Origin of the sequence: Methylobacterium sp. BE186, from assembly GCF_031457035.1 — a bacterium.
Taxonomy (GTDB): Bacteria; Pseudomonadota; Alphaproteobacteria; order Rhizobiales; family Beijerinckiaceae; genus Methylobacterium; species Methylobacterium segetis.
The window spans coordinates 1-57,671 of record NZ_JAVDVV010000030.1; the positions used below are offsets into that span (position 1 = coordinate 1).

At 70.7% G+C, this 57,671-nt stretch carries 35 protein-coding genes and 1 pseudogene (1 of these 36 running past the window's edge); 18 read left to right on the forward strand and 18 right to left on the reverse strand.

Going from position 1 to position 57,671, the window contains the following annotated elements; genetic code table 11:
- Together cpsB and J2X36_RS22785 are read left to right on the forward strand one after the other, a co-directional pair.
- Positions 1-197: pseudogene (gene cpsB, locus J2X36_RS22780) on the forward strand (mannose-1-phosphate guanylyltransferase/mannose-6-phosphate isomerase); the annotation flags it as partial.
- Positions 198-446: 249 nt separating this feature from the next.
- A complete protein-coding gene (locus J2X36_RS22785) occupies positions 447-743 on the forward strand; it encodes a hypothetical protein (protein WP_310354099.1) in 297 nt (98 codons plus the stop codon).
- Between the two features lie 18 nt (positions 744-761).
- On the opposite strand, the gene J2X36_RS22790 is transcribed toward J2X36_RS22785, so the two are convergent.
- Positions 762-1,028: a pilus assembly protein PilZ gene (locus tag J2X36_RS22790; RefSeq protein WP_310354101.1), complete on the reverse strand. Its 267-nt coding sequence runs from the start codon at positions 1,026-1,028 to the stop codon at positions 762-764.
- 410 nt (positions 1,029-1,438) lie between these two features.
- Here J2X36_RS22790 and J2X36_RS22795 point away from each other — a divergent pair, with 410 nt between their 5' ends.
- The gene (locus J2X36_RS22795; protein ID WP_310354102.1) at positions 1,439-2,083 is read left to right on the forward strand and encodes a response regulator transcription factor; all 645 of its coding nucleotides are present in this window, start codon (positions 1,439-1,441) and stop codon (positions 2,081-2,083) included.
- Between the two features lie 120 nt (positions 2,084-2,203).
- Entirely contained in the window at positions 2,204-2,419 is a 216-nt protein-coding gene (locus J2X36_RS22800; RefSeq protein WP_132251173.1) for a hypothetical protein, read from the forward strand.
- 58 nt (positions 2,420-2,477) lie between these two features.
- Here J2X36_RS22800 and J2X36_RS22805 read toward each other — a convergent pair whose 3' ends face one another.
- On the reverse strand, positions 2,478-2,714 hold the full coding sequence (locus tag J2X36_RS22805; protein WP_132251171.1) for a hypothetical protein: 237 nt from the start codon (positions 2,712-2,714) through the stop codon (positions 2,478-2,480).
- Positions 2,715-2,937: 223 nt separating this feature from the next.
- Between J2X36_RS22805 and J2X36_RS22810 the strand changes: the two genes are divergently transcribed.
- Positions 2,938-3,285 carry a hypothetical protein gene (locus J2X36_RS22810; RefSeq protein WP_310354106.1) on the forward strand — a complete coding sequence of 116 codons (348 nt, stop codon included), beginning with the start codon at positions 2,938-2,940 and terminating at the stop codon, positions 3,283-3,285.
- 161 nt (positions 3,286-3,446) lie between these two features.
- Here the strand turns inward: J2X36_RS22810 and J2X36_RS22815 are convergent, their stop codons facing one another.
- Positions 3,447-3,665 (reverse strand): hypothetical protein, encoded by a 219-nt coding sequence (locus J2X36_RS22815; RefSeq protein ID WP_310354109.1) that lies wholly within the window; start codon positions 3,663-3,665, stop codon positions 3,447-3,449.
- A gap of 181 nt (positions 3,666-3,846) precedes the next feature.
- Between J2X36_RS22815 and J2X36_RS22820 the strand changes: the two genes are divergently transcribed.
- The 3 genes from J2X36_RS22820 (at position 3,847) to J2X36_RS22830 (ending at position 6,123) form a co-directional block, all read left to right on the forward strand.
- On the forward strand, positions 3,847-5,232 hold the full coding sequence (locus J2X36_RS22820) for a methyl-accepting chemotaxis protein (protein WP_310354111.1): 1,386 nt from the start codon (positions 3,847-3,849) through the stop codon (positions 5,230-5,232).
- 128 nt (positions 5,233-5,360) lie between these two features.
- Positions 5,361-5,741 (forward strand): hypothetical protein, encoded by a 381-nt coding sequence (locus tag J2X36_RS22825; RefSeq protein WP_132251163.1) that lies wholly within the window; start codon positions 5,361-5,363, stop codon positions 5,739-5,741.
- 73 nt (positions 5,742-5,814) lie between these two features.
- On the forward strand, positions 5,815-6,123 hold the full coding sequence (locus J2X36_RS22830; protein WP_310354117.1) for a hypothetical protein: 309 nt from the start codon (positions 5,815-5,817) through the stop codon (positions 6,121-6,123).
- A 22-nt stretch (positions 6,124-6,145) separates the two neighbouring features.
- Here the strand turns inward: J2X36_RS22830 and J2X36_RS22835 are convergent, their stop codons facing one another.
- Positions 6,146-6,472 carry a hypothetical protein gene (locus J2X36_RS22835; RefSeq protein WP_310354119.1) on the reverse strand — a complete coding sequence of 109 codons (327 nt, stop codon included), beginning with the start codon at positions 6,470-6,472 and terminating at the stop codon, positions 6,146-6,148.
- 222 nt (positions 6,473-6,694) lie between these two features.
- Between J2X36_RS22835 and J2X36_RS22840 the strand changes: the two genes are divergently transcribed.
- The 3 genes from J2X36_RS22840 to J2X36_RS22850 all read left to right on the forward strand — a co-directional run bounded on the left by J2X36_RS22840 (position 6,695) and on the right by J2X36_RS22850 (position 8,412).
- Positions 6,695-7,426, forward strand: a complete 732-nt coding sequence (locus J2X36_RS22840) for a LuxR family transcriptional regulator (protein ID WP_132251157.1) — start codon at positions 6,695-6,697, stop codon at positions 7,424-7,426.
- 93 nt (positions 7,427-7,519) lie between these two features.
- The gene (locus J2X36_RS22845) at positions 7,520-8,176 is read left to right on the forward strand and encodes an acyl-homoserine-lactone synthase (RefSeq protein ID WP_310354124.1); all 657 of its coding nucleotides are present in this window, start codon (positions 7,520-7,522) and stop codon (positions 8,174-8,176) included.
- Positions 8,177-8,214: 38 nt separating this feature from the next.
- A complete protein-coding gene (locus J2X36_RS22850) occupies positions 8,215-8,412 on the forward strand; it encodes a hypothetical protein (protein ID WP_132251153.1) in 198 nt (65 codons plus the stop codon).
- Between the two features lie 380 nt (positions 8,413-8,792).
- On the opposite strand, the gene J2X36_RS22855 is transcribed toward J2X36_RS22850, so the two are convergent.
- From J2X36_RS22855 to J2X36_RS22885, 7 genes are all read right to left on the reverse strand, one after another.
- A complete protein-coding gene (locus J2X36_RS22855) occupies positions 8,793-9,044 on the reverse strand; it encodes a DUF6894 family protein (RefSeq protein WP_132251151.1) in 252 nt (83 codons plus the stop codon).
- Between the two features lie 277 nt (positions 9,045-9,321).
- Complete coding sequence (locus J2X36_RS22860; protein WP_132251149.1) at positions 9,322-10,053, reverse strand: Crp/Fnr family transcriptional regulator; 732 nt, start codon at positions 10,051-10,053, stop codon at positions 9,322-9,324.
- A 187-nt stretch (positions 10,054-10,240) separates the two neighbouring features.
- Positions 10,241-10,480, reverse strand: a complete 240-nt coding sequence (locus J2X36_RS22865) for a hypothetical protein (RefSeq protein WP_310354128.1) — start codon at positions 10,478-10,480, stop codon at positions 10,241-10,243.
- Positions 10,481-10,515: 35 nt separating this feature from the next.
- Positions 10,516-10,743 (reverse strand): hypothetical protein, encoded by a 228-nt coding sequence (locus tag J2X36_RS22870; RefSeq protein ID WP_310354129.1) that lies wholly within the window; start codon positions 10,741-10,743, stop codon positions 10,516-10,518.
- A gap of 23 nt (positions 10,744-10,766) precedes the next feature.
- Positions 10,767-11,408 (reverse strand): hypothetical protein, encoded by a 642-nt coding sequence (locus J2X36_RS22875; RefSeq protein ID WP_310354131.1) that lies wholly within the window; start codon positions 11,406-11,408, stop codon positions 10,767-10,769.
- A gap of 55 nt (positions 11,409-11,463) precedes the next feature.
- The gene (locus J2X36_RS22880) at positions 11,464-11,733 is read right to left on the reverse strand and encodes a hypothetical protein (protein ID WP_207919152.1); all 270 of its coding nucleotides are present in this window, start codon (positions 11,731-11,733) and stop codon (positions 11,464-11,466) included.
- 350 nt (positions 11,734-12,083) lie between these two features.
- The gene (locus tag J2X36_RS22885) at positions 12,084-13,319 is read right to left on the reverse strand and encodes an adenylate/guanylate cyclase domain-containing protein (RefSeq protein ID WP_310354132.1); all 1,236 of its coding nucleotides are present in this window, start codon (positions 13,317-13,319) and stop codon (positions 12,084-12,086) included.
- 232 nt (positions 13,320-13,551) lie between these two features.
- Between J2X36_RS22885 and J2X36_RS22890 the strand changes: the two genes are divergently transcribed.
- Positions 13,552-13,701 carry a hypothetical protein gene (locus tag J2X36_RS22890; protein WP_310354134.1) on the forward strand — a complete coding sequence of 50 codons (150 nt, stop codon included), beginning with the start codon at positions 13,552-13,554 and terminating at the stop codon, positions 13,699-13,701.
- 188 nt (positions 13,702-13,889) lie between these two features.
- Positions 13,890-14,510: a class I SAM-dependent methyltransferase gene (locus tag J2X36_RS22895; RefSeq protein WP_310354136.1), complete on the forward strand. Its 621-nt coding sequence runs from the start codon at positions 13,890-13,892 to the stop codon at positions 14,508-14,510.
- A gap of 99 nt (positions 14,511-14,609) precedes the next feature.
- Here the strand turns inward: J2X36_RS22895 and J2X36_RS22900 are convergent, their stop codons facing one another.
- Both J2X36_RS22900 and J2X36_RS22905 read right to left on the reverse strand, forming a co-directional pair.
- Positions 14,610-15,785 (reverse strand): MFS transporter, encoded by a 1,176-nt coding sequence (locus J2X36_RS22900; protein WP_310354137.1) that lies wholly within the window; start codon positions 15,783-15,785, stop codon positions 14,610-14,612.
- A 106-nt stretch (positions 15,786-15,891) separates the two neighbouring features.
- Positions 15,892-16,131 carry a hypothetical protein gene (locus J2X36_RS22905; RefSeq protein WP_132251137.1) on the reverse strand — a complete coding sequence of 80 codons (240 nt, stop codon included), beginning with the start codon at positions 16,129-16,131 and terminating at the stop codon, positions 15,892-15,894.
- Between the two features lie 94 nt (positions 16,132-16,225).
- On the opposite strand from J2X36_RS22905, the gene J2X36_RS22910 reads away from it, so the two are divergent.
- Together J2X36_RS22910 and J2X36_RS22915 are read left to right on the forward strand one after the other, a co-directional pair.
- Positions 16,226-16,870: a DUF47 domain-containing protein gene (locus tag J2X36_RS22910; protein ID WP_132251135.1), complete on the forward strand. Its 645-nt coding sequence runs from the start codon at positions 16,226-16,228 to the stop codon at positions 16,868-16,870.
- An 8-nt stretch (positions 16,871-16,878) separates the two neighbouring features.
- A complete protein-coding gene (locus J2X36_RS22915; RefSeq protein ID WP_310354141.1) occupies positions 16,879-17,886 on the forward strand; it encodes an anion permease in 1,008 nt (335 codons plus the stop codon).
- A 121-nt stretch (positions 17,887-18,007) separates the two neighbouring features.
- Here the strand turns inward: J2X36_RS22915 and J2X36_RS22920 are convergent, their stop codons facing one another.
- Positions 18,008-19,177: a hypothetical protein gene (locus J2X36_RS22920; protein ID WP_310354143.1), complete on the reverse strand. Its 1,170-nt coding sequence runs from the start codon at positions 19,175-19,177 to the stop codon at positions 18,008-18,010.
- Positions 19,178-19,271: 94 nt separating this feature from the next.
- Complete coding sequence (locus J2X36_RS22925) at positions 19,272-20,291, reverse strand: SDR family oxidoreductase (protein ID WP_132251129.1); 1,020 nt, start codon at positions 20,289-20,291, stop codon at positions 19,272-19,274.
- A gap of 302 nt (positions 20,292-20,593) precedes the next feature.
- Between J2X36_RS22925 and J2X36_RS22930 the strand changes: the two genes are divergently transcribed.
- The 3 genes from J2X36_RS22930 (at position 20,594) to J2X36_RS22940 (ending at position 22,363) form a co-directional block, all read left to right on the forward strand.
- Positions 20,594-21,280 (forward strand): PspA/IM30 family protein, encoded by a 687-nt coding sequence (locus tag J2X36_RS22930; RefSeq protein ID WP_310354146.1) that lies wholly within the window; start codon positions 20,594-20,596, stop codon positions 21,278-21,280.
- Positions 21,281-21,316: 36 nt separating this feature from the next.
- Positions 21,317-21,589 (forward strand): YiaA/YiaB family inner membrane protein, encoded by a 273-nt coding sequence (locus J2X36_RS22935; protein WP_132251125.1) that lies wholly within the window; start codon positions 21,317-21,319, stop codon positions 21,587-21,589.
- A gap of 78 nt (positions 21,590-21,667) precedes the next feature.
- Positions 21,668-22,363: a hypothetical protein gene (locus J2X36_RS22940; RefSeq protein ID WP_310354149.1), complete on the forward strand. Its 696-nt coding sequence runs from the start codon at positions 21,668-21,670 to the stop codon at positions 22,361-22,363.
- Here J2X36_RS22940 and J2X36_RS22945 read toward each other — a convergent pair.
- From J2X36_RS22945 to J2X36_RS22955, 3 genes are all read right to left on the reverse strand, one after another.
- Positions 22,360-22,563, reverse strand: coding sequence for a DUF2934 domain-containing protein (locus tag J2X36_RS22945; RefSeq protein ID WP_310354152.1), 204 nt, complete (start codon positions 22,561-22,563; stop codon positions 22,360-22,362). The genes J2X36_RS22940 and J2X36_RS22945 overlap by 4 nt on opposite strands.
- A 51-nt stretch (positions 22,564-22,614) precedes the next feature.
- The gene (locus tag J2X36_RS22950) at positions 22,615-23,529 is read right to left on the reverse strand and encodes a manganese catalase family protein (RefSeq protein WP_132251121.1); all 915 of its coding nucleotides are present in this window, start codon (positions 23,527-23,529) and stop codon (positions 22,615-22,617) included.
- A gap of 195 nt (positions 23,530-23,724) precedes the next feature.
- On the reverse strand, positions 23,725-57,671 hold the 3' portion of the coding sequence (locus tag J2X36_RS22955) for an LEPR-XLL domain-containing protein (protein WP_310354154.1). It continues 8,704 nt past the right edge of the window; only the last 33,947 of its 42,651 coding nucleotides appear in the window; the start codon falls outside the window, past its right edge — the gene reads right to left on this strand; it ends in the stop codon at positions 23,725-23,727.

Sequence of the window (57,671 nt, forward strand, 5' to 3'; positions counted from 1 at the left end):
TGAAGGGCACGGCGGAGGTGACGCTCAACGAGCGGCTGGTGCTGGTGCACGAGAACGAGGCGATCTACCTGCCGATCGGCTCGATGCACCGGCTGACCAATCCGGGCAAGATCCCGCTGGAGTTGATCGAGGTGCAGGTCGGCTCCTACACCGGAGAGGACGACATCATCCGCGTCGAGGACGTCTACGGACGCTGAGCGCCGCGAGGCGTAGCAGCGCGGACCCGCCGCAACAGACTTGGGCGTTCGCAAAAAATTTCAGCTTTTGCGCGATAAGGACGCCTGATAACGAGAACGTTCCTCGCACCAAGTCGAGGACGAGGAAGTGGCGCGTGCCGTGAGACGTACGATGGTCGCCCTTGACGACTCCCGAGCGATGACGTCGGTCTTAACGAAATCTAGGCGCGAGCACGGAAACGCGGTTTAGGTTGTTGGATGGTGCCCCTCATGTTGATTCCGGCGCTGTTCGCAGTCTTCGGAGCCTTATGCGGCCTCTGGCTCTCGGTGGTCGGAGTCGCGTTCACGACGCTCGGGCTGATCGTCGTCTGCGGGCTCGCGAGCTACGTCTTCAACGGACCCCTCACACCGCTGCTTCTGCTCGGCTGCGCCCTGTCCCTGCAGGTGGGCTACGTCCTCACGGTGGCGCTCAGGAGCCTCGTCCTGCACATGCGGAGGGTGCGGGCGGCCGGCAAGCCGGTGCGCAAGGATCAGGCGCCGACCAAGCTTCCGAGCGAGCAGAGGTGAGCGGGTGTCGCGGCCTCCTCACCCGCCGAACTGCACCGTCAGCTTGCGCCCCTCCCGTCCCGTGACCCGGCAGGCCCGGTCGAGGGACAGGTCGGCCGATTCCAGCCGGAAGAGGTTCGGGGCGATGGAGTGCGGCTCGATCTCGAGGATCGCGCCGTCGCCCGTCAGTTCCCAGACGAGGCATTCGAGGCCGACCGGCTCGCTGTCGAACCGGATCACGCCGAAGCGGAACGCGTTCCGGCGGCCGGTCGGGGTAGTCAGAGCAGCCCCCCCGTCTGCCGACAAGGCCGCCTGCGGAAGGGCCTCCGAGAGCGTCGCCGCTCGTCGGCCACAGGCCACTCCCACCCGGAACAGTCGCGCGTGAGCGCGCAGGCGCGAGGCCTGCAGGATGCAACGGGGCATATGAGGCCGGATCGTCCCGCCACCCGGAAAGCCTTCGGTCAGGCATCTAAGCCGTTCCTCGATATGCATGCCGTCCGCGCGCGATCCAGCGGGCCGAGCGCCCACCGTCGGAAATGAGTTTTTCGCTCGCTCCCGCCGTATCGGCTCGGCGCGAGTCGGAAATGAAACAACGGTTTCGGACCATCGTCGGAGGAAGTCTCCCACCTTGTGCCGTATCCCGCGCCCGGGCCGCGTGGAACCCTGTCGACATCCCGCGCGCTCAGGATGCCGCTCGGTGAGGAACGGTGGCGGCCATGTTGAAGCTCGCGCGCGTCGCGCTCATCGCATCCGGGAACGACGAGCGTCGGCACGCCCTTGTCGCCCTCGTGCGCGCCCGGGGTTGCTTCGTCGAGGTGATCGCGTGCTCCTCCCTCTCCGAGGCGCGCCGCGTCGTCAGTAGTCGGGCCGACGTCGCGCTCGCGATGCTCGATGGTCAGGATTTCGAGGCGGGGCGCACGGCAACCCTGCTCGACCTGCGTCTCGTCTTCCCGGGCCTGCGCGTGGTGGTGATCGCGGCTACGGACGAGCGGGATGACGTGCTCGCCTGCCTGCAGGCCGGCGCACATGGCTACCTCCCGGCGGATCTGCCGCCCGAGGCGCTCGCGGCCGCGGTCGCCAGGATCTGCGAGGGCGGCGTCTTCGTCCCGTCCTCGCTCAGCCGCCTGCCGGCGCCGAAGCCGGACGAGCGCGCGAGCGAAAGCTCGCCGCTTCGGCAGGGCCGGGACGCGGGCTTGACGGCTCGGCAGAACGACGTGCTCGGCCACCTGCGCGCCGGGCGCAGCAACCGCGACATCGCACACCTTCTCCACCTCGCCGAGAACACGGTGAAGGTTCACACCCACACCATCTTCCGCAAGCTCGGCATTTCGCGCCGGAAGGACCTGATCGACACGCCCTGATCCGAGGCGGCCCGGGAAATCTCACGGCCGCCGGAACGATTCTCTCCGCGCGCCGTCATGCCTTACAGAACCGGCGGTTCCGCGAAGCGGGCGGCGGCCGGCACCCGGAGGAACGCGCAGATGCTGGTCCACGAAGTGACCGATGCCCTCGGAGGCAGCAAGTTCGTCTTCGACGTCACCCGGCCGGTCCCGGCCTTCATCGGCGCGGAGGAGCCGGAGGAGGAGCGCACGGCCTTCCCGGCGGACGGGCGGGACAGCCCCCGCGAGCTGTGCGATCAGGCAGGGCGGCGCGCCTGCGGACGCCGATCGCCGGAATCGATCTCCACGCGGCGCTGACCCGCATTCGGCGCGAAATCGCCCCCCGCGCCCATTGCTGGCCTTGAAGTAGCACAGTTCAGCCGCGCCCGATTTCCAGGCCGGCCGGCGGCAGGAAGCTCAGGTCGGCGATGGCGAGCGCGGCGCGGATCGCCTTCAGGGTCCGCTCGTCGGCGCCATCCTGAAGGGCTTCCGCCAGCAGCGCGGAGATCGCGAAGAAGAGATCATCGCGCTTCGGGTTGCCCCTCAGGAGCTGCTCGTCCTCAAGCAGCGCCGCCAATCGGACCATCATCGGGCAGGATATGTCGAGGGGCATCTACACTTGCCCGTTTATTTCCAACGCGAAAAGTATTTTATCAGTATTTCCCGGCACGAAAACCTACACTTGCGTACTAATCAGGCCTAGCTCAACCCATCGGAAGCCGGTTACAGGAGAGCACACCGGCGGCCGCATCGAGTCGGGCATTCCCGCGGGAACCGGAGGGTCGGGCTCCGCGTCATTCCAGCATCCCCGGCCCGCCCAAATGACGAGGACCGTCATGCGCGCTTCGCCCCTCTACCTGCTCGCCGCTCTCGCCCTCGCGCATGCCCTGCCGGCCCAGGCGCAGGGGCTGCCGAGCTCGAACCTGAACAGCATCAACGACGCTCTCGCGGGCCAAGCCCAGATCCGGTCGCTCCAGCAGCAGCAGCAGGCGGATCGAAGCGCGCTGCGCATGGATATGCAGCGCAACGTCCTGTTTCGGCCCGACGCCGGCTATACGGCCCCGGTGATCCTGCGGCGCGGCCACGGCTTCGGCGCCTCCGGCCCGCACCACACGGGCGGCATCCGGAGCGGGCGCACACGGCTCGATCGCAGCCTCGACACAGGCATCTGTGTCGGCTGCTGAAGCCATCGGCATCCTTGAGGGTGGTCCCGGGCGCCGCCCTCGCGCACGGCGCTGCGCCCTGATCGGACTCGCCCCGTGCGGCTCGCGGGTGAGAATGCCTGTGTCGGCAAGGCTGTGATTCGGACCGAGGCCGAAGAGGTGTGCGCCGCCGCTGAATATGGTCAGGCCGCGGCTTCCGGCTCCCGGGTGCCATCCTCGATCGCCACCTCGACGGGGCCGCAGAGACCCGCGGCGATCTCGGCGAAGCCACGGCCGTAAGATTTCGACACCGCTTCCCAGAAGCCCGCCCCGCCCCCGTCGGGCAGGGACTTCAGACGGAGATTGATCGCGTCGCGCGCGGCCTCGGCCAAAGCCTCGACCTCCTCGGCGGCGATCCCCATGAACCTCTGCATCATCGGCCCCCGCGAAGCGTCGCTATTCCTGCAAACGCCTCGCCGATGAAACCGATCCCCCCATCGCCTGCCTCCGTACCGACCGCATAGCCGGCGCAGCACCAACGTCAGGTAGAAATTAACGATCCAGGCTCATCCTGCCCACGAAGAATTGCGGAGGGAGCGCAGCATGTTTCGGTCGGCCATCGGGAGCTTTCGCGCATCACAGGCGCCGGCCGAGCCTCTGACATCGGAGCCGCAGCCGATCCGGGAGGAGGCGCGTCTCCTGGCCGCTGTCGAGCGGCTGATCGCGAGCCAGAATCTTTCCGCCGCCGATCTGCCGGCCGGCCCGGTATCGGACGCGCTGCGCCGTCTCGAGACCGCCCGGAGTGCGAAACGGCGGCGCGATCTCTCCGCCATCGCGCGGCTCGGCCGGGAAGCGTCGGAGGCCGCCATCAACGTGGGCTGGACCACATACGATGTCGGCCAGATCGCGGGCTCCTCGCAGACCATCGCCAGCGCCACCGAGGAGATGGTCGCCTCGATCGCGCAGGTCGCGGAAACCTCCGAGGGCGCCGGAGCCCGCGCGCAGGAGGCGCAGGCCGCGATGACGCTCTGTCTGCGCGACGTGCAGCAGACCCGGGAGGCGATGCAAGCGATCCACGATCGGACGATGCAGATCGACGAACGCCTCAAGGTGCTCCAGGGAGCCATCGCGCAGATCGGGACGATGGCGGCCACCATTGCCGGCATTTCCGGCCAGACGAACCTGCTCGCGCTCAACGCGACGATCGAGGCGGCCCGCGCCGGCGAGGCGGGGCGCGGCTTCGCCGTCGTCGCCGCCGAAGTGAAGGCGCTCTCCGGGCAGACGGCGAAGTCGACGGAGGAGATCCGCTCCTGGCTCGGCACGCTCCAGACCGAGATGGCGTTGATCTCGGAGGCGGTGGGCGAGAGCCGCGAGGCGGTGGCAAGCGGAGGCAGCATCGTCGCGCAACTCGGCTCGCGCATCGCCGAGGCCGAGACCGGCATCACCGAGACGAGCAGCCTCACCCACGCCCTCGCCCAGACGCTCGGCCAGCAGCGCACGGCGACGGAGGAGATCGCGCGCAACGTCCAGGAGATCGCCGAGAAGTCCGCCAAGACGCGCACCGAGATCGACAGCATCACCGAACGGCTCGCCAAGGCGGAGAATACGGCCCAGACCGCCCTCGACGCCGTCGCGGAGCCCGACCCGGTCTACCCGCTGCTGCGCCTGCCCGCCGACATCGGAACCTGGAAGCGCCGGCTCGCGCGGATCCTGGCGGGCTTCACTCCGCCCGAGCCGGGCGCGGCCGCGATGCGGCCCGGTCAGACGCTTCGGCTGAGCCAGATCCTGGCGCAGGGCCCGGAGGCCGGGCACCCGGCACTCCCGGCTTTCGGCCGCGCCGAGGAGGCAGCCCTGCGCGAGGCCGAGCAGATGGTCCAAGCCATCGCGCGCAGCGACTGGGACAGCGGCACGCCGGCCTACCGCGCGGCCTCGAAGGCGATGAAGGACATGCTCGACGCCGCCGAAGCGATCACGGGCGTGACCCGCTAGGCCCCCGCCACGCGCCCATTGCTCCGGCCGCGCGATGCATCGCGCGGCCGGGCAAAATCCTGTATCCTGTATGCAACCGCATATCGCAGCGGACGTTGGAGGCTGCGGCTATTTGGGGGCAGCGGGACATGACGAGAACCGCACTGGCGATCGCGGCCGTGCTGATCGGGACCGGCCATCCGCTCGCGGAGGAGATCCGCTACTTCTGCGCGGAGGACGCCAAGGTTGCCCTGACGGGCAGCGAGGCGAGCGTCACGGCCGCGCGGCAGGAATCGCGGCGCTTCGACGTCGAGATCTCGGACGACACCATGTTCGTGAAGGGCGGCTACCCCGGCATCTACCGCTGCACCACGGCGGAGGAGGGCAAATCGAAGATGACCTACTGCCGCTCGGCCGACCGGAAGGTGATCTTCGCGATCGACGCGTCCAGCCTGCGCTTCTCCCTCGCGCGCCTCAGCACCGAGGATACGGCAGCGCCCTTCGTCTCGGCGGGGAAATGCGTCGATTGACGCGGCGTCCGACCGTTTAACGTCTCGCTCACCCTGACGGCAGGGAAATCGTCGGCCTCCTCCGGAAGCGTGCATGATGCAGGCTTGGGAGGTGCTCATGTTCGTGCTGATGGCGATGGCGATAGCCGGCGGCCTGGTGACCGGCGCGGCCCTGGCCCCGCAGGGTTTCCTGATCGCGATCCTCGGTGCGCCGCTCGGCGGCAGCCTGTGCGCCGCACTCGCGGCGTTCGTGCTGATGCGGCGGCGGGGCGCCGATTGGCGCGAGGATGCCGATCTCGACGCGCGGACCGACGCGATGGTCGCCTCCTTGCGGGCCCTGGCGGAGCGAGGCCGCAGCACGGACGAGGTCCCATCCGCTTCGGCGGGGACCCGGGCCGCTTGAGACGGCCCAGTCGGACTCTGTCCTAATCCGGATCCGGCCCGTCTGCGGCGCGTCCCCCGAGAACCGGCTCGGCGCGCCCCTCCGACTGCCGGCGGCAGATGGCCTCGACCGCGCGCAGCGCCTCGAGGCGCGCGTCCTCGTCCTGGATCGCCTCGAAGGCCTTGTGCAGCCGCAGGCTGTCGAGCAGGCGCTTGCGCTCGATCGGGGGCGCAGCCGCACCGTTCGAGGGCGGCGCACCATCCCCGTCCATACGCGCGGGCGGCGGCGGATCACCGAAGAACAGGGCCGGATTCATTTCGAGCGCCGCCGCGATCCTGTGAAGCAGCTCCCACTCGTAGTCTTTCGACATCGCGGCTCACCTCTCCGAACGGGGGCTCGGGCACGGCCCGACGTGGCGGGATGCAGGGGGCGAGCACCGCGTCAGGAAGACCCGGCGCCTACCGAGGAGGAAAACGAGCCTGTTCATACAATTTCCCCGGGCGTCATCCAGCCCTGGTGAGGACACCACGTTAAACTATCTCGTGTGTTTCTGGTTTGGTACAATCAGCGGTCTCCATCGCGATCGTCCTGCGTGCCCGATATCCGACAGACCTCGTTCGACATCATCCACCGTCTACGGGCCACGAAGTCGCGCGCGGACGTCTACGCCGAGTTGCGGGCGGCGGGGGAGGTCTTCGGCTACGACGCCTTCCTGATCGGAGGCTTGCCCCAGACCGAGGCCGAGGGCCTGCTCGATTGCGCGATGATCACGGGCTGGCCGGACGCGTGGTCGCGGCGCTATCACCGCCAGGGTTACCTGCACCAGGATCCGGTGATCCGGCAGATCCGCCAGACGGCCGAGCCTTTCCTGTGGACGGAGGCGGCACGGGTACACGCCGACGCCCGCGGCATCCTCGTGATGGACGAGGCGCGCGGCGTCGGCCTGAAGGACGGCTTCTGCGTACCGTTCCACGATCTCGACGGACGGGAGGCCGGGGTCAGCTTCGGCGGCGAGCGGCTGAGCCTGTCCGAGGACGAGCGGGCCGGCCTTCACCTCGTGGCGATCTACGCGATGTCGAAGGCGCGCGCCGTCTCGGCCTTCCGCGGCAAGGGTGGCGGCGACCCGATCAGCGGCCTCACCGAGCGCGAGATCGAGTGCCTGAAATGGTCGGCAGCGGGAAAGAGCGCCTGGGACACGTCGCAGATCCTGACGATCTCCGCGCGCACGGTGGAGGCGCATCTCGCGAGCGCCGCTCGCAAGCTCAACGCCGTCAACCGCGTCCAGTCGATCGCCGAGGCGCTGCGGCGCGGGATCATAGCCTGACGCGGGCACCCGCTTCCACTCCGTAAATCTACGAATACGCCGGCGCCCTCACCTGCCCGACCCTGCCGCGGAGGAAGGCAGGAGCGCGCGAGCATGTTCAAGCTGTTGAGCGGTGAGGCCGGGTCGGAGGATCCGGGCCTGATGGACAGGGTCTACCGGTTTCGCCACGACTTCTTCGTCGAGCACCTGAAATGGGAAGCCTGCCGCAGGCCGGACGGGCGCGAGACCGACGCGTTCGACACGCCCGAGTGCTACCACGTGGTGGGGCTCGACGGAGAGGAGGTCGTCTCCTATTCCCGCCTTCTGCCCACCACGCAGCCGCACCTGCAGACCCATCTCTACCCCGAGATCCTGAAGGGCGCGCCTGCCCCGTCCGGGCCGCGGATCTACGAGTGGACGCGCTGCGCCGTCGCACCGAGCAAGCGTGAGAGCAGCCGCGGGGCCGATGCGGTCTCCGGCCCCTCCTTCACGGCGGTGGCCGAGGCGGCCGAATTCCTCGGCCTGGAAGGCCTGCTGGTCCAGACGCACCCGATTCTGGTGAGCCGCTTGATGACCTTCGGCTGGGATGTCGAGGCGCTGGCGCTCCCCTGCCCCTACGACGGCTCGACGATCCTCCCGATCTGCGCGCGCCTGCTGCCCGAGACGATCGAGACGCACCGCCAGATCTTCGGCCTCACGCGGTCGGTCCTCGACATCGAGACCGTCGATCGTTCCCGCCGTATCGAGGCCCCGCGCCGCCGCTCCGCCTGAGGCGTCCGACGCCCAGGCTCCTCGAAGGGGACACGCCCATGCCGCACGCCTCCACACACGACGGCGCCGAATCCGCCAGCGCGGCGGCGCGCGCCGCCGCGCGCTGCCTCGAAGCCCGCGAAGCGATCCGGCAGATCGGGGATCCGACGCTCCAGGCGGTTTTCGACCTGCTCCTGTTTCAGATCGGTCGGGAACTCGCCAAGGAACTCGAGAGCGACACGCGCCCCCTCGAATGACGGGCGGGGTGCGAGCGCCCGAACCAATCCGGCAGGGAGGTCCGGAAACGGCTTTGACGCCGGGCCGCGATCGGCCGTAGCCTGTCCGCGGAACGGAATGCCCGACGACCCGGCCCGCCTCGCTTCCTTCGAGGGCAGGCGGCGACACGGATCGGGGCGCCCGGTCGTCGGGAGGCGTGAGAATGTTTGCCGGATTGCGCGGCCCAGTATCGCTGCGGCTCGTTGATGCCTGCCCCGTTCTGGAGCGTCATCTGACACCGCGCCGCCGCCGTGCCGCGAACGACAACGCACGGCGCTCCGTCGACAGGCGGTTGGCGCTCTCGGGCGCCGTGTTCTGCGCGCTCGCCCTGATTGCGGCCCTTGCCGGACCCTGGCCGCTGCTAGGATGAGCGATCGGGCTTCGCCCATTCGCCGGCGAAGCTGAGCGTGCCGCGGTAGAGGATCGCTCCCGCCTCGTCGCGCACGCGAACCAGGAAGACGCGGCCCTCGCCTTCGGTGATCTTCTCGCGCGCCATATCGGGCAGCATGGCCGTCGCGAGGCGTTGTGCGGTCACGGCGTCGGGCAAGTCCTGCCCTTCCTCGTCGTGAACATGCAGCTCCCCGTCGTCCGAGTCGATGAAATAGCGCGGCATGTCCCCCTCCCCCGAGACGCGGGAGAAGAACAGAACGGTGCGACCGCGGTTCCCACCCATCAGCATCGTGGAACACCGAGACGCCTGCGGGGACCGCCCGCCGGCAGCAACCTTGAGTGTTGTCGTTACGCCATCACCTCGTCCGGGACACCCTGAGGCCGGTCCGTGCGCCCCTTGCCGACGGCGTCGCCGCCCTGGAGCCTCGACGAACCGGGATGAGGCAAGGATTGTCGGGAGAGTGCGGTCCGGCGGTCCCGAACAGCCGGGCCGCGCCATGCTACCGTTCGAGCCCGAGATAGGCGGGATCGAATTCGGAGATCCGGACGAGAGCCTGCCAATCCTCGAGCACCAGGGTGCTGTTCTGCAGGCTGACCAGCTTCTGCCCCCGCAGGGTTTGGAGGACGCGGTTGACGTGGACGTTCGACAGCCCGAGCGCGTCGCCGAGATCGACCTGCGTGACCGGCATCGGGCAGCGTCCGTCCCCCGCGAGGCCCACAGCGCGCAGCTTGAGGTACAATTCGCAGAACAGGTGCGCCATGTTCTCGAAGGCGGAGCGGCGCCCCAGACCGAGCATCCAGGCCCGCAGGACCGCCGCATCGATGAAGGCGCTGCGCCAGAAGATGGCGGCAAGCCCGGGATGGGTCGCGATCAGCTCTCGGAGAGCCTCGTGCGAGATGCAGGCGATCGTCGCCTTGGTCAGCGTCGCGACGCTGTGGTCCATCACCGGCCTCTGGAGTCCCTCCAGATCAGGAATGTCGCCGGGAATGTGGAAGGAGAAGATCTGCCGGCGTCCGCGCGACAGCAGCTTGTAGCGGCAGGCCCAGCCCTGGAGGACGAGGCAGCACTGGCCCGAGCGGTCCCCGTCGCGAGCGATGTCCTGCCCCGCCGACAGGACGCGCACGGTGGCCGGCAGCCCGGCGATGGCCTGACGTTCCTGCGGCGTCAGCGCCCCGATGGTCTCCAGCTTTCGGCAGAGAACATTCAGCGACTGTTCGGCAGCCGAAACCACGCGTCCTTGCCCCGCTCCACGCTCCGGAGCGCCCGGACGTTGCCCGCCGCTAGCGCTCGCCCTGGTTGTACCGAGGGCGAAATCTAGCTAGCGCGCGAGAAGGCGCTTTTGGTTGACCCAGGTTAAAAGGCGCAGCGTTTTCCCACTCGGAAGCGCCTCACCCCCCTCTCCGGGCCTCGGCGCCCTCTCATCGGCAGCCAGCGCAGATTCCGTCGAGAATTGGGTCGAGCTCTCTCTGTCGCCGCGTCCGCTCGGTGGGATCGCTCGTCGGCGCGGAGGCCGCACCCGGTGGCACGGTCTGGCCGGAGGGCGCCGTGATCGTCGTCTCCGGGCCGCCGCCGATCCCGGTGACCGCCTCGGAGGCGCTTGCCGGGCTCAGGAAGAGGCCGGTCATCAGGAGGGCGGCGGCGTAGTGCGTGCTCGGCATGGTCGTCAGGTCCTCTACTTCTCCGGGATCCGTTCTCAATGGGCCGAAACGGCAGAGGTCTGGCTGCCCTGGTGCGGGATGGGGCGCTGGGGCGTCGGCCGCTCCACGGGCACCTCCACACCGAGCAGTTCCCCGTGGGGTCCGGGGTAGATCATCCACTCCGCCGGCTGCTCGACGGGGCGGGCGCGGGTATCCGCGACGGCCGTGCCCACGAGACCGGCGATCAGGCCGGCGAGCCCGGCGGTGCCGACAAGGCGAAGCATGGGATCCTCCTGTGGTTGGGTGTTCAGGGTTGCCGGTCGAGGGCGTTGCGGCCGGCGTGCGTGATCGTCCATTCGCGCCGCCCCTCCGCATCGAGGCGCCCCGTCGGCTCGACGAGGCCCCGATTGCGCAGGGCCTGGATCTGCGTGTCGCTGGGCGCGTAGCCGCGGGGCGACCGGGCGAGGATGCCGAGGCGGTAATTGGCGAGGGGCGCGAGTGCCGGCTCGTCGGCCTCCGCCCGCTCCGCGCGGACCCATTCGGCGAACTCGGTCCAGGGATCCGCCTCGTCGGACCCCGTCTCACCGCCCGCCTCGGCGCTGTGGCGCAGGATGTCGGCGAGGATGTCGGCCCTGTCCCGTTCCCTCAGATGGTGCCAATGCGTGCGGAGCCAGCCCGTGCACAGCCTCGCCGCGTCGCGCGGGCGGCTCAGGCTGTAGCGGACCGCCGCCAGCACGATGAAGCCGGTGTCCCCGCTCGCGGGATCGATGCCGCGACCTTCGTGCCACTGGCCGATCTCGGCGTGAAGGATCGATTCCACCGTTCGCCACTGCCCGATAGTGAGCGCGACCGCGGGCCGCACCGCCTCGCTGCGGCACCGGGAGCGGCACACGGCGAGTTGCCGCTCCACCTCGGCCGCGACCCCACGGCGCTGACCCCTCTCCTGCATGTCACCCGTCATTCAGCCCCGCCGCATTCTCGTCGCCCTCACCGATGTCCGCGGCTCAACGCACCCGCCAGCCTGACGCCCAGTGCGGCTCGACGACACGGGGAGCCGCGCGATGGGCACCCGCACGCTCGGAGAGCATCGGCTGCCCGAGGATCTGTCCGGTCGCGCGGCGCTGCGAGTAGAGCGAGCGCGGGTCGTGCTCGGGGTGGTGCACGAAGGAACTCATATGGGCGCCACCCGCAGGCTGGCGGCTTCCCTCTGCGGCCGCCGGTCCGGCGAGGCCGATCATCAGCGCGAGGGCGGCGGTCGCGGCGTAGAACGTCATCTGCAAACTCCTGTCGCTTGTTGGGATGATCAGCCGAATGATCGGCTGACATCTGATGATGTTCTAGATAGAGAAAGATCGATCTTACTCAAGTGACATAAGTCACACCGGACCTAATCGGCTTTAATCCCCCGCGTAAGTCTTTCGTGTGACGCGACGCACGAGATGATTTATCCGGAAATTCTAGAACAGGATTAAAGCAAGCCGGCTCGGCGCATCGATCAGGCTCGTCCCTGGCATGCCAAATACCGGATATGACCGAGCTCTTCTCGACCTGATCTGCCGGCAGGCATCGCCCTCGCGCGCGGCGGCGCGGGTCGCATGCGGCTCACCTTGATGGGTGGCCCGTTTCAGTCGAGGGTGAGGAGGGGCAGCGCCTGGCTCGCGCCGTCCTGCTCGCGGACCGGCCTGAGCCTGGGACCCTCGTCCGGATCCTGCTCAAGCAGGCGGGCAAAATCCTTCGATACCGCGAGCTCGAGACCGGCGGCCTTGGCCCGGCTCTCGATGCGGGCGAGCTGATTCATGGCGGTTCCGAGAACGGTGAATTCGGCCCGGAATCCGTCGTCGAACACGCCGACGAGCACGTCGCCGGCATGCAGGGCGACGATGATCGACAGGGCGGGCGCCCCGTCCTCTTCCCGCTCCCGGTTGAGGTCCCGAAGCCGCCGCCCGATCGTGCGCGCGCTGCGCAGCGCCGCGCGGGCCTGATCCTCCGCCCGGCCCGACACGAAGAGCGCGAGGATGGCATCGCCGACATACTTGTCGACGATGCCCCCCTCCTCCGTCACGGCAGCATGGGTCAGCGCGCGGATATCGAGGAGGGCACGCACCACGTCGTCCTGGGCCTGCGCCCGCGTGAAGGCCGAGAAGCCGCGGATGTCGAGGGCGAACAGGCAGGCGTGGCGCAATTTCGCGGAGCCGAGCCCCCCTTCCCGGGCGAGGTCGGCGGCGACCTTCCCGGGTACGAAGCGTGCGAGCACCGCCTTCTCGTGCTCGACGCGCAGCGCCGTCGCCACGGCCGCGCGCAGGCGCCTCGTCCCGTCGATCACGACGAGACTCGCTGCGAGGAAGGTGAGGAGGCCGGAGACCTCCTCCGTCAGCGAGATCTGCGGCCCGAGAAGGCCGCTCTCCGGGACGAGGGCGGCGAACAGGATGGTGCCGCCCCAGGCGAGCGTCACCAGTCCGGAGAAGAGGATCGTGTGCGCGACCCGCATGGCGAGGCCGGTCTGGAGGAGGAGCAGGAAGGCCGGCAACCGGCTCACCGCTGCGACCGCGTCCTCCGCCCCCGTGCCGGCACCCGCCATCATGTGCTCGACGACGAGGTAGAGGGCGATGCCGGCATTGAGCAGGGTAGAGGCGCGGGCGAGCCATTCCGCCTTGGAGGCGCCCTCCTCCTCGCCGGGTTCGGCAGGAGCGTCGTGCCGATCCGCGAGGCCGAGACCGATCGAACAGACCGCGTAGACCGCGAGCACCACCCAGTAGCTCGTCGCGTGGAGCGTGCCTCCGGCGGCGAGCGCGGTGGCGAGCAGGACGAGCACGATGATCAGGTGCAGGACGAGGGAGCCCCTGCCCGCCGCAACCCGCATCGGCCGAAGCGCGGCACCGTTTCGGCCATTCCCCTGCACCCGCTCCGACACTGCCCCGCGATCTCCACGCTCCGCCCGGCCCGCACCGGCCCCGTAACACATAGGCCCCGGATCGGTCGCCGCGGCGGGACCGGATCACGAAACAATCAGGGAGGGGAGAAGAAACACCTCGGCAACCTTGAGAGGTTATGACCGTCCCTGCTCCGTTCGGGAGCGTCGAGAGGAGGCCCGCATGCCCGCTGCCCGCCCGCTCCGCCGGCTCCTGCAGCCGATGTCACGGATCCTCACGGCGGCCGGCCGCGCAGTGATGGGCGCCGCGGAACGCGACCGGACCCTCCCGCCCCATGCTCCCGGCGAGGTGGTGTTTCGGCACTACGTCTGAAGGCGCAGCGATCCGGACGGTTGTCGCGAGGCCCTCATCGTCCGCGAGGGGCTCGACCTGCCCGGCTTCGCGGCCGACCCGCGGTGCCGATCGCGGCGGGACATGCGCAGCTGGCGCGGTTCTTCTCGCGCCGCACCCGGAGATCGCCGCCCGGTTCGGGAGGCGAGTTCACGAGGCGGGAGGACGACATGGGCTTCTACGAGCGGCATCTGGGCCCGCGCCTCGTCGGCTGCCTCTGCGGCCTGGCCGACATTGCCGCCGAGCGCGAGCGGCTGGTGCCGCGAGCCAGCGGCACCGTCCTCGAGATCGGGTTCGGACCGGGCCTCAACCTGCCCTACTACGATCCGGAGCGGGTGACGCGGGTGATCGGCGTGGATCCGAGCGCCGCCTTCCTAGGGCTCGGAGCGGAGCGCCGCCGCGCCGCCCGGGTTGCGCTCGATATCCGTCAGGCCCCCGCGGAGGATCTGCCCCTGGCCGACGCCACGATCGACACGGCGCTGGTCACCTTCACGCTCTGCTCGGTCGCGGATCCGGCGCGTTGCCTGTCGGAGATCCGGCGCGTGCTGCGCCCGGGCGGGAGCGTGCTCTTCGTGGAGCACGGGCTCGCCCCGGACGCCGGCGTCGCGCGCTGGCAGCGGCGGCTGAACCCGCTCTGGCGGGCGCTGGCGGTGGGATGCAACCTCACGCGGCCGGTCGCGGACAACTTCCGGTCGGCGGGCTTCTCGCTTCCCGAACTCGACGCGTTCTACATGCCCCGGAGCCCGCGCCCGCTGAGCTACATCAGCCGCGGCGTGGCCCGGCTCTCGTAGAGACGCTTGCATGATCGCCGAATCATGGACGTTGCCCCAACCTCTTGATGCAGCGCATTCTCTTCACGCGAGCCGGAACCCGCCCCGCTTAGACCTGCGCTAGCGCACTCGCCAGAGCGCTCCGACGAGACCGACATTCGCGAGCGCGAGGGCGGCGAGGATCGCGAACAATGCGTCGGCCCCGCCTTCTGTCACCACGAAGGCGCCGACGAGGGGCGCCAGAGCCTGCGCCACCAGCCCCGGCCGCGCCAGGCGCCCGATCAGCCTCGCGTAGCGCTCCGGCCCGAAAAGGGCGAGCGGGACGGTGCCACGGGCGATCGAGTAGATGCCGTTGCCGGCGCCGTAGAGGACGAGCGCCAGCGCCACGGCGGGCAACCCATTGGCGAGGAGCAGGATGCCCAGCGCGATCAGGCTCATCGCGGCGGTGAGCGTCCAGAGGGGATGATACCGGCCCCGTCCCGCCATCTCGAGGATCCGCGCGGCCACCTGCGACGGACCGATCAGGGCACCGTAGGTCACCGCGGAGGCGAGCGGCACGCCGCGAGCCTGGAGCAGCGTGACGAGATGCACCGAGGCGAGTGTCATCACGGTCCCGCCGAGCGTCAGCACGCCGGCCATCAGGAGGAAGGCCCTGCGCTCCCGTCCGCCGAGAGCCGTCGGAACCGGGGCGGAAGGCTCCCCCTTGCGGAGGGGGTGCGGGGCCGGGTTCGGTACGAGCGCGAGCACGAGCGGCAGGGCCACGCAGAGCTGCAGGCCGGCATAGGCGAGGCAGGTGCCGCGCCAGCCGGCCTGCTCCACCAGGAAGGCGGAGAGCGGCCAACTCACCGTGCTGGCGAAGCCGCCCCAGAGGGTCAGCGCCGTGATCGCCGGCCGCGCTTCGCTGCCGTAGAGACGGCCGAGCGTCGCGAAGGCGGGGTCGTAGAGCCCCGTTCCCATGCCGAGGCCGAGGAGCAGCCAGCCGCCGAGGAAGGTGGGCAGAGCCGGTGCGAGGGCGAGGACGACGAGGCCGGACGCCGTGACCAGGGCCGAGAAGGCCAGGACCGGCCGGCCGCCGCGCCGGTCGACGGCCTCGCCGATCCGCGGCGAGACGAGGCCCGCCACGAGGAGGCCCGCCGAAAGGCCGCCGACGACGCCGGCGAGGGGCCAGCCCGTCTCCGCCGCGATCGGTGCCGCGAGAACGGAGAGGAGGTAGAAGGTCGAGCCCCAGGACAGGATCTCGAAGATCCCGAGGGCGCCGACGACGACAGAGCGGCTGCGGTTGGAATGCGGGCTCATGCGGGCGCCCCCCATCCGCGGTCCCGCGCCGGCCCACACCTGCGCGGAACACCCGGGGGCTGCCCCGCCCGATGCCGCGTCATCGCCCCCTTCACCCGGCCCCTCCTCAGATCGCGCGGACCTCGCCGGGGCGGAGATTGATGGCCTTCGTCGTCCGAGGGGACAGGCTGCCGACGACGGCGATGCGCCCTTCCCCCTCCAGCAGGGCCCGGACCGCCGCCAGCGCCTCGCCCGGACTCTGCAGGACGGCCGCGTAGACCGCGTCGGCCGGCTGGCTGTCACTCTCTGAGACGGGCGTCACGGCAACGAGATAGGCGGTGTAGCGTTTGTGCTTGTCGTTCGCCATCGGGAACCGTCTTGCCACGCCGCGGGATGTGGAACAACAACACGGTCGGGGAAGAGATCTCGGGTGAGATCGTATCGCGTTTCGGAGGGCCTGGATGCTGGGGTGGTTTCGGGCCTTGATGCCCCGGGAAGACCGGTTCTTCGACCTGTTCGCCAAACATTCCGAGACGCTGGTGGCCGGCGCGGCGGCGCTGCAGGAGGCGCTGAAGGGCGGCGAGGCGGTGCCGCGCTGGTGCCGCGTCATCAGCGAACGGGAGAACGAGGCGGACGAGATCACGCGGGAGGTGCTGCTCGCCGTGCGGCGCAGCTTCATCACGCCCTTCGACCGCGGCGACATCAAGGACCTGATCCAGTCGATGGACGACGCCATCGACCAGATGCACAAGACGGTGAAGACCATCACGCTCTTCGAGATGCGCAGCTTCGACCCGCTGATGCAGGAGATGGGCGGCACGATCGTCGAGGCCGCCAACCTGACCGCCGAGGCGATTCCGCTCCTCAAGGGCGTCGGCACGCACGCGACGCGGCTGAGCGCCCTCACCGAGCAGATCACCCGGGTGGAGGGCCGCTCGGACGAGTTGCACGAGCAGGGGCTGAAGGCGCTGTTTCGCGAGCACGGGCAGTCGAACCCGATGGCCTACCTGATCGGTAGCGAGATCTACGAGCACTTGGAGAAAGTGGTCGATCGCTTCGAGGACGTCGCCAACGAGATCAGCGGCATCGTGATCGAGAACGTGTAGGGCAAGCCATGACAGACGCTGCCCTCGCCTTCCCCCTGCTCGTGGGCCTGATCGGCGTCGCGCTGCTGTTCGATTTCCTCAACGGCCTGCACGACGCCGCGAACTCGATCGCGACGATCGTCTCGACGCGGGTCCTGCGGCCGCAATACGCGGTGTTCTGGGCCGCGTTCTTCAACTTCATCGCGTTCCTGTTCTTCGGCCTGCACGTCGCCCAAACGCTGGGCACCGGCATCGTCGATGCGGGCATCGTCGACGCGCGCGTGATCTTCAGCGCCCTCGTCGGTGCCATCGCCTGGAACGTCGCCACCTGGATCCTCGGCATCCCCTCCAGCAGTTCGCACGCCCTGATCGGCGGGCTCGTCGGGGCGGGCGTGGCGAAGGGCGGATTCGACGCCGTGATCTGGGGCGGCCTGACCAAGACGGCGGCCGCGATCGTGCTCTCGCCGCTCTTCGGGCTGCTGCTCGCGCTCATCCTCGTGCTGATCGTCTCGTGGATCTTCGTGCGGGCGACGCCCTTCGCCGTCGACAACACTTTCCGCACCCTGCAATTCGTCTCCGCCTCCCTCTACTCGCTGGGGCACGGCGGAAACGACGCCCAGAAGACGATGGGCATCATCGCCGTGCTGCTCTACTCGCAGGGCCATCTCGGGGGCGAGTTCCACGTCCCCCTCTGGGTCGTGATCTCCTGCCAGGCGGCGATGGCGCTCGGCACGCTCTTCGGCGGCTGGCGGATCGTCCACACGATGGGCTCGAAGATCACCCGCCTGAACCCGATGCAGGGATTCTGCGCGGAGACCGGCGGCGCCATCACCCTGTTCACGGCGACCTGGCTCGGCGTGCCGGTCTCGACGACGCACACGATCACGGGCGCGATCGTCGGCGTCGGAGCGGCGCGGCGCACGTCGGCGGTGCGCTGGGGGGTGGCCGGCAACATCGTCGTGGCCTGGGTGGTGACGCTGCCCGCCGCCGCCCTCATCGCCGCCGCCTGCTACTGGCTCGTCGGGCTCGTGGCCTGAGCTCGCATCGGACCCCGCCTCAGCCCTCTCGGAGCCGTCCAACCGTGGCTGCGCGCGCGGGCGTCCGTCCCGAAGGAGCGACCGGGATCGAGGCGCGGGCGCAGCGCGCGGACGCCCCGCCTCAGCGCAGATAGATCACGCTGTAGAGCGTCCGCTTCAGCTCGTCCTCGGTGAGCCAGACGCGCCCGTTATCGCAGCGCTCGCGGATGCCCGCGCGCATGCGGGCGCAATATTCGCCGGTGTTGTCCTGGACGAGGTACTGGCAGGCGCCCGCCTCACGCCGCCGGGCGACGATCGCGCTCGAATGGTCGGCGGCGACGTCCGGGTCCTTGGGATCGCGCTCTTCCAGCACGTACCAGCTGTAGCCGACGGTGGGCGCGCGGCCATGGTCGAGGGCGTAATCGACCATGGCCAGCATGCGCGTGACGGTTGCCGGGGCCGGCGCCCGGCCCTCCTCCAGCATCTCCATGAACGCGAGTTGGTTGGCGGCGATCCGGAAGGAGACCGGCAGCAGCGGCACCGGCGGCGGCCGGCGCCGACAGAGCGCCTCGGCCTGCGCGAGCCACGCGGCGTTGACCGCATCGGCGCGGCGGCTGCGCAGCTTGTCGACGGTGGCGCCGACGCTGCGGAAGCTCATGTTCGGCGCCCGCACCGGGGCGCTGTAGCGGAGCGCCGCGAAATAGGGCGTGAAGTGCGCGTAGCCCTCGTGCGAGGGCAGGTCCCGCTCCTCGCACAGGCCGCCGAGATTGTAGAGAAGCGCCGCCGCGTCCTCTTCGCCGCCCTCCAGCTTGTCGAAATAGGGTTGCAGCTGCGGGTTGCCGTCGTGGCTGATATCGGCGGCGTTGCGGCTCCAGGCGATGTCGGCGAGATACGCCGGATGGGCTCGCAGGTGGTCCCGAATCCGGGTGTCGCCGATCTCCGACAGGCGAGCCGGATCGGCGAAGTAGAACTTCGCGGCAACGTCGAGGGGGGAGACGGCCACACCGACGCGCTGGGAGATCATGTCGGCGGTGGCGTAGGCGAAGCAGATGGCGCTGTCGCCCTGGCCGACCGGAATGTCGGCCGGGCGCGGCGAGATCCGGTTGCTGCCGGGCAGGCGGTGGGTCGCCGGCGGCATGGGGATCGTGACGGGCCGGCAGGCGGCGTTGCGCACGTAGCGAGGCTTGGCCGGCAGGATGCGCGGATCGAATGCCTCCGCGCGGGCCGCCAAAGCCGCGAGCGACATGGCGAGGGTGAGACTCAGCGCGCAGGCCGCCCGGCCCAGCGCCCATCCTGTTCCCCGGTCCCCCATGTCCCACCGACTGCCAAGCTCGAGCCCGGCGGCCGGCATATCACGGGTCGGCGCGGGCGGACATGCGGCCTGCGGGTCCCGCGGGTGCGGGCGTCTACGGCCGGCGCCCGCCGCGCGAGCCGCCCGTCAGCATCAGGGCCGCGGTCATCGCGACGCCCGCGGCCACCATCCCGGCGGTGGCCAGCGGGTTCAGGCTCGCCCGCGTGTAGGCGCTGGAGCGCATCACGTAGCCCGGATGGCTCCCATGCGCCTGTCCGTCGCCGCTCGGCCGGTGGAGCGCGCCCTCCGGGTTGCGCGGCGCCTCGTTCCGCTTCTGCAGGCTCGTGACGGCGGGCGCCAGGAGATCGTAGGCGCCGGGTGCGAATTCCTTCAGGCCCGCGAGGATCTTGCCGCCGCCGCCCACGAATATGTCCCGCTGCGGGTGCACGGCCGCGTGAAGGATCGCGTGCGCCACCTCCTCGGGCGGGTAGACCGGAGGCGGCAGCTTCGGCTCCCGGTCGGTGTAGTTGCGGGCCCGCTGGGGCAGCGGGGTGTCGATCGAGCCGGGCTTGATCAGCGTGACGGAGACGGGCGCCCCGACCTGCAGCAGTTCCATGCGCAAGGCGTCGGTGAAACCCTTCACCGCGTGCTTGCTGGCGCAGTAGATCCCCTGGAGCGGGAAGGCGAGGTCCGAGGCGACGCTGCCGAGATTGATCAGGGCGCCGCCGCGCTCCCGCAGGTGCTCGACCGCGACGAGGGAACCGTGGATCGTTCCCCAGAGGTTCGTCTGCAGGAGCCGCGCGCTGTCCTCGTCGCTGACCTCCCAGAGGTAGCCGTAGATCGTCAGCCCCGCGACGTTCACCCAGGTGTCGAAACCGCCGAACTCGGCCAGTGCCCGGTCGGCGATGGCCTGGACATCCGCTCGGACGCCGACATCGGCGACCACGTCGATCGCGCGCCCGCCTGCCCCCTCGATCTCGCTCCGGACCCGGGCGAGCGCCTCGCCGTCACGGGCAGCGAGCACCACCCGCGCCCCGCGCTCCGCCGCCATCCGTGCCGTGGCGAGGCCGATGCCGCTGGAAGCACCGGTGATGATGATCACCTGTTCGTCGAGCGGCTTGTGGATGCGGTTCATGGGCTCGTCTCTCGGGTCGGCGGCGCTTGCTCGAACCATCGCGTCGAACGCGGGCCGCGGGCTACGGGACTTCGGGTTGCACTTTTCGCCTTGGATGCAACTCGCGGATGCCAACTCGGCGAGGCGTCGACAGTTGCCGATCGGGGCTGCGGCGGATGGGCTGTGTCCTGAAGATGGACGAACGAGGCGGACGGCCAATCGCGGACCTACCTCTTTGCACGTCGTGCAAAAACGCACTTGAACGACGTTCAAACGTCTGCGAGACATCGGGTGTGAACACCGTTCAATCAGCGGAGTACCCGATGCTCAAGATGCTTCGTCTCCTCGCCCGCGGCGCCGCCGCCCGCGCCGCCGAGGACCTGTTCAATCAGAATGCGCTCCTCATCCTCGACCAGCAGATCCGGGAGACCCGGGCCTCGCTGGAACGCAGCCGCCAAGCCCTCGCCGTCGCGATCGCCGGCGATCGGGCCGAGGCGCGCCGGGCCGAAGCCGCCGAGGCGCGGGCCAGCGATTTGGAGATTCGTGCCGTCGCCGCCCTCAGGGCCGGTCGTGAGGATCTCGCCGCGGAGGCCGCCGAGACCATCGCGGAGCTGGAGAGGGAGCGGGACGCGATCCGCACCGCCCGCGCCACCTTCGCGGCCGAGGTCGCCCGCATCCGTGAGACGGTGGCCGATGCCGGCCGCCGCCAAGCGGAGCTGGAGCGCGGCCGCCGGGTCGCGGCGGCTTCCGAAGCCGTGCGGCGCCTCGGCGCCGGTACCCGCCCGCAGGAAACGGCGACGCTGCGGGAGGCCGAGGCGACACTCGCACGCCTTCGGGAGCTCCAGGCCGAGGCTTCCAACACCGAGGCGGCGCTCGCCGAGGCCGAGCCCGGCGCCGACATCGCCGAGCGCCTGAGGCGCGAGGGCTTCGGCGGCGACGACCGGCCGACCGGAGCCGCAATCCTCGAACGCCTTCGCCGCTCGGCGGGTCTTGCCGCCGAGCCCGCCTGATCACGGAACCAGCCCGCTACTGAAAAGGAGAAGACCATGACCAACGAGACACCCCGCCACTCGAGCGCCTGGGTCAGCTTCACCTACGCGTCCTTCATCGGTGCCGCCGCCATGGTCGGCTTCGGCATCCTGTTTCTGCCGGTCGATTTCTGGCTGAAGGGCTACCTCGCCATGGGCGTCGTGATGCTGGTGCAGTCCTGCGTGACCGTCACGAAAACGGTCCGCGACGTCCATGAGGCCAAGCGCATGGTCAATCGGATCGAGGATGCGCGTACCGAGCGCCTCCTGATGTCCGTCGGCAAGGAGTGAGGTCCAAGCCTCTCCACCCCGCTCCGCAGGCCCGGACACCGGTCCGGGCCTCTCCGCCCCGGATTGACAGGTCCCGACATGCCCTCGCCTCCAGCCGCCCTCGACGCCCTCCTGCCGAGTCTGCCGCCAGCGGCGCCGGCCCGCCGGGGCTCCCGCATCCCCGCTCCGGTCAAGATCGCCTACACGCTGTTTGCGGCGGTGATGCTGCCCGTCTACCTGCAGGCCTACGGGCCGACGAACCTCCTGTACTTCTGCGATCAGGCCGTCCTGCTGACGCTCGTCGGCCTCTGGCTCGAGAGCCCGCTCCTGATCTCCATGTGCGCCGTCGGCATCCTGGCGCCGCAGCTTCTCTGGGTCCTCGATTTCCTCGGCACCGCCATCGGCCTGCCGATCACCGGGATGACCGCTTACATGTTCGACGCGGACAAACCGCTGTTCCTGCGCGCGCTCTCGGGCTTCCACGGCTGGCTGCCGATCCTCCTCGTCTATCTCGTGTACCGGCTGGGTTACGACCGGCGGGCCTTCGCGGCCTGGACCGCGCAGGCCGTCGCGACGCTGCTGATCTGCTTCCTCCTGATGCCGCCGCCGAACCCCGACCCGGGCCTGACGCCCGTCAACATCAACTATGTCTGGGGCCTGAGCGACCGCGCGGCGCAGACGATCCTGCCGGCCTGGGCCTGGCTGATGGGGCTGATCGTGGGGTTGCCGGCCCTGCTCTTCGCGCCCACGCACTGCGCGCTCCGGCGCTGGATGCCATACGTGGGATCCCGCTAGCTCGAAGCGTCCTCCACGCCGGAACGGCCACCCGTTTCCCCGCCCCGCTTGCGCTCGCGCTCGGCCCGCAATTCGCGCTCGGCGAGAAGCCAGAACTCGATCTCGAACCCGGCCGGGCGGTGGTTGCGCTCCCAGATCTCGTAGGCGCGCTCGCGGATCTGGTCGAACGGGATCGCGGCCTTATCCGTCAATGCTTCCATCCTCGCTGGAAAGGACCCGGGCGGCACGGCCCGCGCCGGGTCCGGCCTGGATCAGCGGCTCTTCTTATAGAGCTTGCTCGCCACCTCGAAGATCTCCTCCGGCGCATAGTTCGGGGCGAAGGCCCCGTAATTTCCGTCGAGCTCGGGAATCTTGCCGCCCTCGGGCAACCCGTCCACCACCTCCAAATTGCCCGGCGGGTCGCCGGGAAGCGCCACCTCGTCGTTCGACCAGATTCCGGCGGCCTCTTGGTAGTCGCTCGGGCTGAAGCGGTAGAGGCGCCGGTGCGAACCTTCCTGCAGGTACTTCTGACACTCGGGGATCTTGTCGAGGACGATGTTGGGCGTGGGCAGCATCTTCTCGATCTCGACGCCGGTGAGCTTCTTGAGCGCCAAGGCATAGGCGTGCGCGTGCACCGAGCCCCGCACGAGGAGGTAGCCGCAGACCTCGCGGCCCGTGGGGTCCTTCAGGGTCTCGTAGACGCGCAGCTTGTGGAGACGGGCGCCGCACTCCAAGTGGAAGTTGTGCAGCAGATCGATGATGATGTTTCCCGTCGTCGTGACCATGTCCATGTTCCACGACGCGGCGTTGGAATTCATCGGCATGGCGCCGCCGCCGTTGCTGAGGAAGCTGCCGGCAAGCCGGATGTCCTTCATCTCCTCGAAGGGAGCCTTCGAGACGTCGACATCCTCGGTCTGATCACCGGTGCCGTTGTTGAGCATCGCGACGCCGGTCGAGACCAGCTCCACGTGCCCGAGCTCTTCCGCGAAGATGCTCGATACCAGGCTGTAGAACGGCCGTAGCTTCGATTTGTCCCGGAAGTTGAAGCTCTGGAACATGTAGTTCCCGAGCGTGGACATCTCGCCGTATTTGCCGCCGAGGAGCTCCTGCAGGGCTGCTGCGGCGTTCGGGTCGGGCTTCTTCGGCTGGGGCAGTTCGGCCTGGAGGCGGTCGATCCTCATGAACATGCGCGGCACCTTTCCGGTTTGGGACACCGGTGGGGCGACTCTACAACCGCTGGTATGTTCCACGCGGGCGGGAATTAACCCGGCCCTCGACGACGCACGCGCGGTGCCGGGACGATCGCGCGAACGCCCGCGAGGTGCCCGGAGGCTTTCGGGGAAGGCCGGGGCGGGAGGGGTCTCTCCGCCCCGACCTTTCGCTTACGGAACGTGCCGCGTGGGGTCGCCGGTGCGATGGGTGAGGAACAGGATCTCCTCCGCCTCCCGCGCCTGCTCGACCAGGTTGCCCTTCCCCTCGTCGAACAGCCAGGTCCGGTAGCGCGGCCGGCTCGCACCGGCCTCGTCGCTGCTGACCCGCAGCACGATGTCCCCACCCTGGATCGAGCGGATCACATCCTGCGCCAGCACCGGGCGGTGCGCGATCCCCGAGATCAGAGATGCCCGCGCACCCAGCGCCTGCGCCCGCAGCGTGTCGGCGGTCACCGCGCCGAGGGTGGGCAGGCTGATCCCGGCGTCGAAGCGCCAGAACAGCTTGCCCTTGCGCGACCCGATCCCGCTGAGGCCCCCGCCGTCCGTCACCGTGTCGCCGCCCGTGCCCAGGCCGGTCCACAGGCCCGCGCCCGCCGGCCAGCCCGCCCACGCCGCGTAGGGGTACGCCGCGCCGTAGGGGTAGGCCGCGCCGTAGGGATACGCCGCACCGTAGGAGTAGGGCGCGCCGAAGCCGCCCTCCGACCGTACCGGCACGATCTGTCCCGTCACGGCGGCCGCGTGCCAGGGATTGGCCACCGGCAGCGCCGTCAGCGCGTTCAGGTAGGACGGGAGCGGCGCGAGGTAGCCAGCTCCGCTCCGAGCGCCCGCCCAGCCCCAGGTGCCCGCCAAGCCCCAGGTGCCCGCCAAGCCCCAGGCGCCCGCCCAGCCCCAGGTGCCGCTCCAGCCGGCCGGCCAGCCCCACGGCCGCTCCGGCCCCTGCGGCGCGAGGTAGCTCGCCGCGTAGCCCATCAGCGCAGGCCCGCCCCAGCGGCCGGCGAACGGCACGCCGTAGCCGAAGTTCAGGCTATAGGCCGGCGCTCCCGCCGTGCTCAGCGTGCCGACGCTCCAGGCCGCGCGCGACGGGCTGAAGACGCCATCGGCCAGACCGATATCGTCGGGCAGCAGCGCCGTCAGCGCGCCGGAGCCGACCAAGCGACCGGCCGCGTCGAGGGCGGGAACCAGCGTGGCGCTGGTGGCGAAGATCCGGTTGTCGCCGGCGCCACCCGCGATCGTGTCGCGGCCGAGGGTCGCCGTGCCGAAGCCGGATGCGCCCGCAAGCCCCGTCTCCCAGCCGAGCCCCCAACCCGAGGCCCAGCCCACGCTCGCAGCCGACCAGCCCGTAGCGCCCCAGCCCCAGCCGTAACCGTAGCCGTAGCCGTAGCCGTAGCCGTAGCCTGGCCAACCCCAGCCGTAGCCTGTGCCCCAACCGGTTCCCCCGTCGAAGCCAGCCAGGAGCCGAGCCTGCACCTGCGCCCGCTCGAGCGCCAAGCCCGCCGGACCCGCGGTGCCGCCCCAGCCCGACCCGGCCGCCACTTGGATGAGCGCCGTGTCGCCGACGAGCAGATCGTCGCCCGTCCCCCCCGCGATCCGGTCGTTGCCGAGTTCCAGGCTCCAGCCCGCGGATGCGCCGGCAACCATCCAGCCCAGCGTCGCCGTCAGCGGGTCGATCGGGTGCGCCTTGGCAAGGTGCCCGCTCAGCGTCGCCGCCTGCTCCATCCACAGCCGGCTCAGATCCGCCTCGACCGCGAAAGCCTCGCCCGCCCGCGCCGGATCCCAGCTCGCCAGCGTGCGGCCCGCACCCGCCTGCAGGAGCACCAGCGTGTCGCCCACCACGACGTCGCCATCCGCGCCCCCATCGATCGTGTCGTTGCCGATCACGACCTGATGGCTCGGCCGGAACCGCTCCGGCAGACCGGCGAGGCTTCCGCCGGGCAGCGACAGGGTCTCCAGTGTCGCGGCCACCTGCGCCTGCGCGAAGCGGGCGGTCGCGGCGAGATCGGCCACCACGACCTGCACATCGTCCAGGAAGCCGTTCAGCGCGCGCGCCGCCGCCAGTGACGCGTCCCGCAGCGGGCCCGTCCCGGCCACGATGACCCGGCCGGCATCGCCCACGATGAGGTCGTTGCCGGAACCGCCGGTGATCGTGTCGTTGCCCAGGCTGATCCGCCCGGCCGACGGCCGTCCGAGGCCCGCATTCATCATGTCGGTGCCGCGGCTCAGGACGTCGAAGGCTCCCAGCAGATCCCGGAGGCTTCCCGAGACGGCGTCGATGCGCGCGTTGAGCGTGGCGTAGGTGGTCACGTCGAGCGCGTAGGTCTCGCCGCTGTCGCCATAGATCGTGTCGTTGCCCGCTCCTCCGTCGATCGTGTCGTTGCCGGCCAGGACCCCGTTCACGTTGAACAGGCTCGGCACCAGCGAGGCGTAGACGGTGAAGCCGTTGCCATCCGTGCGCCGGATCGATCCCGAACCGGCGATGTCGGCCGCCGCTGCGGCCATGGCCGGGTAGACCTCGATCCGCGGCGCGCCGGAGGCCAGCAGCGACGGAACCAGATTGGCCGCCGGAACCACCACGGCCCCGCCCAGCGGCAGTGCCAGATCGATGCCCGCGGCCGCCCCGATCAGGCGCACCGCGTTCACGATGCCGGGCTGGTCGGAGACCGTCTCGGCCAGGTTCGAGGCGCGGTCGCCGTAGATCAGGTCGTCACCCTCGCCGCCGCTCAGGGTGTCGTTGCCGCGCTGGCCGAACAGGACGTCGTTGCCCGCCCCGCCCGCGATCACGTCGTCGTCGGCCGCCGCCAGCGAGACCGCCAGCACGCCCGTGTTCCAGGCACCCGTGTCGCCGTGCAGCAACCGCGCGCCCGAGCCGTCCGTACCGCCCACCGCCAGCAGGAGGTCGGCCGAGGTCAGAATGTCAGCCAGGCCCGGCCGCTCCGCCCGGGTCCGGGAATCGATGCCGATGTTGGCGGTGACCGTGCCGATCTCCTCCAGCACCACGTCCCGGTGCCAAGTGCCGTCCGTGTTGAGGATCGGCGCGCCGTCCGAGCCGTAGGCCCGCACGATCCGTCCCTCGTCGCCGAGCAGCAGGTCGGCGCCCGCCCCGCCGTCGATCGTGTCGCGGCCGAGGCCGCCCACGATCTCGTCCGAGCCGTCCCCGCCCGAGATCCGGTCATCGCCGATCTGGCCGAACAGGCGGTCGTCGCCCGCATCCCCGTTGAGCGTGTCGTTCCCGCCCACGAAGTCGATCAGGTCGAAGCGCAGCACGTCGCGCAGCACCGTGTCGGCGAAGGATCCGGGGTTCATCTGCCACGTCACGGCCTTCACGTCGTCCACGCGCACGGCGCGGGTGATCACGCCGTTGTCGCCCAGCACCACGTCCGCGCCGTCGCCGCCGGAGATCGTGTCGCTCCCGTCCGCCCCGCCCAGCACGTTATGACCGCCCGTGAGGTCGTCGTCGCCCGCCCCGCCGAAGAGGACGTCGTCGCCCTGCTGCCCGTACAGGAAGTCGTCGCCCGCCCCGCCTTCGAGCCGGTCGTTGCCGCCGCCGTCACCGGAGGCGGTGAAGAGCGAGACGGCCCGCTGGTTCACCGGGAGGGCCCGGTCGTAGAGCATGTGGTCGCCGAACAGGACGTCGTGCCCGTCGCCGCCGAGGATCACGTCGGCACCCGTGCCGCCGGCCGCGTAGTCGTTGCCGGCCCCCGCCTCGATCGTGTCGTCGCCGCCCACGAGCGGGTCGGTCGAGCGCAGGCGCCGCAGGACGGAGCGGATACCCACCACGTCGAGATCCGCGCGGCCGTTGTCGCCGAGGATCATGTCGGCACCCGCGCCCGTGACGATGCGGTCGGCCCCGACCCCGCCGAGGACGAGATTGTCGCCGTCACCCGCCGTGATCGTGTCGTCTCCGCCCGCATTCGGATTGATGGTCTCGAGCACGGCGAGCAGGCCGCTCGTGTAGAGCGCCCGACCGTGATCGCCCAGGATCGCGTCGGCACCCCCGCCTGTGATGATCGTGTCGCCGCCGAGCCCGCCCAGGACGAGGTTGGCGCCCGCGCCCGCGACGATCACGTCGCCGCCGCCCGAGGTCGCGTCGAGGGTGACGGCCGAAGCGATCACGCCCTCCGCGAACAGGACCTCGCCGCTGTCGCCGAGGACGAGATCGTCGCCGGCGCCCGTGCCGATCCGGTCGGCACCGGCGCCACCGAGGACGAGATTGTCGCCCTCCCCGGCCTCGATCCGGTCGTCGCCGCCGATCGCGGTATCGGTCGAGGCGACCTGGGCCAGCCGGCCCTGGCCGTCGTAGCGAACGAGCCCGCTATCGCCCAGCACCACGTCACGGCCGCTGCCGACCGTGATCGTGTCCGCATCCGCGCCGCCGAGCACGACGTTGTCGCCCTCGCCGCCCTGGATCGTGTCCTTGCCGCCGATCGCCGCATCGAGGCTGCGCAGCAGCACCAAGCGGTCGGCCTCGAACGTGGCCTCGCCGTTATCGCCGAGGATCAGGTCGGCTCCGAGCCCGGTGGTGATCGTGTCGGTGCCCGCGCCGCCGAACACCACGTTCGCGCCGTGACCGGCCTCGATCGTGTCGCCACCGCCGATCGCCGAGTCGGTCGTGGTGATGCGGCTGTAGCGTCCGAAGGCATCGAAGCGCAGTTCGCCGTTGTCGCCGAGGACCGCATCGCGGCCCGCGCCCGTGACGATGGTGTCGGCATCCGTGCCGCCGAGCACCACGTTGTCGCCCGAACCCGCCCGGATCTCGTCCGACCCGCCGATCGCCGGAGAGGTCGTGCGGACAAGGACCGGGACCAGAGCCGAGAGCGTCACCGCCCCGTTGTCGCCCAGCACGAGGTCCGAGCCCGAGCCCGTCGTGATCTGGTCCGAACCGAACCCGCCCAGCACCACGCTGCCGCCGTCGCCCACCACGATCACGTCGCGGCCGCCCACGTCCGGTGCCGTCGAGGTGATCTCGGTGGCGCGCACCTGCGCGTCGAGGTCGACCGTGCCGTTGTCGCCGAGCACCGCCGAGCGGCCCTGGCCCAGCGTGATCGTGTCGGCGCCCGAGCCGCCCATGACGAGGCCGTTGCCGTTGCCCAGGGTGATCCGGTCGTCGCCCGCGACCTCGACGTCCGAGGTCTCGGCATGGACCGGGTTGCCGCTCGCGAACCGCACGAGGCCGGCATCACCCAGCACCACGGCATCGCCCGTCAGGCCCTCGACCGTGTCGGAGCCGGCTCCGCCGAGCACCAGCTTGCGGCCGTGGCCGAGCTTGATCACGTCGGCGTCGCCGATGCGGGCATCGAGCGTCTGGGCGAGGGTGATGATGCCTGCCGCGAAGTCGATCTGGCCGCTGTCGCCGAGCACGATCTTGGCGCCGTCGCCCGCCGTGACGCTGTCGGCGCCGAAGCCGGCCACGACCACGTCCGTGCCGTCGCCGGCCCGGATCGCGTCGTTGCCGCCCACCGACGTGTCCGTCGACAGGACCTGCGCGATCCGGCCCGCCGCGTCGTAGCCGACCCGGCCGTGATCGCCGAGGATCACGTCCGCGCCGGAGCCCGTGGTCACCGTGTCTCCGGCCGCGCCCGCGATCACGACGTTGTCGCCGTCGCCGAGGTCGATCGTGTCGGCATCGCCCGTCTCGACGTCCGTCGAGCGCACGAGGATGCGCTTGCCGTCCGTCTGGAAGGTCGCGAGACCGCTGTCGCCGAGCGCCACGTCGGCGCCCGAGCCCGCCCGGATCTCGTCGCGGCCGGTGCCGCCGATGATCGTGTTGTCGCCGTCGCCGGCCAGGATCGTGTCGTCGTCGCCGCGGGTCGGGTCGAGGGAGGCGATCCGCGTCAGGCGGCCGCCGGAGAAGCTCGCCTCGCCGTGATCGCCCAGGATCACGTCCGCGCCGGACCCCGTGGTGATCGCGTCGCGACCGGCGCCGCCCAGCACGATGTTCGCCCCGTCGCCGGCCTTGATGACGTCGCCCGAGCCGATGCGCTCGTCGGTCGTGTAGACCTCGTGGACGAGGCCGGCCTCGAACCGGATGACGCCGTTGTCGCCGAGCACGATGTCGGCGCCGGAGCCCGAGGTCAGCGCATCCGCCCCGACCCCGCCGATGACGAGGTTGTCGCCGTTCCCCGCGTCGATCCGATCGTTGCCGCCGTCGTTCGGGTCGGTCGAGGCGAACTCGACGCGCACGCCGGCTTCGAACAGCGCGTAGCCGTCGTCGCCGAGCACCACGTCGCTGCCGCCGAGAGCCGTCACGGTGTCGGCCCCCGTGCCCGCGATGACGACGTTGTCGCCGCCGCCGACATCGATCTCGTCGTCACCGCCGAAGCCCGGATCGAGGCTCTCGGCCCGCTTCACGCGGCCCTGCGCGTCGAACGTGACGTTGCCGTCGTCGCCGAACACGATGTCGGAATCGGCATCGGCCTTGCCCGCGTCGATCGTGTCGGAGCCGAGGCCGCCGAGCACCACGTCGGCACCCGCGCCCGTCACGATGCGGTCGCGCGCGCCGCCGTTGCGGTCGCTGGTGATGCGGGCCCGCACGCCGAGTTCGAACAGGGCGAGCCCGTTGTCGCCGAGCACCACGTCGGCGCCAGCCCCCGTGGTGATGGTGTCGTTGCCCGAGCCGCCGATGACGAGGTTGTCGCCGTCGCCCGTATCGATCGTGTCGTTGCCGCCGACGGCCGTGTCGGTCGAGGCGAACTCGACGCGCACGCCCGCGGAGAAGACCGCGTAGCCGGCATCGCCGATCACCACGTCGGATCCGCCGAGCGCGGTGACCGCGTCGTCGCCGGTGCCGGCGATGACGACGTTGTCGCCGCCGCCGACCCGGATGATGTCGTCTCCGCCGAATGTCGGGTCGAGGCTCTCGGCCCGCTTCACGCGGCCCTGCGCGTCGAACGTGACGTGACCGTCGTCACCGAACACGATGTCGGCGTCGGTGTCGGTCGCCCCCGCGTCGATCGCGTCCGCCCCCAGGCCGCCGATCACGAGGTCGGCGCCCGCGCCGGTGTCGATCGTGTCGCCCGCGCCGCCGTTGCGGTCGCTGATCGCCTCGAGACGGATTCCGCCCGTGAAGGTCACCGCGCCGTTGTCGCCGAACACCACGTCGGCGCCCTCGCCCGAGACGATCCGGTCGGAACCCGCGCCGCCGAGCACGATGTTGTTGCCGGCGCCCACGTCGATCTGGTCGTCGCCGCCGAGCGTCGGGTCGATCGTCTCGGCGAGGCTGACCCGGCCGAGGACGTCGAAGGTGATGTGGGCGTCGTCGCCGAAGACGATGTCGTCGTCGGTGTCCGCCTTGCCCGCGTCGATCGTGTCGGCGCCGAGGCCGCCGACGACGAGGTCAGCGCCGGACCCCGTCACGATGGTGTCGCGCCCGCCGCCGCCGGCGCGCTCGCTCAGAGCCTCCGCGCGGATGGCGTCCACGAAATCGACAGCGCCGTTGTCTCCGAAGACCACGTCCGCGCCGATGCCGGTGGTGATGCGGTCGCTGCCCGAGCCGCCGAGCACCACGTTGGCGCCGTCGCCCGCGCGGATCACGTCGTCGCCCGCCACGCCCTCGTTCTTGGTGGTGATGCGGGTGAGAATTCCGAGCGTGAAGCTCGCCTGGCCGTCGTCGCCGACGATCACGTCGGCGCCCGATCCCGTGGTGATGTCGTCGCCGCCGACGCCGCCGAGCACGATGTTGGCGCCCTCGCCCGCCTCGATCAGATCGGCGAGGCCGAGGCTCGAATCGAGGGTCTCGATGAAGGTGAGGACACCGTTGAGGAACACGGCGTTGCCGTTGTCGCCGACGATCACGTCCGAGCCGGAGCCCGTGCGGATCTCGTCGGCTCCGACACCGCCGATCACGACGCTGCCGCCATTGCCCAGCGTGATCAGGTCGCGCCCGCCCGAGGTCGGGGCGGTCGTCACCGCCTGCGAGGCACGGCCTGCCCCGTCGAAGTCGGCCCGGCCGTTGTCGCCGAGCACGACGCTGCGGCCGTTCCCGGCCCGGATCGTATCGAGGCCCGAGCCGCCGAGGACGACGCTGTCGCCGTTGCCGAGCGTGATCGTGTCGTCGCCCGCGACGTTGTCGTAGGTCGTCTCGACGAGGATCGGCAGGCCGGTCGAGGTGAGCTTGGCATGGCCGGCATCGCCGATCACCACATCCGCGCCGTCGCCCGCCGTGATCAGATCGCCGCCGGCACCGCCGACGACGACGTTGCGGCCCTTGCCGAGACGGATCGTGTCCCGGTCGCCGACCTCGGGGCTGATGCTCGCGATCTCGACGATGAGGCCGGCCTCGAAGTCGGCCTGGCCGGAATCGCCCATCACGACGTTGGTGCCGTCGCCGATGGTGATGGCATCGAAGCCGGTGCCGCCGAGCACGACGTTGTCGCCGTTGCCGATGGTGATCGTGTCGTCGCCGCCGATCGTGGTGTCGGTGGAGATGGCACGCCGGATCTTGCCCGCCGGGTCGAAGGTGACGATGCCGTTGTCGCCGAGCACCACGGCGCCCTGGTCGGCGCCGGTGATGGTGTCGCCGGCGGCACCGCCGAGCACGACGTTGGTGCCCGAGCCGAAGCTGATCTGGTCGGCCCCGCCGATGCTCGGAGCGGTCGTGGCGATGCGCAGGAGAAGGCTCGTCGTGGTGGCGCCGGCGGCCGTCACGGTGAAGTCGGCCTCGCCCGAATCGCCGAGGATGACGTGGTTGCCCGCCCCCGTGGTGATCCGGTCCGCGCCCGCGCCCCCGATGATGGTGTCGTCGCCGTCCTTGCCCTCGATGACGTCGTCGCCGCCGATCTCCGGCGTGATCGACTCGACCCGCTGGGCGCGGCCGTTGCGGAACGTGGCCCGGCCGGAATCGCCCAGGATGACGTGGTTGCCCGCGCCGACCGTGATCGCGTCGGCCCCGGCGCCGCCCAGGATGGTGACGTCGCCATCCTTCGCCGTGATCGTGTCGTTGCCGCCGATATCGGTGGCCACCGAGACGATGTTGGCGATGACGCCGCCCGTGAACTCGGCCTTGCCCGAATCGCCGAGCACGACCTGCGTGCCCCGGCCGAGGGTGATCGTGTCGCCGCCCGCGCCGCCGATGGCGGTGACGTTGCCGTCCGCGGCCGTGATCGTGTCGGCGCCCCCGATGCCGGGATCGATGCTCTCGATCGTCGTGAGCACGCCCGCGGAGAAGAGCGCCTGGCCGCTGTCGCCCAGGATGACGTGATTGCCCGCACCGACCGTGATCACGTCGGCCCCGGCGCCGCCGAGGATCGTGGTGTCGCCGTCCTTGGCCTCGATCGTGTCGTTGCCGCCGATGCTCGTCGCGACCGAGGTGATGCTGTCGATGAGCCCGTTCGTGAAGGCGGCCGATCCGGAATCGCCGAGCACGACCTGACGGCCCTTGCCGAGCTTGATCGTGTCGCCGCCCGCGCCGCCAATGGCGGTCACGTTGCCGTCCGCGGCGGTGATCGTGTCGGCCCCGCCGATGCCGGGATCGATGCTCTCGATCGTCGCGAGCTTGCCGGCCGCGAAGAGCGCCTTGCCGTTGTCGCCGAGGATAACGTGGTTGCCCGCGCCCACCGTGATCCGGTCGGCGCCGAAGCCGCCGATGATCGTGGTGTCGCCGTCCTTCGCCTCGATGAGGTCGTCGCCGCCGACGCTCGTCGCGACTGAGGTGATGCTGTCGATCACGCCGTTCGTGAAGGCGGCCGAACCGGAATCGCCGAGCACGACCTGACGGCCCTTGCCGAGCTTGATCGTGTCGCCGCCCGCTCCGCCGATGGCGGTCACGTTGCCGTCCGCGGCGGTGATCGTGTCGCCACCCCCGATGCCGGGATCGATGCTCTCGATCGTCGCGAGCTTGCCGGCCGCGAAGAGCGCCTTGCCGTTGTCGCCGAGGATAACGTGGTTGCCCACGCCCACCGTGATCCGGTCGGCGCCGAAGCCGCCGATGATCGTGGTGTCGCCGTCCTTGGCCTCGATGACGTCGTCGCCGCCGATATCGGTCGCGATCGAGGTCACGGTCGCGATCTGACCGGTCGTGAAGGTGGCCGAGCCGGAATCGCCCAGCACCACCTGCGTGCCCGCGCCGAGAGTGATCGTGTCGGCGCCCGCACCGCCGATCACGGTGACGTTGCCGTCCTTCGCCGTGATCGTGTCGCCGCCCCCGATGGCGGCCTCGTCGTCCGCCGTCTTGATGGCGGTGAGCACCGGCACGGCGACGCCGGCGACCATGCGGGTGCCGGGCACGAAGCTCGCCTCGCCCGTGTCGCCGAGGATTACCTGCGTGCCCGCGCCGACGGTGATGCCGTCCCGGCCCGCGCCGCCGATCACGGTCGTGTTGCCGTCCGCGGCCGTGATCGTGTCGTCGCCGCCGGTCGCGCCCGCGATGCTCTTGAGGCTCGTCAGGACGCCGTCCGTGAACAGGGCCTCGCCGTTGTCGCCCAGGATGACGTGGTTGCCCGCGCCCGCCGTGATCGTGTCCGAGCCGAAGCCGCCGACGATGATGTTGTCGCCGTCGATGGCCGAGATCAGGTCGCTCCCGCCGACGCCCGTATGGGTCGAGACGACGCGACTGACGACGTGGTTGCCCTCGAGCGCGATCTGCGCGGTGGCCGAGCCGTCCTGATGGATCTGGCCGTGATCGCCCAGGATGATGTTCGAGCCGCCCTTGGCGTCGATCGTGTCGGTGCCGGCCGCCCGGGCCTCGCCGACAAACGGATCGGCGATCGTGACGAGGCGCTTCACGTCGTCGAGGTTGAAGCTCGAATCGCCGACGATGATGTCGGCCGCCGGACCGCCCGTGATCGTGTCGTTGCCGGTGCCGCCCGCGATGATGTTGCGGCCCGTTCCGCCGATCAGCATGTCGTTGCCGGCGCCGCCGTCGATGATGACGAGGCCGGTGGCGCCCGAGGCGTCGATCCAATCGTTCAGGCTGACGGGTTTTCCATCCCGGTCGGTCGCGCCCTCGTCGAGGAAGCCGAAGGCGCGGCCGGTCGGGTTCGTCGGGCTCGAATCGTAGCGGCTGCGGTCGGCGCTGGTGTCGCCGAACAGGGCCAGCGTGCCCTGCGAGCCGGTCACCGTGAGGGTGTCGGCCCCGCCGCCGCCGTGGATCGCCGTGAGCGTCGCGAGCGCCGTGCCCGTCACCGTGACGCTGTCGGCGCCGGAGCCGAGCAGCAGCTCGACCGAGCGCATGTCGCGGTAGGTCACGCCGCCCTCGAAGGTGCGGGCGGGGTTGCTGCCGCTGGCGGCCGCGGTGATGTCGTTCCGCGACATCCCGAACCCGTCGATGTGGTCGGCGCTCACCGTGCCCGAGACGCCCACGAGCGTCGTGTCGTTGTAGAGCGTGACCTTGTCGAAATCCGGCAGGCCGTCGTCGACGATCTCGCGCTTCACGACCGGGTTCGTCTCGCCCGGCAGCACGATCGCCGGGGTGAGCGAGCGGCTCTCGGGGCCGACGCCGCCCTCGAGGACCAGCGGGCCCTCGATGCGGCTGAGATCGTGCGGCTGGCGCGAGAAGGTCTTGACGTCGGAGGTCGTCTGCGACGCGGAGGGGTTCCGCTTCACGGTGATGCGGATGGGCTGGTCGTAATTCGTGGCGTCGAAGGTGACGGTGGCCGGGTTCGAGCCGCTCGCCGCCGTGAAGCGCGGATCGCTGCTCGACGTGAGGGTCTGGCCGTCGCCGACGAGGCTGACGGTGACGGGCTTCGTCGGCGCCGTCGTCAGGACCATGTCGTAGAAGGAATCCTGGGACGGGGTCACGGCGACGCCGCCCGCGGCAGGCGTCACGACGACGCCCGCGGTGTTCCCGTCGGTCACCTGCACGCGCACGGTCGGCGTGCCGACCAGGGCGGCCTGGAAGAAGCCCTCCGGTCCGTTGGCGCCCCCGACGTGGCTCGTCACCACGTGGGTGATGTCGGCCACGAAGCGGTTCTCGGCCTTGGTGTCGGCGGGCGAGGAGACCTGCACGGTCTGCGCCTGGTTCCAGTTGGCCGCCGTGAAGGTGAGGTAGGCCCGGCCGTCCGCGTCCTTGGGCAGGGCGATGCCGTTGGCGTCGGCGAAGGCGATCTCGGTGCTCGACACGTTGAGCGTGACGCGCACCTCCTCGGTGGGCAGCGGCTGGTTGTTGAGGACGACGGTGTAGCTGTCCCTCTGCTGCGGCTTGTCGCCTTCGAGCACGGCGGTGCCGCCGTCGCTCTCGGTGATGATGAGGCCCGGCTTGTCGTCGTCGATCACCGTGACGAGGGCATTGCGCAGGAAGGTGCCGTTGACCTCGCTGTTGGTGCTGATCACCGAGTGGCCGATCGCCACGCGCTGGTCGCCCTCGAGGGCCGTATCGGACTTGGCGCGGACGTAGACGGTCCGCTCGGCGCTCCAGACGTAGCCGCTCCCGCTCTGAACCGCCGTGAAGGTCAGGGTCAGCATGTCGGACCACGTGGTGCCGTCGGCCGAGATCTCGACCGTGCCGGCATTGCCGGCGAGCGCCCGCGACTGCGAGGAGGCCTGCGCGGCCGAGACCGTGATCACGGCCTTGTCGCCGGCCCGCAACGCCGTCGATTTCGGCGTGGGCGGCACGACCTGATAGGTGCCGACCCGGCTGCCGGGCGCGTTCGCCGCCGTGACCGCGCTGTCCTCGCGCAGCGTCAGGCCGGGGCCGTCGCTGACGGCGCCCGCATCCGCGGCCGAGACCGAGGCGTTGATGCCCTGCACGAACAGGCCGTCGAAGCGCGCATCCTCGCTCTTCACCGTGTGGTTGATGACGGCCGAGTTGCCCTTGGCGTCGCGGGCGACCACCTCGCCGCTCACGTCGCCGGCCACGTTGAACGTGTCGCTGCCGAGGCCGCCGATGAGCGTGGTGACCACGCCCGCGGGCGTCGAGAGCACGTAGAAGGTGTCGTCGCCCTCCAGGCCGTCGACCTCGATCGCCTGGACGTTCGCGAAGCGGATCGACAGGCCCGCCCCGTAGATGCCGTCACTGGTGACGACGAAGGTGTCGGCGAACTCGGTGCCGAGGGCGACGATCTTGTTGAACCCGGAGCCGCCGTCGATGTCGAGCGGCGCGTTGATGTTGTACTCGATCTTGTCGTCGCCGGAGCCGGCGTTGAGCTTGATCTTGTTCTCCTTGGCGACCGCGAAGGCGCGCACGATGAAGGTGTCGTCGCCGTCCTCGCCCTCGAGGCGCAGGTCCGCCTTGTTCGAGTAGATCTGGAAGGTGTCGTTGCCGACGCCGCCGTAGATCACGGTCGGGATCGAGATGCCCGGCGACAGGTAGCCTCCGAAGGAGAGCTGCGTCGTCGCGAAGGCATCCTCGGCGAGCAGCCCGTTCGCGATGTCGCGGGGCGAGCCGAAGACCTGGCCCACCTGGAAGTAATCGTCGCCGGCGCCGCCGTCGATCGTCATCAGGGCGGCGTTGTCGTCCATCGTGAAGCGGTCGTTGCCGGCGCCGCCCTCGACGATGACGCGCCCGTTGACGCTCATGTCGTAGTTGATCCGCTCGACGGCGGTGTTCGTGTAGGTGCCGTCGGCTTCCGGGTGGACGAGGGCTACGAAGTTGCGTCGCATCAGGAACTGGTCGTTCCCGGTCGTGCCGAGGATCGTCAGGCTGTCGACGCCGCGGTCCGGATCGCCCGTGTCGTGCACGTTGATGCGATAGAGCGAGGCGCCGTTCACCTGGACGCTGATCGTGTCGGTGTCCTGGCCGCCGTCGATGTCGAGCGTGTCCGTACGGCCCGCATGGGCGCTGGTCAGCGAGGGCAGGCGGTCGACGACGATCGTGTCGGCGCCGTCCTCGCCGAAGACGGACGTGTTCCCGGCGATCGAGACGAGGGCCATGTCGAGGCGGTCGTCGCCCGCGCCGAGACGGATCTCGGTCGTGGCCGATTGCATCCGTCCGCGCAGGGCGAAGCGGTCGCGCCCGCCGAGGCTCGTCAGAGCGAGGGTGGTCCCGGCGATGGTGGTGCCGAGGAGCGTCAGGGCGTTGTCGCCCGCGCCGAGGCTCAGGCTGAGCCTGTCGCCGGTGCTGCTGAGGGTCGCGGTCCGGAGAACGGCGCCGCCGCTCTCCACGGCGTCGGTCACGCTGTCGTTGCCGGTGCCGGTGGTGAGGCTGAAGGCACCGCTCGCGACGTGGCTGCCGGCGAGCGCGACGCGGTTCGCGCCGTCGCCGAGATTGATCGCGATCGAGCCCGCCGTGACGTCGGCGGAATCCGTCACGGTGGATCCCACGATGCGCGCGTCGGTGAGCACGTCGGCCCCCGCGCCCGCGGTCAGGCTGTAGGCGTTCGTGACGCGGTACCGGCCGGCCAGCGTCGCGCGGTTGGCGCCCTCGCCGAGCCCGATCGTCACCGAATCCGCCTGGACGTCGGCCCGCGAGGCGACAACGCCGACCACGCGCAAGTCGGTGAGCGCATCGTCGCCCGCCGTGCCGGTGATCGCGAAGCCGTTCGTGATCCGGTAGGTGCCGGTCAGCGTCAGCTCGTTGTTGCCCGCGCCCGCCGTGATCTCCATCGAGCCGGCATTGTAGCTGCCCTGCAGGTCGATGACGTCGCGGGCGGCGCCCGCACGAATGGCGAGCAGGCCGGCGACGTCGTAGCTGCCGGACAGGGTGATCGTGTTCGAGCCCTCGCCCGCGTCGAGGAGGAACGAGCCGGCCTTGATGCCGCCCGCAAGCGTGATCGCGTCGTCGCCGCTGCCCGTCTTGAGGGTCATGGCGCGCGAGACGTCGTATCTGCCCGTGAGATTCGGGGCGTTCACGCCGTCGCCGAGGTCGATCGTCAGGTCCGCGGCCGTGACGTCGGCGCGGCTCGTGATGCCCGCCACATTCCGCGAGTCGGTCAGGATGTCCGCGCCCGAGCCGCTCGTGATCGTGAAGCCGTTCGTGATCCGATAGGTGCCGGTCAGCGTCAGGTCGTTGTTGCCCGCGCCCGCCGTGATCTCCATCGAGCCGGCATTGTAGCTGCCCTGCAGGTCGACGATGTCCCTGCCCGCGCCGCTGCGGAGCGCGATGGCGCCGGCCGCATTGTAGGTGCCGCCGAGGGTCAGCGTGTTGTCGCCCTCGCGAACGTCCACCGCGAGGCTGTCGACGGTGTAGGTGCCGCCGAGCGTCACGGCATCGTTGCCCGCATCCGCGGCGAGGCTCATCGCCCCCGTGGCGTAGGTGCCCGCGTCCGCGAGCGTGACGGTGTTGTTGCCGCCCTTGGCATCGATGGTGAGGCTGCCGCTGCGGGTGAGCGTGCCCTCGGTCGTGCCGGCCGCCGTGCCATCGCTGGTGATGGTGCGCGTGCCGGTGCGGAACGTGCCGTCGAGACGGACCGTGTCGCCGCTGTTGCCGCCCTCGATCCGGATCGAGGCGCCGACGAAAGTGCCCTTCAGGTCGATCGTCGTGCCCGTGTTGTCGGGCGTTCCGGCGGCGCTGAAATCGCCGCGCAGCGTGATGGCGCCCCAAGCCTTGATCACGGCGCCGGCCTCGACGGTGAGGTCGTCGCCCGCATTGAGGGTGACGGAGCCGGCGGTCGAGAAGATCGTCACGCCGGACTTCACCGTCAGGTTGTCGCCCGTCGTGTTCGTCTCGCCCGCCTGCTCCACGATGTCGCCGGCCGAGATGATGTCCTTGTCGATCGTGAGCGGGCTCGACGTGCGCAGGCCGATCCGGCCCGCCGCCTGGAGGCCGGTGGCGGCGGTGGTGACGCCGCCGACGCGCAGGCCGCCGATGTTCCAGAGCCAGATGTCGCCCGAGATGGCGCGGCCCTCGAGGCCGCCGTAGCGGTCTCCGTCGAGGCTGCGCATGTTGGCGACGATGCGTTTGCTCTCGCTGCCGATGTTGCCTGAGGCGATCAGGTAGGCCTTGCCGGAGCTCAGGTTCGAGGTGCCCCCGGTCGTCTCGTTGTAGTCGGTCGCCCCGTTCAGGATGTCGCCCGCCTGCGCGGTGATGAAGGCCGTGCGGGTGTCCGCCGTGCCGACCGTGGCGAGGTAGAGGGCGCCCAGGGTCTCCACCGCGTAGATGTTGCTGAGGCCGGCGCTGAGGGTGACGGTGCCGTTCGTGGTTCCCGCGGCATTGCTGTTGAACTCGAAGGCATCGGCGGCGGTGCCGATCCCGTCGAGGGCCCGCAGCGTCACGGAGCGGGCGGTGACGTTGGCGCCCGGGTTGCCGCGGGCGGCCGCGGCGGCGTCGATGCCCGATTCGATGTCGCGCGGGTCGGTCAGGTCGCCCGCGTCGAGGATCGAGGCGTTGGCGCGCAGCACCACGTCGCCCTGGGTCGCGATGGCCAGCACCTTCATGCTGGTCTCGGTCTCGGTCAGCACCACGTCGCCGGTCGCGCTCGCGCGGACCGATCCGGTGAGCTTCATCTCGATGGCGTCGGTCTTCGAGCCGATCGAGCCCGTCGCCCTCAGGGTGACGCTGCTCGCAACGATCTTGTTCGTGTCGGTGCCGACGCCGTCGAGGATGCTGCCGGACACCGCGACGAGGGTCACGCTGCCGCCCTGCGAGTAGGCGGATTCGAGGTTCAGGTCGCCCGAGCGCTCGGTGACGTAGACGTCCTGCGCCGTGCGGACGGTGAGGGCGCCCGCGCCCTGCAGGTCGATGCCGATCGCCTTCTGCGCGCTGCCGACGGCGCCGTCGCCGCCCTCCAGCACGATGTCGCCGCCCTTGACGTTGGTCGCCGTCGTGGCGCCGCCGTTGACGAGGCCGCCGGTCGACTTGAGGCGGATCTCCTTGCCGCCCGTCGACTCGACCTTTCCGACCGTGACCACGCCGGGCGCGTTGATGAAGATCTGGCCGCCCGCGGTGACCTCGAGGGTCCCGGCGCTCTGCAGGACCATCGCCTTGCGCTTCTGGATGAGCAGCGTGGTGATCTTCGAGAACGGATTGTTCGGGTCGGTCGCCGACTGGAACAGGATGACGCTGCGCTGGCTCTCGGTGCTGAGGACCGGCCCGTCGAAGACGAGGGTGGAGGCGCTCGCGGAGCGGATCGTGTAGCCCGTGGTCGCATTGGTGGCGTTGAGGGTCTTCACCCCGAACGTGCCCGCGACGCCGATCTTCATCCCGTCCGCGAAGCCGTCCTGCAGGAAGCTGCCGGTGGCGCGGGTGATCACCGAGACGCCGCTCGCGCCGGTCGAGCGGACGCCGACGTTCACGGCCTTGCCGGCCTCGGCCACGAAGAGCTGGCCAACCTCGAGCCGGATCACGGAGCCGCTCACCGAGGCGATGCGGTAGACGCTGGTCGCGGCGGCGCTGGTGTTGGCCGTCTCGCCCGCGATGTAGAGCGTGTCGCCCACCGCGTAGGCGGCGCCCCAGCCCTGCCCGTCGGCGCGCGTCAGCAGGCCCTGGTTGGCCGCCGTGTCGTTGGAGAAGGTGACGGTGAGGGCGGTGGGCGCCGCCTTCAGCCGGTCGAAGGAGACGTCGGCCGTCGCGCGCGGCGCCTCGCCGGTCACCGCGACGCTGACGCCGAAGCTGAGGCCCCGCGCGGCCCCGCCCGTGAAGGCGTTGTCGACGGTGAGCACGTTGCCGGACCGGCCGGTGATCTTGAACACCGTCGTCGTCTCGGCCGACGCGTTCGCGGTCAGGCCGCCGATGTAGAGGGTGCCGCCCTGCGTGAAGATGCCGGCGTCCCAGGTCCTGCCGTCGGTGCGGATGACGGAGTTGCCCGAGAAGATCACGTCGGCCGTCACCGGCGCGCTCGTCAGGAAGACGATGTCGCTGCGCTCGGCCACGCCGAGGTCGATCTGCTGGTCCGGCGTCAGCGGCGCCTTCGTGCTGAGATCGACCAGCGTCGTGTCGCTGACCGAGCCGACGTTGCGCGCCGTCTCGATCGTGATGGTGCGGCCCTTGATGATCGGGTCCTGCTTGTCGACGATCGTGCTCGTCGTCTCCTTCAGGAGGCCCTGGCCGACGGCGTTCAGCAGTTCGTCCTGCGTCCAGCGCTTGATCCCGCCGTTGATCGCGTCGGCGGTCGCCTGGTCGATGAAGAAGTGCGGGTTGGCCTGCTGGCTCGCCGTCAGCACCTTGCCCGTGCCGGCGGCCGGCAACGCGTTGAACAAGCGGTCGAGGGCCGCGTACTGCGCGGTGAGCGCGACGGAGCGGGCCGCGACCTTCGCGTTGACCGCATCGGTGATCGTCGCCGAGGTGGCGTTCTCGGCCTGGGCCTCGGCCCGGGACTTGGCCACGGCGTCGGTGAGGGCCTGGCCCGCGAGGCGCGGGCTGAACGCGGCGTTGTAGACCGCCGGGTCGACCTGCTGGTTCCGGTAGCTCCAGTAGGTCTCGTAGGCCGCCTTGTCCGCATCCGCGACGAGGCTCGCATCGTAGGTGTTGCCGAGGCTGCCGAAGCGGGCATCGAGGGCCGCATACGCGCTCTTCAGCGCGGCCTCGGCCGCAGCGACCTTGGTGGAGGTGGCATTGCGCAGGGCCGCCTCGCCGAGCGACTGAGCCAAGCCGTCCTTCGCGAGCTGTGCCCGGAGCGCAGCGAGCTCCGTGCCGGTGATCCGCACGGTGCCGCCGACATCCGCCGCGCGGTAGGCATCGAAGATCGCGAAGGCGGACGGGAGCTTCTCGATGTAATGGTCGCCGAAGCTCGCGAAGATCGCCTTGAGAGCGGTGTACTCGGCCGGGAGGCCAGCCCGCACGGCCGCGATCTTGCCCTCGACATAGGTGTCGAGCGCCGCGCCGGTCAGGGTCTTCCCCGTGTCGTCGGCGGCGAATTGCGCGCGCAGGGCAGAGGCCTGCTGGCCGCTCAGCGTGGGCACGTTCGCGACAAGGGAGTCGCGAAGCTCCCAGTAGCGCGCATACTGCGCTCCGAAATCGGTGATCTTCGCGAGATCGAGGCTGCCGAACGTCAACTTGAGGTTGTTGTAGTCGGCGGTCCTGGAGGCTTCGAGGCGCGCGACCTGATCGTCGACGGACTTCGTGAGCGGATCGTTGGCGATCGCCGTCGTGCGCGTGGCGTCCGAGACGACGTCCGTGATGATCTGCATGCGGCGGGCGGCCAGCTCGTCACCCGTCAGCTTGGCTTGGCCGGCCGAGACCCGCTCCGCGTTGATAAGGATCAACGCGGCATCGACGTGAGCGGTGATCGCGTCACCCACGAGGGCGGTCCCGCGAACTGCGGCATCGATCGCCGCGCGCTCGGCTGCGGAGACCGGCACGGCGTAGGCGGCCGAGTAGGCGCCGCCCTGCTGGGTCCGGTAGGCCCAGTAGGTCGCGTAGGCCGCGTCGAGATCGGCGTAGTAGACATCGCCGAGCCCGCCGTACTGGCCGTGCAGCGTGTGGTATTGCAGCGTGCGCGTCGCCTCGGTCGCAGCAACCGCGTCGTTGACGTATGTCGTCACCTCGGTGTCGGAGATCGAGCGGCCCGCCTTGGCGGCCTCGTCGCGCGCCTGAGCCTCGAACATCGACCGGAAATAGGCGAGCTCGCCGTTGGCCGCGTTCAGCCTGACCTGGAAGGCGGCGTCGTAGACGGCCGGGTTCGGCTGCTGGTTCCGGTAGGCCCAGTAGGCGTTGTAGTCGCGCTCGCGGGTGTTCTCGTAGGCGTCGAGCGTCGCCTGGAACTTCCGGTTGGCATCGTCCGTGGTCAGGGCGAGGTCCTTCCAGACGCCGCCGATGAGTTCATCCGCCTTGCGCTGGTCGCGCACGACCACGTTGTTCACGTTGAGCAGGCTGCCCGTGCCGACCTTGATGTAGACGTCGCCGTTCGCCGTGAGGCTGTTGAGGCGCAGGTCCCCCGCGATCTCGCGGATGCCGACGTTGCCGGCCGCGGTGATGTCGGTCTTGTCACGGGCCGTGTTGCCGCTGTCGAGCTTGATCGGCGCAGCCGCCGAGCCGAGGCGCCCGCCCGCGCTCAGGCTGAGCGAACCGCCCGCGATCACGCCCTCTCCGGCGATCGTGATGCCGCCGGAAGTCACGAGCTTGACGTCGTAGCCGTTGCCCGCCGCGATCCGATCGACGCCGAGTTCGGTGTCGAGCGTGCGCACGTTGAGGTTGATGTTGCCGTTGCCCGTCGTGGCCTTGAGGCTGTTGCCCGCGCCCGAGAGCGAGACGTTCAGGGCCCGGTCGGTCGCGCCGGTTCCATTGCCGACGCCGATGCCCGAGACAGCCTGCAGCTCGACACGCGTGCCGGTGACGGCGGTGGTGGAGCCGAGATGCTCGATCGAGCTGCCCGACTTGATGATCGTGGTGCCGTTGTCGTTGCGGATGCCGCCCGCGATCAGGACCTTGCCGGCGCCCTGCGAGTCGATGTTGACGCTGCCGGCGCGGCTGCCCGTGAAGGAGATCCTGATGCCGTAATCGGCCTCCAGGCTGTGGGTCGCCTGGGTCTCGGTGTACTCCACCGTCTGGAGCTTCGTGTAGTAGGTCTTCTTTCCGTACCACGTGCTCGTGGTCCAGCTCGCGACCTCCTTCGGCGTCTCGGCGCTGCGCGTGTACTCGGGCGCGCCGAGGAACGCGTAGCCCGACTTGCTGGCGTCGATGTAGTAGTAGGCGGATTCCGGCTGCAGCGCCGCCTTCTCGACGATCTCCTTGTTGAAATCCTTCAGGGGGGGCGGATCCTTGGCGAAGGCGTCGATGCCGAGCCAGGACGAGGTGCCCCGGGTGAGCGAGTAGGTGTTCTTGTTGCCCTGGCCGATGGTGAAGGCGTAGCGGTAGCCCGATTTCGGATCGTATTGGGAGGTCGAGCTGCCCGCGTAGGTCTGCACCTCGCGGCCGGAGCTGGTGATGTCGGCGCTGTAGCGCGTCACCACGCCGGCGGCGTTCTGCTGGATCAGGGTCTGCCGGAAGGCGATGTCGTTGACGCCGCTGCCGGTCTTGTAGGCGAGATCCTCGATGTTGATCGTGCCGACGCCGCGCTTCGAGAGGTCGATCCGATTGAGCACGACGTCGTAGTTCAGGCGGTTCGTGACGTTGACGCTGGCGTAGCCGCCGAGCGCGCGCAACTCGCCCTTGCCCTGGCTCGTGTTGAGCATCACGCCGGTCAGGTTGATCTGGCCGCCGGTGGAGACGATCTCGTCGATCTCGATGCGGTTGGTCTGGCGATTGAAGCTCGCCGAGAAGCCGTTCTTGGTCAGGGTCGAGAGGTTCGCGGTCCGGCCGGGATCGCGCAGGATCTCCTGGATCTCGTTGTAGACCGCAGTGTCGATGTCGATCGTGTAGGTGTCGCGCCCGCTCTGCACGAGGCCGTTCACGTTGAGGTACTGCGCCTTGATCGTCACGGCGCCGCTGGCGACGATCGCCGAGCTGACATTGGCGAGCGCGTTCGCGATCTGGGTGTTGTCCTTGCCCGTGAGCGGGCCGGAGCCCGCGTCGAGCACGGCCTTGATCTGGCCGTAGGGGTCGCCGCCGACGCTGTAGGTGCGCAGGTCCTTGGTGGTGCCGATCGAGACGGCGCCGCCGACGTCGAAATCCGTCGCCTTCACGGTGGTGAGGGCGCTGGCGTTGAAGTCGCCGCTGCCCGTGGTCCTGACGTGCAGCACCGCGGTCGGCGCGTAGATGTCGCCGGTGATGTTGATCGAGGGCGCGGAATTGCCGTTGCGGGCGCCCGACGTGTTGATGAGGTAGATGTCGCTCTTCGTCGCGTCGGTGGCGATGCCGCCGGCCGTCAGCGTGCCGAAGGCGACGCTCCGATTGCCCGCGACCGTACGGGCGGCCGCCGCATCGGGGCTCGCCGCGTTCTCGGTGGCGACGGCCTGCAGGCGGATCTCGATCGTCCCGCCGGACGTCATCAGGTTGCCGTTGAGGAAGGTGCCGCCGTTCGATTCCGGCATGGTGATGCCGGTGATGTTCAGGCTCGCGACCGAGTTGTTGGTGATCTCGACCTTGGTGTCGGAGGCCGCGTCGAGGCTGCCCGAGCCGAGCAGGGCGTCCGCCCGAACGAAGATGCCGCCGGCGCCCGCGGTGAAGGGGCTCACCGTGATGGTCTGGACCTGCTTGTAGATCGGGATGACGAAGAGCTTGCCATCCTTGTCCTGGTTGACCTCGGCGAGCCCTTCCGCCTGCAGCTCCGCGACGATGCGGTTGACCTCGTTGCGGTAGTAGGTCTGGAGCGTGGCGTTGTCCTTGTAGGTCGCCAGACCCTTCGTCGCCTCGTTGAAGGCGGCGATCAGGCCCGACTGCGCGTATTCGAAGCCGAGGCTGACCACGATCGGCAGCTTGGGCAGCGTGCCCGAGCCCCTGCTGGCTCCATCCGCCAGCGACACCGAGAAGCTCTTGGTCGGGTCGGACGCGGCGATCGGCTGGCCGGCGGCGTTGTACTTCTGGCCGTTCAGGCTGACCGTCCCGGTGACGACGGTCGCGGCGCCCGCCCGCGAGAGGTCGTCGAAGACGATCGAGATGTTCCGGGTGATGCCGGTGACGACGGTGCCGTCGACGATCACGGTGCCGACCGAGCCGGTTTGCGAATCGCCGACCGGAGTCACGGCGGAGCCGCCGAGCAGGCTGTCGATGGCGCCGGCGACCGCGGTGGCCCAGGTCGTGCCCTTCATGCGGGCGACGGCGTTGGAGTTGCCCTGCCGGTTGGTGAACAGGTTCGCGTTGCCGGCCGTCGAGATCTTGGCGTCCGCGTAGATCGCGATCGTGTTCCGCTCGAGCACGCGGATGGTCGCGTCGAGCGAGGTGATCGGGATCGCGCTGCCGGCGAAGGTGTCCGTCGTGGCGGAGGTGTCGTAGCTGTCGTCGTAGGCCTTCTTGTTGGTGCCCGCGAAGATGTCCGCGTCGCCGTAGGCCGTGATCTGCGTGCGCGACCCGACCGTGACGCTGTTGTCCGGGCGCAGGTCGACCCGGGTCTCGCCGGAGGCGACGGTGGCCGCGCCGTAGGTCTCGGAATTCGAGACGGCGTAGGCGTTGCCGGTGCCGTTGGCGGCGAGCGTCAGCCCGCCGAGGGTGAAGAGCGTCGCGTCGGTGCCGATCGTGACCTGGGCCTTGAAGGTCGGCGCCAGGATGTTCGAATCCGAGCCCGCGCCCGAGATGGCGCCGCCGGTGGTCAGCGTGACCTTGTCGTAGGCGTCGATCGCGTTGTTGGCGGTGAGCCGGATGCCGCCCTGGCTGCCGGCGCGCGACACCGTCTCGAGGCTGGTCTTCTGGCCCGCATTGCTCGCCACGTTGACGGTCGAGGTCACGTTGACGGTCGTCGTGCTGAGTGCGGCCGCGCCGCTGGCGATGCCCCCCGTCGAGCCGACGATGTTGGCATCCGCGAGCTTCGGCTTCCTCACCGTGTTCATGGCGTTCGCCACGATGTCGCGCGCCAGGACGCGGGAGCCCGCGCCGAAGGTCGCCGTGGCGGCGTGGGTCACGTCGTTGCGCACCACCGCGCCGGCGCCGGCCAGCGCGCCGTAGCTGTCGGTGATGATCTGCGCGTTGATCGTCGCGGTGTGGTTGGCCGCGAGGTAGAACGTGCCGGCGCTGTCCGAGCGCGTGGTGAGGTCGACGTTGACGCCCGCATCGAGCGCCGCGTCGGTGGTGCCCCCCGTGCTCGTGGTGGCGAGCGCCGCCGTGCCCGAGACGAGGCCGCCGCTGCCGGAGACCGCCTTGGCGAAATTGTCGTCGGTGCCCGAGGCCGTCACCGTCATCGAGCCGGCGCTGATCGCATTCTGAGTCTTGATGCGCGCCGCCGTGGTGGTCGCCGATTGGGCGTTGGAGACCGTCGCGCCCGCGGCCACGAGGCCGGCGGTGGCACTGCTGGCGAGGGAGGTCTGCTTCGTCGTGCTCACCGCCGTGACCGCGACAGCGCCCGTGACGGCGATGATCGTGCCGACGTCGATCGTGCCCGTGACGGTGCTGGCGTTGGTGGCGTTCGTCACCGTCGAGTTGAGGCCGATCAGGCCGCCGACCGACCCGGACGCGTAGGAATTCGCCGAATCCTTTCCGGCCGTCTGCGACAGGCTGCCCTGCACGGTGAGGCTCGCCGCGGTGATCTGCGTCTGCTTCGTGTGCGCGTCGACCGTCGCGGCCACGGTGGTGAGGGCGGTCGAGGCGCCGACCGCCGCCGTGCCCGCGCTGATGCCCAGAGCCTTCGCCGAGATGCTCGGCAGCGCGTCGGCGAGCACGCGCACGTTCTGGCCCGTGACCGCGCCGCCCTCGATCTGGGCGGTGACGGTCGGGCGCGCCTCGACGTTCGCCACGGAGCCGCCCGCCGCCAGCGCGAGGATGCCGCCCGCCACGGTGATGCCGAGAACCTGCGAGTCGACATTGGTGGTGTCGGCGGCCCGGACGGTGACGTCGCCCGCCGCCGCGACCGTGCTGTTGGCGATGGTCGCGCTGGTGCTGCTCTGGACGGTGTCGCCGGTGCCGGCGCCGCCACCCGCGAAGCTGAAGCCGACGGGCGAGAAATTCGCCGCCATCGAGGCCGTGCGCGCCCGGCTCGTCAGGCTCGCGGCCTCGGTCGCCGTGACGCTGACCGCGCCGCGGGCGGTGAGCCCGTCATTGACGTTGCGGATCGAGGCCGAGACGCTGTTGGCGATCCGGTTGCTAGCCGCCGCGACCGCGACGGAGACCGAGGCGCCCCCGGCGATGCCGAACGAGGCGGCGATCGAGGCCGCACCGGTATCGACCGTGAGCTTCGAGGTGTCCCGCGCCGTCACGGTGACGTCGCCCGCCGAGATGCCGGCCCCGTCACCGTCGATCCCCGCGCTCACCTGCGCGGCGACGCGGTTCGTGGTGCCGGCTCCCGAGCCCGCGAGGCTGACGCCGATGGCGCCGCCGGAGACCGCCACCGAGCCCGCCTGGATCGAGGCGTCGATGGTCTGGCCGGAGGTCGCCTGAATGGCGAGGTTGCCGCCGGCCTTGATCGCCGTATTCGCCGAGAGGGCCTCGATGGCCAGCGCCGGCACCGTGGTGCTGCCGGAACTCACGCCGATCAGGTTGATCGCCACGCCGGTGCCGATGCTCGCCGCAACGGCGACGCCGCCGATGCTGGCGCCGGCCGCGATCGCGGCGACCTCGGAGGCGATGCGGCTGTTGTTGGCCGCGCTCACCGAGACGTCGGTCTTGGCGTCGAGGTTGGCGTTGCTGAGCTTCGCCCGGGTCGAGCCGCCGATCAGGTTCGTCGCGACGGCACCGCCGCCCGAGACCGCCACGCCGACGCCGCCCCCCGCGAGCGCGGCCGAGGCCGCAGCGACCTTGGCGTTGATGGTCGAGCCCTCGAAGCCGGCCGTCGCCGGATCGTCGGACGGCACCAGCGCCTCGACCGCGATTCCGCCCGTGCGGGTGGTGACGCTGGCCGAGTCGATCTGCGCCGTGAGCGCGCTGTTGATGATGTTGAGCGCCGTGGCGACGCCGATGGCGCCGCCTACACCGACCGCGCCGCCCGCGGCGGCGATGGCCGCCGTGCCGACGTCGACCGTGATCGCGGCCCGGTCCTGGGCCTTCACCGAGACGTCGCCCGCGGTCACGCGCGTCGTCGCGCCGTCGATCGAGGCCTTGGTCGCGATGCTGATGGCGTTGCCCGAGTAGCTGCCCGAGCCCGCAACGCCGACGCCGACCGTAGCGCCCGTGGCCACCGCCGCACCCGCCGCCACGAGGGCGTTGATCGTGCTGGCCGAAGTCGCCCCGACCGCGACCGTACCCTGCGCGTCGACCGTCGTGCCGGAGATCACCGCCTCGACGGCCGCGCTGCCGTTCGCGCGCAGCGCGGGCTGGGCGAGATTCTTGCCGTCCTGGCCCTTCGTCTGCCAGTCGCCGATGATGTTCTGGGCGCCCGCGAGGCCGATCGCCACGGGGACGCTGGCCACGCCCGCGCCGCCGCCGGCCACGGCGAGGGAGGCGATGTTCGCGTCGATCCTCTGCGTGCTCGAGGCGGTGACGCGCACGCCCGCGGCGCTGGTGACCCGGTTGTTCGGCCCCTGCCCGACCGCCTTCTCGATCGCCGCGCGGGTGCGGGTGGTGATGATGTTGAGGGCCGAGGCGCCGCCGCCGGAGATCTGCACGTTGGCGATGCCGGCGCCGCCGAGGCTCACCGTCGCCGCCGAGGCGACCGCCTTGATGAAGCCGCCGCTCGTCGCGCTGACCGAGACGTCGCCGCTCGTCGTCGTGACGCCCGAATCCGCGTTGCGGATCGTCGCCTCGACGGCGTTGCCGATCGTGTTGGTGGCGTTCGAGGCCGCGATGGTCACGCCGACCGCCGCGACGCCGGCGCCGCTGCCCGCGATGCCGGCGGCACCGACGGTGGCCGTGATCTCCGAATTGTCCTGCGCCGTGACCGAGACCGCGGTCGCGGTGATGCCCGCGGCGCCGTCCCCGTCGATGGTGGCCCGGGTCGCGACCGCGATGACGTTGGTGGCGCCGACGCCCGCGCCCGCCACGCTGACGGCGGCGGCTCCCGCCCCCTGCACCGAGGCCGAGACTGCGGCGACGTCCGCCTTGATGGTCTGCTTCGAGGTGGCGGTGACGGAGAGCGCGCCGTTCGCGTCGACGCTGGTGTTGTTGAGCGAGGCCTGGACCTCGTTGCCCGCGCCGATGACGTTCACGGCCACGCCGACGCCGACCGAGACGCCGACGCCCGCGGCCCCGCCGCCGCCCGCCGCGGCGGCCGCCGCGACGATGAGGGCCTGGATGTCCGAGGTGGCGGAGGCCGCGACGCTGGTGGCACCGTTGCGCACGGTGATCCTGCTGCCCGAGGCGGAGGCGTTGGTCTTCGTCGTGATGACGTTGGCGGCACCCGCGCCACCGCCGCTCACCGAGACGCCGGCCGCACCGCCGCCGCCGACCGAGAGGGCGGCCGCCGTCGAGACGGCCTTGATGCGGCCGTTGCTGGTGGCGCTCACGGAGAGGCCGCCGCTGCGGGTGGCGATCCCCGTATCCGCGTTGCGGATCGCGGCCTCGACCGTGCCCGCGATGGTGTTGAGAGCCAGCGCGAAGCCGACCGCGACCGAGACGCCCGCGGCCCCGCCGCCGGCCGCAGAGAGGGCGGCGGCGCCGGTCGCCGCCGTGATGGCGGAGGTGTCGCTCGCCGCGACGCTGACGCTGCCGGCCTGGATACCGCCGGTGCCGTCGCCGTCGATCGTGGCGCGCGTGACGACGCCGATCGCATTGGCCGTGACCGCGCCCGCCCCGCTGCCCGAGACGCCGGCCGCGCCGCCGCCCTGGATCGCGGCCGCGGCCGCCACGACGGTCGCCGAGATGGTCTGGTTGGAGGTCGCCTCGACGGCGAGCGCGCCCGTGATGTTGAGGGCCGCGTTCTTGATCGCGGCCTCGACCGCCATCGCGTCACCGGCGAGCGTGTCCTGGCGGTTCCCGTCCGTGCCGCTCGTGGTCCAGCGCCCGATCCGGTTTTCCGCGCTGCCGACGCCGAGGGCGACACCGACGCCCGCGGCCCCGCCGCCGCCGCCCGAGGCCGCCAGTGCCGAGACGATCGCCGTGATCGCCGAGGTGGCCGTCGCCGTCACCGTGAGCCCGGCCGCGCTCGTGATGCGGCTCGAATCGACCGTGGCGTTGACGGTGCCGCGGATGCTGTTCGAGGCGAAGGCGCCTCCGCCCGAGACGCCGACGCCCGCCGCCCCGCCGCCTGCGAGGCTGATCGCCGCCGCCGCCGCCGCCGCGTTGATCCGGCCCGCCCGCGAGGCGGTGACCGAGATGCCCGCCGCGTTTGTCTGGATGAGCGCCGCCGCCTTGGCGATGCTCGCCTCGACCGCGCCCGCGATGCTGTTGAGCGCGATGGTGAACCCGACCGCGACCGAGACGCCGGCCGTGCCCCCGCCGGAACCGGCGAGCGAGGCCGAGCCCGCGAAGGCGTCGATCGTCGAGGAATCCGCCGCATTGACCGTGATGCTGCCGGCCGTGATGCCCGTCCCGGCTCCGTCGATCGTGGCGCGGGTCGAGACCGCGATGGCGTTGGTCACCACGACGCCCGCCGCCGAGACGCCGACGCCGGCCGTGCCGCCGCCGCCGATCGAGGCCGCCGCCGCCGCGACCTGCGCGGCGATGGACTGGGTCGAGGTCGCCTCGACCTTGAGGGCGCCCGAGGTCGTGACGCCGCTGTTGCGCAGGCGCGCCTCGACGAGGGAGCCCTGGCCGTCCACCGCCGTGTCGACCCGGTCCCTGCCCGTTCCGGTCGAGGTCCAGCCGCCGATCTGGTTGGCGGCCGCCGAGGCGCCCAGCGCCACGCCCACGCCCGCCGTGCCGCCGAGCGCGGCCGCCGCGCTCGCCGCGAGCACGCGCGCCTCGATCTGCGAGGTGCCGGTCGCCGAGATGGTCACGCTGCCGCTCTGCGTGATCGGGCTCGCGTCGACGATCGCGCTCGTCACCGAGCGGATCGTGTTGAAGGCGAAGGCGCCGCCGCCGGCCACCGCGACGCCGGCCGTGCCGCCGCCACCGAGGCTCACCGCCGCGGCGGTCGTGTTCGCCCGGATGGTGGACGCATTTCGGGCGTTGACGAGCACCGCGCCGGCCGCGGAGACGCCGCCGCCGACGTTCTGCACGAAGGCCTGGGCGGCCGTGTTGATCGTGTTGAGCGCGAGCGCGAAGCCGATCGAGACGGAGACGCCTGCGGTGCCGCCGAGGGAGGCGGAGACCGCCGCGGTCAGCGCGTTCGCGACGATGCTCGACGTGTCCTGCGCCTGCACCGTGACGGCGCCGGCCGTGATCGCGTTGCTGGCGATGGCGCTCCCCGCCACGCCGTTGCCCTCGATGAAGGCGCGCGTCGACACGCCGATGGCGTTGATGACGGCGGTCGCGCCCGCGCTGACGCCGACCGCGTTCGAGCCGCCGCCGGCGAGGGCCGCCGCAAGCGCGGCGATGTCGGCCGTGATCGTGTTCTTCGAGGCCGCGTCGACGGTGAGAGCCCCCTTGGCGTCGACGGCGACGCGGGTGAGCGAGGCCTCTGTCACGGTGCCGCCGTTCGTGGCGAGCGCGTAGCTCGTCGAGCCGTCCGTGCCGGACGGAGTCCAGGTGCCGATGCGGTTCTCGGCGATCGCCGCGCCGACGCCCACGCCGACGCCGTTCGAGCCGCCGACGCCGGCCGCGAGTGCCGCGGCCAGGATCTTCGCCTCGATCGTCGCCGAGGCCTCGGCCTTGACCGAGACGTCGCCGGTGCCGGTCGTCTTCAGGACGCTCTCTGCCGCCTGGGCACGGGTGCTCGTCGTGATGACGTTGCGCGCGTAGGTGATCGCGGCACTGACCGCGACGCCGTTCGAGGCGCCCGCCCCGATGCTGATCGCCGCCGAGGCGGCGTTCGCCCTGATCGAGCCAGCCGACTTCGCGCTGACGAGGATGGCGCCGCTCGTCTGCAGCGTCCGGTCGATGTTGCGCACCACCGCGGAGACGTCGTTGGCGATGCTGTTGAGCGCGATGCTGCCGCCGACCGCCACCGAGACCGCGTTCGAGGAGGAGGCGGCGAGCGCGAGGCTCGCCGAGAGGGCGGTGGCCGAGATGGCGGAGGTGTCCTGCGCGGTCACCGTCGCACCCGTGGCCGAGAGCCCGGTCCCCGTACCGGTGCCGTCGCCGTCGACCAACGCCGCGGTGGCGAGGCCGATATTGTTCATGGCGACGGTGCCGCCGATGCTGACTGCGCCGGCATTCGAGCTGGAGACGGTGGCGCCGACCGCGATCGCCGCGATGTTGGCGGTGATCGTGTTCTGGCTCGCGGCCGTCACCGAGAGGGCGCCCGTCGCCGCGACGGGGGCGTTCGAGAGCGTGGCCGAAACGGTGGCGCGGGAGCCCATCGCGGGCGTCTCGCTGATCGTGTTGGTGGCGGCGTCGTACGCCGTCCAGCGGCCGATCTCATTGTAGGCGATGGCGATGCCGAGGGCGCCCGCACCCGCGGCCCCACCGCTGCTCGCGCCGACCGAGGCCGCCGCGGCGATGACGTCGGCCTTGATCGTGGCGAGGCTCGATGCCCCCACCGTCACAGCGCCGGCCGCGGAGATCGAGCCGCCCTGCACGGACGCCGTCGTGCTGCTGTTGATCGTGTTGACGGCGCCGACGCCGGCGCCGGAGACGCCGATGCCCTTGCCGCCGCTGCTGACACCCACCGCCACGCTCGCGGCCGCGGCCAGGGTCTCGATCCGGCCCTTGCGGTCGGCCGTGACGGTGACGCCGCCGCGGGTCGTCACCTGGGCGTTCTGCACCGAGGCGCTGACATTGCCGGAGACGCTGTTGAGCGCCACGCTCGCGGCGAGCGCGACCGTGATCGCCCCGCCCTGGCCGAGTCCGGCCGCGATCGACGCAGCGCCGACATTGGCCTTGATCCCGGACTCGTTGAGGGCGGCGACCGAGAGGCTGCCGGCGTCGATCACGCCCGCGTTGATCACCTCGGCCACCGTCGCGACGTCGATCACGTTGCGGGCGACCGAGCCGCCGAGGCTCACCGAGGTCGCGCTGCCGCTGCTGCTGCCCGACAGGCCGACCGAGACGGCGACCGTGGTCGCATCGACGGTCTCCCTGGACGTGGCGCTGACGCTCACCGCGCCCGCGGCACGCACCGGCGTGCCGGAGACGGTGGCGCGCACGGCGGCCGCGGAGCCGATCACGTTGTTCGAGACGGAGGCGCCGATGGCGACACCCGTCGCCTTGTCGCCGCTGGTGCCGGCGAGCGCGATCGAGGTCGCGCCGGTGAGCGCGGCGATCTCGGCGATGTCGCTCGCCGTCACGCCGAGGCTCCCCACCTTCGTGGCGTCGGTGGTGCCGTCGCCGACCTTCGAGCCGAGGATCTCGGCCACCGTCGAGCCGCCCACATTGTTGAGAGCGAGCGCACCGCCGCCCGCGACCGAGAGGCCCTGGCCCTGCGAGCTGACCTGCGCGGCGACCGAGGCCGCGAACGTCTGCGCGAAGATCTTGGCCTCGCGCGCCGCGGAGACCGAGACGGCGCCCGAGCCCGAGACGTTCGCGACCTGGGTGATCCGCGCGGTGACGTCGCTCTGGATCTCGTTGTTCGCGAGCGCGGCACCGATCGACACGGTCGGCTTCGAGCTCGAGTTGCTGGAATCGGCCGAGAGGTTGGCCGAGACCGCGAGCGCCACCGAGGTCGCCCGGATGATCGCCTTGTCCTTGGCCGAGACGGTGACGCCGCCTGCGCCCGAACTCACGGCGTCGTCGGTGCTGCCGGTGCCGTCGATGATCGCGGAGGTCGCCGTGACGATCTTGTTGCCGACGTAGAGGCCGCCCCCCGAGAGGGCGAGGTTCTGGTCGTTGCCGCCCCCGCTGCCGCCCCCCGTCGAGACGCCGACCGCGACGGCCGCCGCCGTGGTCTTCGCCGTGATGGATTCGGTGGATTCCGCCTCGGCTGCGACCTTGCGGCCGGCGTTGAGGCGCGACTTCGTCACACTCGCCCGCACGTCGAGGGAGCGGCCGGTGCCGTCCTTGAAGTTCGTGCCGGTCGGCAGGCCGCTGCCGTAGAAGCCGATCATGTTGAAGGCGAGGGTCACGCCGATCGCGATCGCCTGCGAGGCGCCCTTGCCGACGATGACCGCGGCCGCCGCGGCCGCCGTCTCGGCCCTGATGTCGGACTCGTTGCGCGCGGAGACGGAGATGCCGCCGCTGCCGCCCGTCCCGTCCTGGCTCGGAGCCAGGATGCCCGAGGCCGTGATCTTGCTGTCGGCGATGTGCGCGTCGACGCCGCCGAGGATCGTGTTGAAGCCGAGAGCGCCGCCGCCCGCGAAGCCGAGGTTCTTGCCATCGTCCGTGCTCAGCAGCACGGCAATGGCGGTCGCGGTCGCCTTGGCGTTGATGGTGGCGTTGCTCTTCGCCGCCACGCCCACGTTGCCGCCGGTGGTCGCCAGATCGCCGACCCGGTCGATGCCGGCGACGAGGGCTTCCTCGGCGATGGTGTTGCGAGCGATGCTGAGGGCGACCGCGATCGTCTTGCCGGATTCGGTGCCGGTGCTGCCCGACGTATTGCCGGTGGTCTGGCCGGACGTGTTGCCCGTGGTGGCGCCGCTCGCGGCATCGGTCTGCGACATGCGGTAGGCCACCGCGGTCACCGGAGCCGTGACGACGGCATCGATCCGCGACTCGCTCGTCGCGGAGACCGCGACGCCGCCGGCCGCCTTCAGGCTCGCCAGGTCCGCGATCGTGGCCGAAGTCGAGAGGCGGGCGAAGTTCAGCGCGACGACGGCGCCGACGCTCGTCACCTGCGCGCCGACCGTGGTGACCGCGTTCTCGATCTTGGCGTCGATCGTCACCTTCGAGAGCGCCGTGACCGTGACCGCGCCCGTGGCGTTGATCGGCTGGCCGGAGATCGAGGCCGCCGCCGCGAAGGTGTTGGACCCTTGGATCACGGTGCCGAGGTCGGTGCCGAGGATCGCGTCCGAGAGGTCGAACAGCACGTTCTGGCTCGACGTGCCGATCTTGTTGAAGGCCGCCGTGACTCCGACCGCGGTGCCGCTCGACTCCACCGTGCTGTCGACGGTGGCCTTGATGGTGCCGGTGTTCTTGGCCTCGACCGTGACGTTGCCGACGCTCTTGCCCGTGTCGGCGTCGCCGAGCTTCGAGCCGGTGATCGCCGCATTGCTCGATCCCGTCACGACATTCGCCGCGATGACGGCGCCGATCGCGACCGATTCCTTCGTGCCGGGCTTGGTGCCCGGCTTCAGCTTCGATTCGACCTTGCTCGTCACGCTCGTCGTGATCGCGCCGCTCTGCGCGGCCTTCACCGCGACGTCGCCGGCCTGGACCACCGCCGCGTTGACGAGGCTCGCTGCGGCGGTGCTGCGCACGTCGTTCGAGACGAGGATGCCGCTCGCCGCCACCGCGTAGGGCTTCGAGGCCGCAGTGCTACCGGCCGAGGTCGAGCCCTGCGTGGGGGCCGTCGACGAGCCGCCCGTGTCTTTGCTCTCGCCGAGGTTGAGGACACCCGGCGGAAGGAATTTCACAAACTCCTTGAGGTTGTTCTCGCGCCAGGAATTCGCCTCGCTAAAGGTCTCGGTCGCGAGGTTGATGCTCTTCGTCGCCCCGAAATAGACGTAGCGCTTCTCCTGGCCGTTCTCCTTGGCGAAGACGATGTCGCCGAACTTGATCGTCTTGGTGCCGGATTTGGTGGTGTAGGTGTAGTCGTCGAGGATCTTGTTGGCGAAGTCCTCGAGCACGCTCGGCTTCGTCAGGCTCGCGAGCGAGGACAGGCTGTTCTGCGAGTCGATCGTGCCGGCGCCGGTCGCCGAGATCGTGATCGCCCCGCCGGCATCGAGAGTCTTCGAGGTCGTGGAATTGTCGACGGTCGCGATCGCGCGGGCGTTGACCATGTTGCCGGTGAGCGCAAAGCCGACCGCGTAGGCGCTCGCATCCTTCAGCACCGCGTTCGAGGCACTGGCCTTGTTGTTGAGCTTGGCCTCGATCGTCGCGCTGGAGGTGGCCGCGACGGTGAGCGCGCCGCCCGCTCCGGTGACGATCCCCGTGCGCAGGATCCGCGCGGTGGCGCCCGAGGGCGTGGCGTCGTTGTCGAGGCCCTGCGCGATCAGCGGCTGGCCGGTGATGGTGTCGGCGGCGCGGAACACGACGTTCTGCTCCTTCCAGCCGATCGTGTTGAAGGCGAGGGTGATCGACACCGCGCCTTGGTCGCTCGACGTCGCGGTCTTGTTGGTGGCCTGGATCGTCGCCGTGTTGTCGGCCGTGACGGACAGGCCGCCCCCGCCCGTGACCGTGCTGTCGAGGATCGCGGCATCGGCCGCGCCCAGCACGCTGTTCGTCGCGATGACGCCGCCGATCGCGAGGCTCTTCGTCTGCGTCTTGGTGCCGATGGCGGGCGTTCCCGCGGCAGGGTCCGCCGCGGGCGTGGTTCCGGTGGTGGGAGCGGGCTGCCCGTTCGTCGGCTTGTAGGAACTCGCCGACTTCACCGTCGCCGCGCTGTCGGCGGTCGCGGTGATGGTCGCCGTCTCCTTCGCGGAGACCGTGATCGCGCCCTCGCCCGAGGTCGCGGTGGTGGACACGATCTGCGCGGTCGCGTCGCCGTGCACGCTGTTGAGCACGACGAGGCCGCCGATCGCGAGCGCGGAGGCGGATTGCGGCTGCACGGCGCCCGGATTGGCGGCGGAGGGGTCGCCGGTTGGCGCGTCCGTCGTGGTGGCGGGCGTCGCGGCGGCGGGTGCCGCGGGCGTGGCGGGCGTGCCGGTTCCGGTGGCGGTGCTCGTGGTGCCCGGCAGCTTCAGCCCGTCGGGGATGAAGTTCGAGTCGAGCGCACGCTTCCAGAGCAGCTTGTCGGTGAAATCGGTGGCGGCGAGATCGATCTTCACCGGCGTGCCGTCCGGAT

What these genes read in the sequence shown, in the direction of transcription:
- J2X36_RS22915 (WP_310354141.1), top strand. Translation starts at nt 16,879, where the DNA reads ATGACAGACGCTGCCCTCGCCTTCCCCCTGCTCGTGGGCCTGATCGGC.
- J2X36_RS22845 (WP_310354124.1), top strand. Translation starts at nt 7,520, where the DNA reads ATGTTCAAGCTGTTGAGCGGTGAGGCCGGGTCGGAGGATCCGGGCCTG.
- J2X36_RS22925 (WP_132251129.1), bottom strand. Translation starts at nt 20,291, where the DNA reads ATGAACCGCATCCACAAGCCGCTCGACGAACAGGTGATCATCATCACC.
- J2X36_RS22920 (WP_310354143.1), bottom strand. Translation starts at nt 19,177, where the DNA reads ATGGGGGACCGGGGAACAGGATGGGCGCTGGGCCGGGCGGCCTGCGCG.
- J2X36_RS22865 (WP_310354128.1), bottom strand. Translation starts at nt 10,480, where the DNA reads ATGCCGAGCACGCACTACGCCGCCGCCCTCCTGATGACCGGCCTCTTC.
- J2X36_RS22910 (WP_132251135.1), top strand. Translation starts at nt 16,226, where the DNA reads ATGCTGGGGTGGTTTCGGGCCTTGATGCCCCGGGAAGACCGGTTCTTC.
- J2X36_RS22890 (WP_310354134.1), top strand. Translation starts at nt 13,552, where the DNA reads ATGCCCGCTGCCCGCCCGCTCCGCCGGCTCCTGCAGCCGATGTCACGG.
- J2X36_RS22800 (WP_132251173.1), top strand. Translation starts at nt 2,204, where the DNA reads ATGCTGGTCCACGAAGTGACCGATGCCCTCGGAGGCAGCAAGTTCGTC.
- J2X36_RS22940 (WP_310354149.1), top strand. Translation starts at nt 21,668, where the DNA reads ATGCCCTCGCCTCCAGCCGCCCTCGACGCCCTCCTGCCGAGTCTGCCG.
- J2X36_RS22815 (WP_310354109.1), bottom strand. Translation starts at nt 3,665, where the DNA reads ATGGGGATCGCCGCCGAGGAGGTCGAGGCTTTGGCCGAGGCCGCGCGC.
- J2X36_RS22880 (WP_207919152.1), bottom strand. Translation starts at nt 11,733, where the DNA reads ATGACGTTCTACGCCGCGACCGCCGCCCTCGCGCTGATGATCGGCCTC.
- J2X36_RS22895 (WP_310354136.1), top strand. Translation starts at nt 13,890, where the DNA reads ATGGGCTTCTACGAGCGGCATCTGGGCCCGCGCCTCGTCGGCTGCCTC.
- J2X36_RS22835 (WP_310354119.1), bottom strand. Translation starts at nt 6,472, where the DNA reads ATGTCGAAAGACTACGAGTGGGAGCTGCTTCACAGGATCGCGGCGGCG.
- J2X36_RS22805 (WP_132251171.1), bottom strand. Translation starts at nt 2,714, where the DNA reads ATGCCCCTCGACATATCCTGCCCGATGATGGTCCGATTGGCGGCGCTG.
- J2X36_RS22850 (WP_132251153.1), top strand. Translation starts at nt 8,215, where the DNA reads ATGCCGCACGCCTCCACACACGACGGCGCCGAATCCGCCAGCGCGGCG.
- J2X36_RS22820 (WP_310354111.1), top strand. Translation starts at nt 3,847, where the DNA reads ATGTTTCGGTCGGCCATCGGGAGCTTTCGCGCATCACAGGCGCCGGCC.
- J2X36_RS22935 (WP_132251125.1), top strand. Translation starts at nt 21,317, where the DNA reads ATGACCAACGAGACACCCCGCCACTCGAGCGCCTGGGTCAGCTTCACC.
- J2X36_RS22900 (WP_310354137.1), bottom strand. Translation starts at nt 15,785, where the DNA reads ATGAGCCCGCATTCCAACCGCAGCCGCTCTGTCGTCGTCGGCGCCCTC.
- J2X36_RS22950 (WP_132251121.1), bottom strand. Translation starts at nt 23,529, where the DNA reads ATGTTCATGAGGATCGACCGCCTCCAGGCCGAACTGCCCCAGCCGAAG.
- J2X36_RS22810 (WP_310354106.1), top strand. Translation starts at nt 2,938, where the DNA reads ATGCGCGCTTCGCCCCTCTACCTGCTCGCCGCTCTCGCCCTCGCGCAT.
- J2X36_RS22885 (WP_310354132.1), bottom strand. Translation starts at nt 13,319, where the DNA reads ATGCGGGTTGCGGCGGGCAGGGGCTCCCTCGTCCTGCACCTGATCATC.
- J2X36_RS22855 (WP_132251151.1), bottom strand. Translation starts at nt 9,044, where the DNA reads ATGCCGCGCTATTTCATCGACTCGGACGACGGGGAGCTGCATGTTCAC.
- J2X36_RS22830 (WP_310354117.1), top strand. Translation starts at nt 5,815, where the DNA reads ATGATGCAGGCTTGGGAGGTGCTCATGTTCGTGCTGATGGCGATGGCG.
- J2X36_RS22905 (WP_132251137.1), bottom strand. Translation starts at nt 16,131, where the DNA reads ATGGCGAACGACAAGCACAAACGCTACACCGCCTATCTCGTTGCCGTG.
- J2X36_RS22825 (WP_132251163.1), top strand. Translation starts at nt 5,361, where the DNA reads ATGACGAGAACCGCACTGGCGATCGCGGCCGTGCTGATCGGGACCGGC.
- J2X36_RS22930 (WP_310354146.1), top strand. Translation starts at nt 20,594, where the DNA reads ATGCTCAAGATGCTTCGTCTCCTCGCCCGCGGCGCCGCCGCCCGCGCC.
- J2X36_RS22870 (WP_310354129.1), bottom strand. Translation starts at nt 10,743, where the DNA reads ATGCTTCGCCTTGTCGGCACCGCCGGGCTCGCCGGCCTGATCGCCGGT.
- J2X36_RS22785 (WP_310354099.1), top strand. Translation starts at nt 447, where the DNA reads ATGTTGATTCCGGCGCTGTTCGCAGTCTTCGGAGCCTTATGCGGCCTC.
- J2X36_RS22945 (WP_310354152.1), bottom strand. Translation starts at nt 22,563, where the DNA reads ATGGAAGCATTGACGGATAAGGCCGCGATCCCGTTCGACCAGATCCGC.
- J2X36_RS22875 (WP_310354131.1), bottom strand. Translation starts at nt 11,408, where the DNA reads ATGCAGGAGAGGGGTCAGCGCCGTGGGGTCGCGGCCGAGGTGGAGCGG.
- J2X36_RS22795 (WP_310354102.1), top strand. Translation starts at nt 1,439, where the DNA reads ATGTTGAAGCTCGCGCGCGTCGCGCTCATCGCATCCGGGAACGACGAG.